The sequence below is a fragment of the Lysinibacillus sp. NPDC096418 genome (genome assembly GCF_044762775.1).
Classification (GTDB): domain Bacteria; phylum Bacillota; class Bacilli; order Bacillales_A; family Planococcaceae; genus Lysinibacillus.
In genome coordinates this window covers 1-55,894 of record NZ_JBIWEY010000026.1, presented here as the reverse complement: position 1 = coordinate 55,894, position 55,894 = coordinate 1, and the positions used below count along the sequence as shown (strand labels likewise).

Below are 55,894 nucleotides of genomic sequence, written 5' to 3'. Positions count from 1 at the left end.
GTTTAAAAATGGCCTTGTGTAAGGAAAGGTGCTCTTCTTGTTGTTGTAAGGTAGTATCTATTCCTTTGATGCTTGAGAATAGATTACTAACCAGTATGTTTCTTTTATGTTGCCAAGAACGTAAGTAATCTTTAGATTTATTGGCGGTCATAACAGTTAAATATGTTTTTAGTGATGCACGTCCTTCAAACTGTCGTGCTTGCAGAAAGTGTTTGATGAAAACTTCTTGGACGATATCTTCAGCTGTATCCCAATTCTTCACGTATAAATAAGCAATGCGAAGTAGGTGTTTGCTATGCTCGTCCATTATTTTGTCGAAGTCATGCAAGTCAGATTCAATCCTTTCCTTCTCTAATAGTTGATGAAATTGTACTGTATAGACGGAAAAATTGTTAAATAGTTTCAAAATTATTCTAGAATTTTTCAATGGATTAAATGCGATTGCTTTAGAGGAAATAAGTAGGTGGATTTTTATTTTTCATGTACAATAATAAGAACAGATATTCGAGGAGACGAACATATGGCGAAGAAAAAAACGAAGTTTGTATGCTCAGGCTGTGGCTATGAGTCAGCTAAATGGATGGGAAGATGTCCAGGCTGTGGTGAGTGGAACAAGATGGTGGAAGAAGTAGAGATGGTAGCGAAAGGACCACGTGGGGCATTCCAGCATTCAGCAACTGTTACACAAAAAGCATTGCCAATTATGCAAATAGAAGCGGCAGAGGAACCACGAGTTGCAACAGAGATGGGCGAATTGAACCGCGTGTTAGGTGGGGGTATTGTGCCGGGCTCTCTTGTGTTAATCGGTGGAGATCCAGGTATCGGGAAATCGACTTTGTTATTACAAGTATCAGCGCTGCTTTCAAATAAAGGACATCGTGTGTTATATATTTCTGGGGAAGAATCAATCCGTCAAACGAAGCTACGTGCTGAACGTTTAGGAGTAATGTCGCAAGAACTTTATATTTATTCAGAAACGAATTTAGAGTTTTTAAATCAAACAATCGAGGATGTAAAACCAAAGTTTGTTATTGTGGACTCCATTCAAACTGTTTTCCATCCGGAGGTGACAAGTGCGCCGGGCAGTGTATCACAAGTGCGCGAATGTACAGCAGAACTTATGCGTATTGCTAAAACAAAAGGGATTGCAATTTTCTTAGTTGGTCACGTGACGAAGGAAGGACAAATTGCTGGCCCGCGAATTTTAGAACATATGGTAGATACAGTTTTATATTTTGAAGGAGAACGCCATCATAATCATCGTATTTTACGTAGTCAGAAAAACCGTTTTGGCTCGACAAATGAAATTGCAATTTTTGAGATGCTACAAGGTGGTCTGAAGGAAGTATTAAATCCATCTGAGCTATTTTTACAGGAGCGTTCACAAGGAGCGGCAGGCTCAACAATTGTCGCATCGATGGAGGGGACACGACCGATTCTAGTAGAAATTCAATCCCTAGTTACGCCGACTAGCTTTAATTATCCAAAGCGAATGGCGACGGGGGTAGATCAAAACCGTGTGCAATTGCTAATGGCTGTGTTAGAAAAAAGGATGGGTCTCATGTTACAAGCACAAGATGCGTATATTAAAGTAGCGGGTGGTGTAAAACTAGACGAGCCAGCAATCGATCTTGCGGTATTAACGAGCATTGTCTCGAGTTTCAAAGATCAGGCAGTACGTGCTACGGACTGTTTTGTAGGGGAAGTAGGGTTAACAGGAGAAGTGCGTAGGGTTTCACGCATTGAACAGCGAGTGATTGAAGCGGCAAAGCTAGGGTTTAAGCGTGTATTTATTCCGTCTTCTAACATTGGCGGCTGGGATTTCCCACAAGGTATTGAGGTTGTTGGTGTCGAGACAATTAAAGATGCGTTAAATATGAGTTTTCGCGATTAATAAAAAGAGGTGTCGCCGTAATGGCAACACCTCTTTTGCATCACTTATGAACGGCTTGTGTAGAATGCCCTTTTTGTATACTTTCTTTTGTAATTAAGCCAAATGGTTTGCCGAGTGGCAGGAATTCAAAGCCGAAGTGTTTATTTAATACATTTGCTCCTGCACCGTAAAATGATAATAAGGCAATAGCTAACTCAGCATAAGCAGCTAGTAAATGCATGCCATGTTCCATAATGCCAAACGAGCTTAATGCTAATCCAATGAATAATAAATTAATTAAAAAGAAAATAGAGAATAATACTTTGTTTGTTTCTAGAGCTCCAACCGTCATAAATACCGTGAAGATTAAGTAGCCTAAATAAACAACGCCTAATTGACGTATGTCCGCACTAGCCTGGAGCGTTTCTCCAAATAAACCTGCCTGTACAAACCAAGTCATTGCAACACCCATCCAAAATAACCCGTATGCCCCGAAAGCAGTTGTGCCAAATGTGTTGTTATGCTTCGCGTCTAAAACAGAAGCATAAAATTGTGCAATACCACCTAAGAAAATTGCCCAGGGAATAACCAATCCTAATCCTTCTGTCCAACCAAGCTTTTGAGTTGAAGCAATAAATGTAACAATTGCTAGTCCGAATAATCCTATAGCTGATGGATCTGCTGTAGTCATTTTCACATGATGCGTTTGAGTCATGATGTTTCTCCTATCTAATGATATAATTTTTCTCGAATAAGTAGAGTTTATACTATCTCCTAGTTAGTAACTATAGTGTGTTATTTTTTGACTAGAATTACGAGATGGATGAGGGGGAAATATGCATATTTAACACATTTCTCGCTACGTTCATTCAAGGGAATTAGTGAGGAAATCGAAGATAATAGAAACAAAATATCTTAAGGGTGCATAATACCTTATAAATTTGTAATGGGCTTGTGAAGCGAATTTCTAGGGAAGCTATTGTATAATAAACTCTATACTTAGGAGGTGAAAGTTTATGAAAAAGTTTATTCAAATTGCCTTTTTATTGATTGGAGGAGCTTTAGGTCTCGTCTTCTTACCGCCATTATACGAATTACTTCATTTATCATCTAATCCATGGCTTGATAATCCTTATGTATCAGTAGCTTTAGGGGCACTTTTATTGTTCACATTATCATTTGCCGTTTCGGATTATTTTGTAAAGCTTATAAGCTGGTTGGAAGAAGTTCTTTTTAAAGTCCCAGTAGGTGATTTACTATTTGGTACACTTGGCTTGATCATTGGATTGATTGTGGCGTATTTCTTTGGATTTGCGATTGAAAGTATTCAGCTATCATTCCTTACGAGCATCACAAAAGTTGTACCAATTATAATGTCGTTTGTTTTAGGTTATTTGGGCTTCCGTGTAGGCTTTAAAAAGCGTGATGAGTTATTACAGCTATTTACACTACGTGGTAGTGCTAAGAAAAAAATTAATGAGTCAATTGAAGTTCAAGGAAGTTATAAGCTGCTAGACACAAGCGTCATAATAGACGGGCGTATAGCGGATATTTCCCAAACAGGATTTATCGAAGGTGCACTAGTCGTACCGCAGTTCGTGCTAACGGAACTACAGCACATTGCTGATTCTTCAGATACGTTAAAACGTACGAGGGGACGACGTGGCTTAGATATTCTAAAAAAGCTACAGGATGAACGGATGACAAAGGTTGAAATTACCGAGGAAGATTTCGAAGATGTGCAAGAAGTTGATTTAAAACTTGTACGCCTAGCGAAAAAAATGGGCAATGATACGCAAATCGTTACGAATGACTTTAACTTAAATAAAGTATGTGAGTTACATCAGGTAAAAGTATTGAACATTAATGATTTAGCAAATGCAGTTAAACCTGTCGTTATTCCTGGTGAAGATATGCAGATTGTTGTTATTAAAGAGGGTAAAGAGCACAACCAAGGTGTTGCTTACTTGGACGATGGCACGATGATTGTTGTAGAAGGTGGTCGGGGTTATATCGGACAGGCAATTACAGTTACTGTAACGAGCGTTCTCCAAACATCTGCAGGTCGAATGATTTTTGCGAAGCCAAAAGGGGATTGATGTTATCTGAGTATACAGTTGCTGCGTAAAAACGAAGGGTTAGCAGCATTCACATCATGTCGAATTTGATATAGGAAGTGAATAGATTGCAATATGAAGTAGTGCTACCTGCTGCTGGAAGCGGGAAACGTATGGGTGCAGGGCAAAATAAATTGTTTTTGAAGTTATTAGAAAAACCGATTTTAATTCACACACTCGAAGTGTTTGAGCAGGATCATAACTGCACAGGTATTTGGCTTGCCGTAAAGCCAGAGGAGCGTGGATTTATCCAGGAATTGCTTGCGAATTATGGTATTTCAAAGGTGAAGGGCTTACCGGATGGGGGTGCTGAGCGTCAGCATTCTGTCCATTCTTGCATGAAGGAGATGGATCAGGTCGCTATTGTGCTTGTGCATGATGCGGCGCGTCCATTTATCACGCATGATATTATTGCAAATCTTGTACAAAGTGCGCATGATAATGGAGCTGCAATTGCAGGTGTTCGTGCAAAGGATACGATGAAAAAGGTACGTGATGGTGTCATTGAGGAAACGGTTGATCGTGAAAACTTGTGGATGATTCAAACGCCACAAGCTTTCCGATTTGATTTAATTGCTCATGCAGAGGATGTCGCAGAAAAGGTAGGCTTCCTTGGCACAGATGAGGCAATGTTAGTTGAGCGTCTTGGTCATACAGTACATATCGTGGAAAGTAGCTATGAAAATGTTAAAATGACTACTAAAGAGGACTTAGTGTTTGGTGAAGCGATTTTACACAAGCGCAAGTTAGGAGGAAATAAATAATGTTTCGAGTAGGACAAGGGTTTGATGTACATGCTTTTGAAGAGGGGCGTCCATTAATTATAGGGGGCATTACAATCCCGCATGAGAAGGGCCTAGTAGGCCACTCTGATGCAGACGTACTATTACACACAGTAACAGATGCGGCACTTGGTGCAATCGGTGAGGGTGATATTGGCCGTCACTTCCCGGATACAGATCCAGCATTCAAAGATGCGGATTCGGCAAAGCTACTTCAGCATATTTGGAAAATCGTTGAGGATCGCGGCTACGTACTTGGTAACGTAGATTGCACAATTATGGCACAACGTCCGAAAATGGCACCTTATATTGAGCAAATGCAAAAACGGATTGCAGAATTACTAAATGCAGAACCCTCACAAGTAAATGTCAAAGCAACAACAACTGAGAAATTAGGCTTTACAGGTCGTGAGGAAGGGATTGCGTCGATGGCGACAATTCTATTGATTAAGAAGTAAAGCGGATTATCGCCGCTTTTAATTCTTATAACGGAGTGGTAAAATGAACAAAGTCGACTGTGAGCAGTCAAGCCTCTGGCAGATGTCACAGATTTCGTAAGGAATTGACTCGATTAGTTTCGAGCCCGAAATCTGGACGCAAATACGCCGAGGCGTATTTGATTATGAACAAAAATTAGGAGGCTTTTACTTATGACGAAAGAAGTTCGCGTTCGTTATGCGCCATCTCCAACAGGTTTCTTACATATTGGTGGGGCACGTACAGCGTTATTCAACTATTTATATGCAAGACATCATAATGGTAAATTTATTGTACGTATTGAAGATACAGATATCGAGCGTAATGTAGAAGGCGGAGAAGCATCTCAGCTAGATAACTTAAGATGGTTAGGTATTGATTATGATGAATCGATTGATATTGGTGGACCATATGCCCCTTATCGACAAATGGAACGTTTAGATATTTATAAAGAGCATGCTGAACAATTATTAGAAAAAGGTTTAGCTTATAAATGTTTCTGTTCATCAGAAAAATTAGAAGCATCTCGTGAAGAACAAAAAGCAGGTGGTGTTGCGGCTCCAACTTATGATGGCACTTGTCGTCATTTATCTGCTGAAGAAGTAGCGGCAAAAGAGGCAGCTGGTGAAGCATTCACAATACGTATGCGTGTACCTGAAAATATCACATATGAATTTGAAGATTTAGTACGTGGACACGTATCATTTGAATCGAAAGATGTGGGTGACTGGGTACTTGTTAAGGCAAATGGTATTCCAACGTACAACTATGCTGTAGTATTAGACGATCATTTCATGGAGATTTCACACGTGTTCCGTGGTGAAGAACATTTATCAAATACACCAAAACAAATGATGATTTTTGATGCGTTTGGCTGGGAACACCCAAGATATGGTCATATGACATTGATCATTAATGAAAATCGAAAAAAATTATCAAAACGTGATGAGTCAATTATCCAATTTGTAACGCAATATAAAGAACTTGGCTACCTACCAGAAGCAATGTTTAACTTCTTTGCTTTACTGGGCTGGTCTCCAGAAGGTGAAGAAGAGATCTTCTCGAAAGAACAGTTCATCGAAATGTTCGATGAAAAACGTCTTTCTAAATCACCATCTATGTTTGATAAACAAAAGCTTACTTGGATGAATAACCAATACATTAAAAAATTATCGCTAGAAGATGTTGTGGCATTAGCATTACCTCATTTACAAAAAGCTGGTTTACTACCTGAAGAATTATCAGTAGAGCAACATGCTTGGGCGACGGATTTAATCGCGCTATACCACGAGCAAATGAGTTTTGGTGCAGAAATTGTGGAACTTTCGAGCCTATTCTTCAACGATCATATTGAATATGATGAAGCAGCGAATGCAGTATTAGCTGAGGAACAAGTACCTGAAGTAATGGCGGCGTTTAAAACGCAACTTGAGGCTTTAGAAGAATTAACACCGGATGCTGTGAAAGCAGCTATTAAAGCTGTTCAAAAAGAAACAGGTCATAAAGGTAAAGGTTTATTCATGCCTATCCGTGTTGTAACTACAGGAGAAACGCACGGCCCTGAATTACCAAATGCTATTTGTCTAATCGGTAAAGAAAAAACAATTGCTCGTGTAGAGAAATACGCAAAATAATAGAAAATTATTGACAATTTGTACTTTCGTTGTAAAATGAATTTACATTGAGAAAGCGTTGAAAAGGAGAAGTACGTGGCACATGCTCTAAAAGAGAGGACCATCGCCGGCTGAAAGTGGTCTGAGCCTAGGTAAAACGGAAATGCACCTTTGAGCATAAAGCTGAAACATTTAGTAGGCTTTGTCGGTTAATCCCCGTTATAGGATGTTTGAGTGGAAGGTATCGTATTATGCCTTCAATCAGAGTGGAACCGCGCAACTATAGCGCCTCTGTTATTTCTTTAAGTAGAAATGGCTGAGGCGCTTTTTATTTTCAAAAAAACAATAAATGTAGCGGATTATACCAACGCATATCATGACAAAAAAAGGGGGATTTACTTGTGTTTAAAAGAATGAAAGAAGATGTCGCGACAATTTTTGAAAATGACCCAGCCGCGCGTAGTGTGCTTGAAGTTGTATTAACGTATTCAGGGTTACATGCTACGTGGGCGCATCGTATTGCACACTGGTTCTTTAAAAAACGTTTTTATTTTATTGCACGTGTGATTTCGCAGGTGAGTCGTTTCTTCACAGGTATTGAAATTCACCCGGGTGCCAAAATTGGTCGCCGCTTCTTTATTGACCATGGTATGGGTGTAGTCATCGGTGAAACATGTGAAATCGGCGATAATGTCACATTATATCAAGGTGTTACGTTAGGTGGTACAGGGAAAGAAAAAGGGAAACGTCACCCAACGTTAGAGGATAATGTACTTGTGGCAACTGGTGCAAAGGTGCTTGGTTCGATTACAATTGGTGAGAATAGTAAAATTGGGGCTGGTTCGGTTGTGCTAAAAGAAGTACCACCTAATTCTACGGTAGTTGGAATTCCTGGGAAAATCGTTATGAAAGATGGTGTTCGTTTAGAGAAAAAATTAGACCATCAAAATATCCCTGACCCTGTTGAAGAGCGTTGTCAAGGTTTCGAGAAACAGATTGCAGCCTTGCAAGAAGAAATCGGACACTTACAGAAGGAGAGAGAAAAGCAGTGAGTATACAAATTTTTAACACATTAACGAGACAAAAAGAAGCGTTTGTGCCCTTAGAAGAAGGTAAGGTAAAAATGTATGTGTGTGGTCCGACTGTATATAACTATATTCATATCGGGAATTCACGACCTGTCATTGTCTACGATACAGTACGTCGTTACCTGCAATACAAAGGTTTTGACGTCAAATTTGTATCAAATTTTACGGATGTGGACGATAAAATCATTAAAGCTGCAAACGAGTTAGGTGAGGAAGTTCATGAGTTGACAGAGCGTTTTATCGCCGCTTATTTTGAAGATGTTACGGCTCTAGGATGCAAAAAAGCAGATGCGCATCCACGCGTTACAGAGCATATGGATGATATTATTGAATTTATTAAAGTTCTAATCGATAAAGGTTATGCATATGAATCTGCAGGCGATGTATATTACCGTACACGTAAATTTGACGGCTACGGAAAATTATCACACCAAGCAGTAGATGATTTGAAGATTGGCGCTCGTATTGAAGCGGGTGAGAAAAAAGACGATGCACTGGATTTTGCCTTATGGAAAGCGGTGAAGCCTGGTGAGATTTACTGGGCGAGCCCTTGGGGTAATGGTCGTCCTGGTTGGCATATTGAGTGCTCGGTCATGGCGCGCGAGCATTTAGGTGATACAATTGATATTCATGCAGGTGGTCAAGATTTAACATTCCCACACCATGAAAATGAAATTGCCCAATCAGAGGCGCATAACGATAAAACGTTCGCACGTTATTGGATGCACAACGGTTATATTAATATCGATAATGAAAAAATGTCAAAATCTCTTGGGAATTTTGTACTTGTGAACGACATTCGCAAACAAATTGACCCACAAGTGTTACGTTTCTTTATGCTATCAGTTCATTATCGTAACCCAATTAACTTTGCGAAGGACTTAGTGGATGCGGCGGCAGCGGGCTTGGAACGCATTCGCACTGCTTATAATAACGTGAAACATCGTCTAACAGCAACAACGAGTCTAGGTGATCATACCGAAGAGTGGTTAGAAAAAATTGCTGTACAAAAAGCGCAATTTGAAGAAGCGATGGATGATGATTTTAATACAGCAAATGCAGTTTCAGTGCTGTTTGAACTTGCACGTATTGCGAACATTTACTTAAACGGAACGAATACAGATGAGAAAGTATTAACGGCATTTGTAGGAACTTTCGAAGTGCTTGGTGATGTCTTAGGTATTGAATTTGCAAAAGAAGATGAATTGTTAGATGAGGAAATAGAAGCGCTTTTACAGGAGCGTGTAGATGCGCGTAAAAACCGTGATTTCGCTCGTTCTGATGAAATCCGTGACCATTTGCAAGCGCAAGGTATCATTTTAGAAGATACACGCCAAGGCACTAGATGGAAACGAGGGTAAGTGATTTGGATAAACTCCGAAATGAAGATGTAAAACAACTAAATGCTTTAGCGCTTGCTTATATGGGTGATGCGGTTTTAGAACAAAAAGTACGTGAGTATTTACTACGTGCTGGGCGTGTAAAACCGAATACGCTGCATAAAGAAGCGACACACTATGTATCAGCGAAAGCACAGTCTATGATTGTGCATCGTATGATGGATGAGAATTTTCTAACAGAGGAAGAGTTGGCTGTGTTCCGTCGTGGACGCAATGCCAAATCTGGCTCTGTTCCTAAAAATACGGATGTTAGAACGTACCGCAATAGCTCGGGCTTCGAGGCGGTACTTGGAAGTCTGTATTTACTAAATGAGCTTGAGCGTGTATATGAAATTATTGCATATGCTATTCAGATAATCGAGGAATCAAAAGGAGTGTCAAAATAATGGTAGAACAGAATGGTGAAATTATTGCCGGTAAAAACCCAGTGTTAGAAGCGCTTCGTTCAGGCCGCGATATGAATAAAGTATGGATTGCAGAAGGTGTAAAAAAATCAGGTGTCAACGAACTACTTGATCTAGCGCGTGAACGCGGTATTATTGTACAATTTGTTCCGAAAAAAAAGGTCGATCAGCTTTCAGATGCCAATCATCAAGGAATTGTTGCCTCTGTTGCAGCATATAGTTATGCAGAGATAGATGATTTATTCGCAGTAGCGCAAAAAAAACAAGAGGATCCGTTCTTTTTAATTTTAGATGAACTTGAAGACCCTCATAACCTAGGTTCTATTATGCGAACTGCAGATGCGATTGGGGCACACGGCATTATTATTCCAAAGCGCCGTTCTGTCAGTTTGACAGCTGTTGTAGCGAAAGCCTCAACAGGTGCAATTGAACATGTACCTGTTGTGCGCGTTAATAATTTGGCGCAAGTTGTCGATGAATTAAAAGAGCGTGGTGTTTGGATTGCGGGTACAGATGCAAAAGGATCAGCCGATTACCGTAAAATGGACGCAACATTACCACTAGCTATTATTATTGGTAGCGAAGGTAAGGGGATGAGCCGTCTGTTAAAAGAAAAGTGTGATTTCCTCTATCACTTACCAATGGTTGGGCATGTGAATTCGTTGAATGCTTCTGTGGCTGCCGCCCTCTTAATGTACGAAGTGTATCGTAAACGTCAAGAAGCGATCAAATAAGTATGAAGAACATTTTGCTTGTTGATGGCTATAATATGATTGGCGCTTGGAATGAGCTACGTCCGCTGCGTGATTCGAACTTTGAGGACGCGCGTAAACGGTTAATTGAGCTTATGGCTGAGTATAAAGCGGCGATGGGATGGCGTGTCATCGTCGTATTTGATGCACATCTCGCGCCGGGAGTAGAGCAATCTTATATAGAAAATGGTGTAGAAATTATTTATACACGAAAAAATGAGACAGCAGATGAGCGGATTGAAAAGATGACGCATGATTTAAAAAGTAGACAGGTACAAATACATGTAGCAACTTCTGATATGGCAGAGCAAAGTGTGATTTTTGGTAATGGTGCTCTGCGCAAATCAGCAAGAGAACTAGAAATTGATATGGGTATTATTCAACATAAAATTTCGCATGATGTAAAACGAAAACAAGATAGTAAGCCCCCGTCCAGGATTGAGTTAAAGCCAGATGTAGCGATTGCCTTTGAAAAGTGGCGTCGTGATTTAAAGTGAATGATTGACGCATATTTTCCAATTCCGTTATACTGTTCCTAATTATCTGTCGTAGCTGAGGTGATACCATGTTTAAAAATAGTAATGTACGAGCGATACAAGATTTTGAACGATTCAATGATGAAGAACTTATTGAAATGGTGCATCAAGGTAATACAGATGCCTTAGATTTTTTAATTACGAAATATCGCTTGTTGGTTAGAGCAAAAGCAAGGTCGTACTTTTTAATTGGTGCTGATAAGGAAGATATAGTGCAAGAGGGCATGATTGGATTGTATAAAGCGATACGTGACTTTAAAGGGGACAAGCTATCGTCTTTTCGTGCGTTTGCAGAGCTGTGTATTACAAGACAAATTATTACGGCGATTAAGACTGCGACAAGGCAAAAGCATATTCCATTGAATTCATATGTTTCTTTAGATAAGCCAATTTTTGATGAAGAATCCGACCGTACACTTATGGATGTATTAACAGGGGCCATTATGGATGATCCCGAAGAGTTAATGATTCATAGAGAAGAATTTGGTTATTTAGAAGAAAAAATGAGTGAAATTTTAAGCGAACTTGAATTGCAGGTGTTGGCGCTCTATCTAGATGGACAATCTTACCATGAGATTTCAGAAGAATTAAATCGTCATGTGAAATCAATTGATAATGCTTTACAGCGAGTAAAGAGGAAATTAGAGCGTCACTTGGTGTTTGAGGAAATGTCTTAAGCAGTGTTGGCGCTTGTTGACATCGAGAATTTTAGGTGTTAGTCTTTAAAGGACAAACTGCCGAAAAGGTGATTAAATGGCAAAGAAAGTCGCGCTAAGTTGTGAGAAATGTGGCTCGAGAAATTACACACTTCCAGCAAAGGAAGGATCAACTGTACGCCTCGAATTAAAGAAATTTTGCTCACACTGCAATGAACATACAGTGCACAAACAAACGTTATAAATGATTTGTAAATAGAACAGAGATGATTTATTCGGAGGTTAGGCTAGAATGGGAAAGATTAAAAACTTTTTCAGCGATGTAATGTCAGAAATGCGCAAAACAAGCTGGCCAAAAAGTAAAGAACTGACGAAATATACAGTGGTTGTTATTTCAACTGTAGTAATCATGGCTTTATTTTTTGTGTTAGTAGATTTAGGTATTTCGAAATTATTCCGTTGGTATTTAGAGCTGTAATTTAATGAAATGAATGTTAATACTTTTGAAAATAGCCCGTCCATTCTAATAACGGGTTTTTTCGTTTGTTTTATAACGGAAATAGCTGTAAAATATTTTCATTATGATGAGCATCCTACCTTTTAGTAACGTGAATGAAACGTGTTTATTGATGACTGTCCGTTTTGTAGTGGAGAGTCGTTGAGTTTCCTTTCTCGACTATTGGTGAAGGCTATGTTTTTTGTGTAGAAATCCGTGAAAAAGTTAAGATATATATAATTTTGCATATCGATGATGATTTTCACTTTTAATTGTAAGGGAGGGACGGACGAGTAGTCCTATTTATTATGGAGAAAAATTGGTATGTTGTTCATACGTATTCAGGGTATGAGAACCGTGTAAAAGCAAACCTAGAGAAACGTGTTGAGACAATGGGGATGCAAGATAAAATCTTCCGTGTTATCGTTCCAGAACACGAAGAAACAGAAATGAAAGATGGAAAAAAACGTACAATGATGCGTAAAGTTTTCCCTGGTTATGTATTAGTAGAACTAATCATGACAGATGACTCTTGGTATGTTGTGCGTAACACACCGGGTGTAACTGGGTTTATCGGTTCGTCAGGTGGCGGTGCAAAACCTACGCCTCTATTACCTGAAGAAGCGGATCGTTTGTTACAGCAAATGGGCATGACTGAAAAAGTTTATGAGATGGATATTACTGTAGGTGAAGTAGTAGAGGTATTAGAAGGACCATTTGCACACTTCCAAGGACGTGTTGACGAGATTGACACAGAAAAAGGAAAATTGAAAGTAACGGTTGATATGTTCGGTCGCGAAACGAAAATGGAACTAGATTTCGAACAAATCAAAAAACTATAAAAAGATTACTACTTGCCTAACGAAATTAAAAGTGGTATCATTTCATAGGTCAGACCGTCATACTTTTATTTGGCGTCTACAATGATAATTTTAATGTTATCGGCAATTAGCTGACAGACAGATATTGAGTGGGAGGGGCAACCCAATTACCACATCACGGACTTAAGGAGGTGTGTCTCGTGGCTAAAAAAGTTATTAAAGTTGTAAAACTTCAAATTCCTGCTGGTAAAGCAAACCCAGCACCACCGGTTGGTCCTGCATTAGGTCAAGCGGGTGTGAACATCATGGGATTCTGTAAAGAATTCAATGCGCGTACTGCTGATCAAGCTGGTCTTATTATTCCGGTTGAAATTTCAGTATTTGAGGACCGTTCATTCACTTTCATTACGAAAACTCCACCTGCAGCAGTATTACTTAAAGTAGCAGCTGGTATCCAATCTGGATCTGGTGAACCAAACCGTAATAAAGTTGCAACGGTTAAACGTGATAAAGTTCGCGAAATCGCTGAACAAAAAATGCCAGACCTTAACGCTGCTTCAGTTGAAGCTGCTATGTTAATGGTTGAAGGTACTGCACGAAGCATGGGTATTGTTATCGAAGACTAATCCCATTTACTTGATGATGTATTTGTTTTTTGGAAGGTTGCGGAGTTTCTTTGTGAACGCGCAACCTTTATTCGTGGGAGGTAAAATCCGCTATAACCACAATCAAGGAGGAATTTTATAATGGCTAAAAAAGGTAAAAAACTGCAAGATGCAGCAAAATTAATCGACCGTAACTTAGTATACGGTGCACAAGAAGCAATCGAACTTGCTCAAAAAACTAGCACAGTAAACTTCGACGCTACTGTAGAAGTTGCTTTCCGTTTAGGAATCGATACTCGTAAGAACGACCAACAAATCCGTGGAGCAGTAGTACTTCCAAACGGTACTGGTAAAACTCAACGCGTATTAGTATTCGCTAAAGGTGAAAAACTTAAAGAAGCTGAAGCAGCTGGTGCTGATTATGTAGGCGATGCAGAGTACATCCAAAAAATCCAACAAGGTTGGTTTGACTTCGATGTAATCGTAGCAACTCCTGACATGATGGGTGAAGTTGGTAAACTTGGTCGCGTATTAGGACCTAAAGGTTTAATGCCAAACCCTAAAACTGGAACAGTTACTTTCGATGTTACTAAAGCTATCGAAGAGATCAAAGCTGGTAAAGTTGAATACCGTGCTGACAAAGCTGGTATCATCCACGCTCCAATTGGTAAAGTTTCATTCTCTACAGAAAAACTTGTAGAAAACTTCTTAACTGTATTTGACGTTGTTCAAAAAGCAAAACCTGCTGCAGCTAAAGGTACTTACATGAAATCTGTGAATGTTACATCTACAATGGGTCCGGCTGTAAAAATCGATGCTTCTAGCGTAGTAGTAAAATAATATCTTCGATATTTATTCAATCTTTGCTTTTGAGCACGGATGAATAATATTTGATATATAACGGTTGACAGCAATCCGTATCTTTGGTAAGATGGATGCTGTTGTGAATCATCCATTTGTACCGTAGACAGTAGGAGTGACTTGTCACTTAATGATCCTACCGAGGACATCGGAATTCGGATTCTTATTTTAAAGATGATGACTTTCAGCCTCTGTGTCTATATGACCCAGAGGCTTTTCTTTTGTCGGTATAAATGACCCATTCTAATAGGAGGTGTCATCATGAACAAAGCAATCGAAAACAAACAATCACAAGTACAAGAAATCACTGAAAAATTCCAAAATGCTGCTTCTGTAGTAGTTGTGGATTATCGTGGTCTTAATGTTGCACAAGTGACTGAACTTCGTAAGCAACTTCGTGAAGCTGGCGTTGAGTTCAAAGTTTACAAAAACACTTTAACTCGTCGTGCTGCTGAAGCTGCAGGCGTTGAAGGAATCAACGAAGTATTAACTGGTCCTAACGCAGTTGCGTTCTCAACAGAAGATGTTGTAGCTCCTGCTAAAATCATCAACGAGTTCGCTAAGAAAAACGAAGCTTTAGAAATTAAAGCTGGTATTATCGAAGGTACAATCGCATCTGTTGAAGATGTTAAAGCACTTGCAGAACTTCCATCACGCGAAGGTCTTCTTTCAATGCTTTTATCTGTACTTCAAGCTCCAGTGCGCAACTTCGCTCTTGCAACAAAAGCTGTTGCAGAACAAAAAGAAGAACAAGGCGCGTAATTACTTACGTAGCATAACTTCTGCGGCTTGACCGCAAAAAAACAAAAACAATTATCCAATTAGGAGGAAATTATAATGAACAAAGAGCAAATCTTAGAAGCTATCAAAGCTATGACAGTTCTAGAATTAAACGATTTAGTAAAAGCTATCGAAGAAGAATTCGGTGTAACAGCTGCTGCTCCAGTAGCAGTAGTTGCTGGCGGTGCTGCTGCAGCTGAAGAAAAAACTGAATTTGATGTAGTATTAGCTTCTGCTGGTGCAGAAAAAATCAAAGTAATCAAAGCAGTGCGTGAAATCACTGGTTTAGGTCTTAAAGAAGCTAAAGAAGTTGTAGACAACGCTCCTAAAGCTCTTAAAGAAGGCGTTTCTAAAGATGAAGCTGAAGGCATCAAAGCTAAACTTGAAGAAGTTGGCGCATCTGTAGAAGTTAAGTAATTTCTAATTACTTTTATACAAAGGGAAGCTCGTCATTTGTGGCGAGCTTTTTCTTCATTTAAGATAGGGAAGTAAACTTATTTCTGTATCGAGACTTAGGCGTTGCCATGCGTGCAGTTGTTTTTCTTCTTCGGGAAGGTTTGGGGAAGAGAGCCTTAACATACGTTTAGCGTGGATGTATGCTTTAGTTCTTTTCTATATGAGGAGGCGTAAAGGGTGTCAGAACATTATTATTCAAGCAAGCCTCAAACTGAGAGTAAGCCACGTCATTGGACATTCAAGTTGCTTGGGCATACGTTTTCATTTGAAACAGATGCAGGTGTATTTAGTAAAAGCGAAGTAGATTTTGGATCCCGTGTGTTAATTGATACGTTTGAAATGCCTGAAGTTGAAGGTGCGATTTTTGATGTGGGTTGTGGCTATGGACCGATTGGTTTGTCAATTGCCAAAGCAAATCCAGAACGTACTGTTTTTATGATGGATATTAATGAACGAGCGGTTGCACTTTCGCAAAAAAATGCGCAAGTGAACGGTGTTCAAAATGTACGAATATTTGTTAGTGATGGACTATCGAGTGTTGATGATGAAGCGAACGCTGCTGCTATTTTAACCAATCCGCCAATTCGGGCGGGGAAGGAAACAATTTTCCGTTTCTATGATGGCGCATATGAGAAGTTAGTGGCATCGGGAGAGTTATGGGTTGTTATTCAGAAAAAGCAAGGTGCTCCATCAACGGTAAGTTACTTAGAAGAAAAATTTTCAGAAGTCGATGTTGTAGAAAAGAAAAAAGGGTACTGGATAGTACGTGCGAAAAAATAAATGAAATATGTATAAAATATTGACTTGACAAATCGGCTATGATAATATGATACAATGCAAAAATATTATTTTGAGGTCGTATGCCCTTTTGTATATGAATGTTTTTAGTTGGGTATACTTGCCAAGATAAGTTTAGTTAACCGAAAATGAGATCTTTTTGAAGACTCGTTTTCTTTTTGTCTTTCGGAATCATACACTATTTGTGTGGTTTTGCAAAGACCTAATATCGCTTTATTGAGGGGTGAATGAGTTGACAGGTCAACTAGTTCAGTACGGACAACACCGCCAGCGTAGAAGCTTTGCGCGTATTAAAGAGGTGCTTGAGCTTCCAAATCTGATTGAGATTCAAACGGCGTCTTACGAGTGGTTCCTTGAAGAAGGTTTACGTGAAATGTTCCGTGACATTTCGCCGATCGAGGACTTTACAGGTAATCTTTCATTAGAATTCATCGATTATACGTTAGGTGATCCTAAGTATGATGTAGATGAGTGTAAAGAGCGAGATGTAACTTACGCAGCTCCATTACGCGTGAAAGTACGTCTTCATAACAAAGAAACTGACGAAGTGAAAGAACAAGATGTATTCATGGGTGACTTCCCATTAATGACTGAAACAGGAACGTTCATCATCAACGGTGCTGAGCGCGTTATCGTTTCACAATTAGTTCGTTCACCAAGTGTGTATTTCCATGATAAAACTGACAAGAACGGTAAAAAAGGCTTCGGTGCGACAGTAATTCCGAACCGTGGTGCTTGGTTAGAATATGAAACTGACGCGAAGGATGTCGTGTATGTACGTATTGACCGTACACGTAAATTACCAGTAACAGTGTTACTACGCGCTTTAGGTTTCGGTTCAGACCAAGAAATTATCGATATTATCGGTGACAATGAATATTTACGTAATACGTTAGAAAAAGATAACTCTGAAAGCACTGAGAAAGCACTTTTAGAAATCTATGAACGTTTACGTCCAGGTGAGCCACCAACAGTTGAAAGTGCGAAGAGTTTATTATATTCTCGTTTCTTTGATGCGAAACGCTATGATTTAGCGAATGTTGGTCGCTACAAAATGAATAAAAAGCTTCATATTAAAAACCGTTTATTCAACCAAACGATTGCAGAAACGCTTGTAGATCCAGAGACAGGCGAAATTTTAGTAGAAAAAGACACAGTTCTTGATCGTCGTACACTAGACAGAATCTTACCTTACCTAGAGGATACTTCTAAAGGTATTGGTTTCCGCACTTTATCACAAGTTGGTGGTGTACTTGAAGATGATGTAACAATCCAATCTATTAAAATCTATGCACCAAAAGATGAAGCACAAAAAGAAATTAATGTAATCAGTAATGCTTACATTGATGAAGAAGTGAAAAACATTACACCTGCTGACGTTTTATCATCAGTAAGTTACTTCTTCAATCTACTTTACCAAGTAGGAGCAACAGATGACATTGACCACTTAGGTAACCGTCGTCTGCGTTCTGTTGGTGAGTTATTACAAAATCAATTCCGTATCGGTTTATCTCGTATGGAACGTGTAGTGCGTGAACGTATGTCTATTAACGACACAGCTTCTATCGTGCCACAACAATTGATTAACATTCGTCCTGTAATTGCTTCAATTAAAGAGTTCTTCGGTAGCTCTCAATTATCTCAATTCATGGACCAAACAAACCCATTAGCTGAATTGACGCATAAACGTCGTCTATCTGCATTAGGACCTGGTGGTTTAACGCGTGAGCGTGCTGGTTTCGAAGTACGTGACGTTCACTATTCTCACTACGGTCGTATGTGTCCGATTGAAACGCCAGAGGGTCCGAACATCGGTTTAATTAACTCATTATCTTCATTTGCAAAAGTAAATAAATTTGGTTTCATCGAGACACCTTATCGTCGTATCGATCATGAAACTGGTAAAGTTACAGACCAAATTGATTATTTAACAGCTGATGAAGAAGATAACTACTACGTAGCACAAGCGAACTCACTATTAAATCCAGATGGTACATTTACGAAGGATGTAATCGTAGGTCGTTTCCGTGGAGATAATACTGTGTTCAACAAATCGCAAATTGACTACATGGATGTATCTCCTAAACAGGTAGTATCTGCTGCGACAGCTTGTATTCCGTTCTTAGAAAACGATGACTCTAACCGTGCACTTATGGGTGCCAACATGCAACGTCAAGCGGTTCCTCTTTTAAATCCAGAAGCACCATTCGTTGGTACTGGTATGGAACACGTAGATGCGCGTGACTCAGGTGCAGCAGTTATAGCGAAATACGATGGTATCGTAGAGCATGTTGAAGCACGCTCTATCCACGTTCGCCGCATTGAAACTGTTGATGGTAAAGAAGTTAAAGGCGATTTAACGAAATATAAGTTACAGAAATTTATTCGTTCAAACCAAGGTACTTCATACAACCAACGCCCGCTTGTGAATGTTGGCGAACGTGTAAAACCTCGTGATATTTTAGCAGACGGTCCTTCTATGGAACGTGGTGAGCTTGCACTTGGTCGTAACGTACTTGTTGCATTCATGACTTGGGATGGCTATAACTATGAAGATGCTGTAATCATGAGCGAACGCCTTGTAAAAGACGATGTATATACATCTGTTCATATCGAAGAATATGAATCTGAGTCTCGTGATACGAAATTAGGACCTGAAGAAATTACGCGTGATATTCCAAACGTTGGGGAAGATGCACTTCGTAACTTAGACGAACGCGGTATTATCCGTATCGGTGCGGAAGTACGTGACGGTGATATTCTTGTTGGTAAAGTTACGCCTAAAGGGGTTACGGAACTAACAGCTGAAGAACGCCTGTTACACGCAATCTTCGGTGAAAAAGCCCGTGAAGTTCGCGATACATCATTACGTGTGCCTCATGGTGCAGGTGGTATAGTGCTTGATGTTAAAGTATTCAACCGTGAAGATGGCGATGAATTACCACCAGGTGTTAACCAATTAGTTCGTGCTTATATTGTCCAAAAACGTAAAATTCGCGTTGGGGACAAAATGGCCGGACGACATGGTAACAAAGGTGTTATCTCTCGTATTTTACCGGAAGAGGATATGCCATACATGCCAGATGGTACTCCTGTTGATATCATGTTAAATCCACTTGGCGTACCTTCTCGTATGAATATCGGACAAGTTTTAGAGCTACACTTAGGTATGGCTTCTCGTTATTTAGGTATTCATATGGCAACACCAGTATTCGATGGTGCCAATGAAGAAGACGTTTGGGAGACAATGGAAGAAGCAGGGATGAACCGTGACGGTAAAACAATCCTGTATGATGGACGTTCAGGTGAGCCATTCGATAACCGTGTATCAGTTGGGATCATGTACATGATCAAACTTGCCCACATGGTTGACGATAAACTTCATGCACGTTCAACTGGTCCTTACTCACTTGTTACACAACAACCACTGGGCGGTAAAGCACAGTTCGGTGGACAACGTTTCGGTGAGATGGAAGTATGGGCACTTGAAGCATATGGTGCTGCATACACTCTTCAAGAAATCTTAACAGTAAAATCCGATGACGTGGTAGGTCGTGTGAAAACATACGAAGCCATCGTTAAAGGTGAAAGTGTACCAGAGCCAGGCGTTCCAGAATCATTCAAAGTATTGATTAAAGAACTTCAATCTCTAGGTATGGATGTAAAAATGTTAACAATCAATGATGAAGAAGTAGAGCTTCGTGATTTAGACGAAGAAGAAGATCTTCAGCCAGCTGATGCTCTTAACATTGCACCAAATGTAGATAAAGAAGAAGAGCCAGTAGAGTCATTTGAATAATTAATTTCAAATCAGTCGGGCAGGATTTAATGCCCTGTCCGACTTTTTCTTTTTTAATGAATAACTATTTTAATCTTTTGTCAAAGAAGTACATTTTTTGCAAACGATTGTCGAGCTGCGTAAAAGAGTCTTTTTAAAGACCTATACTAAAGGGAGGTAGGCTCCTTGATAGACGTTAATGAATTTGAATATATGAAAATTGGTTTAGCTTCTCCAGACAAGATTCGCTCTTGGTCTTATGGTGAAGTCAAAAAACCTGAAACAATCAACTACCGTACACTAAAACCAGAAAAAGATGGTTTATTCTGTGAACGTATTTTCGGTCCAACAAAAGACTGGGAATGTCACTGTGGTAAATACAAACGCGTACGCTATAAAGGTGTAGTTTGTGACCGTTGTGGCGTTGAAGTAACACGCGCGAAAGTTCGTCGTGAACGTATGGGTCACATCGAATTAGCAGCACCAGTTTCTCATATCTGGTACTTCAAAGGTATTCCTAGCCGTATGGGTCTTATCCTAGATATGTCTCCACGTGCTTTAGAAGAAGTTATTTACTTTGCTTCTTATGTTGTTATCGAACCAGGTGCAACGAATTTAGAAAGCAAACAACTTCTTTCAGAAAAAGAATACCGCGCATACCGTGAAAAGTTCGGTACTGGCTTTGAAGCAGCTATGGGTGCAGAAGCGATTAAAAAGCTTCTTAGCAAAATTGATCTTGAAGATGAAACACACTCTTTAAAAGAAGAGTTAAAAACTGCACAAGGTCAACGTCGTACTCGTGCGATTAAACGTCTTGAAGTTGTAGAATCATTCCGTAACTCAGGCAATATGCCAGAGTGGATGATTTTAGATGTATTACCGGTAATTCCACCAGAGCTTCGTCCAATGGTGCAATTAGATGGTGGTCGTTTTGCAACATCTGACTTAAACGATCTATACCGTCGTGTTATTAACCGTAACAACCGTTTAAAACGTTTATTAGACCTTGGGGCTCCAAGCATCATCGTACAAAACGAAAAACGTATGTTACAAGAAGCTGTAGATGCTTTAATCGATAATGGTCGTCGTGGTCGTCCAGTAACTGGTCCTGGTAACCGTCCTTTAAAATCACTTTCACATATGCTGAAAGGTAAACAAGGTCGATTCCGTCAAAACTTGCTTGGTAAACGTGTTGACTACTCTGGTCGTTCGGTTATCGTAGTAGGTCCAAACTTAAAAATGTATCAATGTGGTCTGCCGAAAGAAATGGCTATCGAACTATTTAAACCTTTCGTTATGAAAGAGTTAGTAGAACGTGGTCTTGCACATAACATTAAATCGGCTAAACGTAAAATTGAGCGTTTAAACAACGATGTATGGGACGTTTTAGAAGACGTTATCCGTGAGCATCCGGTATTACTTAACCGTGCACCGACGCTTCACCGTCTTGGTATCCAAGCATTCGAACCAACATTAGTTGAAGGTCGTGCAATTCGTCTCCACCCATTAGTGTGTACAGCTTATAACGCTGACTTCGATGGTGACCAAATGGCGGTTCACGTACCACTATCAGCAGAAGCGCAAGCTGAAGCACGATTACTAATGCTTGCTGCACAAAACATCCTGAACCCGAAAGATGGTAAACCGGTAGTAACACCATCTCAAGATATGGTATTAGGTAACTATTACCTAACACTTGAGCGTGAAGGTGTTCGCGGTGAAGGTACAATCTTCTACGGTCCAAATGAAGTGTTAATCGCTTACCAAACAGGTCATGTTCACCTGCATACACGTATTGCGATTAAAGCAGGTTCGTTACAAAACGAAACATTTACTGAAGAACAAAATAACAAATTCTTATTAACAACTGTTGGTAAAGTAATCTTTAACGAAATCTTGCCAGAATCATTCCCGTACATTAACGAGCCGACTGATTTCAATTTAGAGCAAGAAACACCAGCGAAATACTTTGTTAATTTAACAATTGATGAAGAAACATTAAAAGAACTTGAAGCTGATGCAGCTTACAATGACCTTGATGAGAAAGAAAAAGTAGAGGCACAACGTTCAGCTGTCCTTCGCAAATACTTTGCATCAGCGCCAGTTGTAAACCCATTCCGCAAAAAGTTCTTAGGGAACATCATTGCTGAAGTATTCAAACGTTTCCATATTACTGAAACGTCTAAAATGCTTGACCGCATGAAAAACCTAGGTTTTAAATATTCAACTAAAGCTGGTATCACTGTTGGTGTATCTGACATCGTGGTATTACCGGATAAAGGTGAAATCTTAGAAATAGCACAAGACAAAGTAGATAAAGTTCAAGCGCAATTCCGTCGTGGTTTCATCACAGAAGAAGAGCGTTATGATCGTGTTATCTCAAGTTGGAGTGTTGCAAAAGATGAGATCCAAGCAAAACTGATGAAATCTCTTGAGAAAACCAACCCAATCTTCATGATGAGTGATTCTGGTGCCCGTGGTAACGCGTCCAACTTTACTCAGCTTGCGGGTATGCGTGGTCTGATGGCCAACCCGGCTGGTCGTATCATTGAACTTCCTATCAAATCTTCATTCCGTGAAGGTTTAACAGTATTGGAATACTTCATCTCTACCCATGGTGCTCGTAAAGGTCTTGCCGATACAGCTCTTAAAACTGCCGATTCAGGTTACTTAACACGTCGTCTTGTTGACGTAGCACAAGATGTTATCGTACGTGAAGATGATTGTGGAACAGACCGCGGTTTAACAATTGGTGCGTTATTGGAAGGTTCTGAAGTAATTGAACAGTTAGACGAACGTATCATTGGTCGTCATACGAAGAAGACAATTTACCATCCAGAAACAGGCAAAGTAATTTTGGCGAAAGATGGATTAATCGACCAAGATATCGCTCGTACGATTATAGAGTTAGGCTTTGAAGAAGTAACAATCCGTTCGGCATTTACATGTAATACAAAACATGGCGTATGTAAAAAATGTTACGGCATGAACTTAGCAACAGGTGAAGAGGTTGAAGTTGGAGAAGCAGTAGGTATTATTGCGGCTCAATCAATCGGTGAACCAGGTACACAATTAACAATGCGTACATTCCATACAGGTGGGGTTGCTGGGGATGATATTACACAAGGTCTTCCACGTATCCAAGAGATCTTTGAAGCACGTAATCCTAAAGGTCAATCAGTTATTTCTGATATCGCAGGTACTGTTTCAGACATCACTGAAATCCGTGAAGGACTAAAAGAAATTACAATTGAAGGTGAAGTAGAAACGCGTAAATACCCAGCACCTTACAACGCTCGTCTGAAAGTACAAGAAGGCGACTTTGTAGAGCGTGGTCAAGTATTAACAGAAGGTTCTATTGATCCAAAACAATTATTAAAAGTAAAAGACGTTTCAACAGTTCAAGAGTACCTGTTAAAAGAAGTACAAAAAGTATACCGTATGCAAGGGGTAGAAATTGGAGATAAACATATCGAGGTAATGGTCCGCCAAATGCTCCGTAAAGTACGTGTAATTGAAGCTGGGGATACAGAATTATTACCAGGTTCATTACTAGATATCCACCAATTCTCAGAAGCAAATGCAGATGCCGTATTAAATGGCAAAAACCCTGCAACTTGCCGTCCTGTTATTCTTGGTATTACAAAAGCTTCTCTTGAAACAGAATCATTCTTATCAGCTGCATCATTCCAAGAAACAACTCGTGTGTTAACGGATGCTGCTATTAAAGGTAAACGTGATGAACTTCTTGGTCTGAAGGAAAACGTAATTATCGGTAAACTTGTTCCAGCAGGTACTGGTATGCAACGTTATCGTCAAATCCGTATTGAAAAAGATGAGCTTGATTTAGAAGAAACAGTTTCTGCTGAATAGTCATCAAAATAAGTGCCAAAGGGTCGATTACCGAATCGTCCCTTTGGACTTTTTTAAGATATTGGTTGACAGTCGAATTCTATAATGATAATATATTGAAGGTTGATAGTTAACTGTCTATCCTTTGGAGGATATATATATATGTCCTATGAAGAAGAAAAATAGGCTGGTCAAGCAATCAAAAGGTACAAAGCAAGCAGTAAAAGCAATGCGAGCTGGTTCAGTGAAAGAGCTTTTTATGGCACTTAATGCAGACAATTGGGTAATTGATTTGGCCATTACTTTCGCGAGAGAAATCGATATACCAGTTATTCTTGTTAAGTTATCAAAAAGAGTTTGGCAATGCCTGTGGGATCCACGTTGGCACTGCAGTCGTTGCAATTGCTGTACAGTAGTTTTTGTGTATAAAACACAAAGACTTTGTTTTTACCCAAAAAATGAACCACCTGGATGTGTGGTATTAACAAGGAATAAATGAAGGGAGGAAATACCGATGCCTACAATTAACCAATTAGTACGTAAGCCTCGTCAATCTAAAATCACGAAATCAAAATCACCAGCGTTAAACAAAGGATATAACTCATTTAAAAAATCTTTAACTGATGTTAAATCTCCACAAAAACGTGGTGTTTGTACTCGTGTAGGTACAATGACACCTCGTAAACCAAACTCAGCGTTACGTAAATACGCTCGTGTACGTTTAACTAACCAAATCGAGGTTACAGCTTATATCCCAGGTGAAGGCCACAACTTACAAGAGCACAGCGTTGTTCTTATCCGTGGCGGACGCGTAAAAGACTTAGCGGGTGTTCGTTACCATATCGTACGTGGAGCTCTTGATACAGCTGGTGTAAACGGTCGTTTACAATCACGTTCTAAATACGGAACAAAACGCCCTAAAGAAAAAAAATAATTTAACATTATATAGCATTGCTTAATAATGAGCCTTAGGTAGTTGTTGAGAATTTCAAATCTAGCTAGCAGATTTGAAATTTGTGCGACAAATACAACAAGGTAATTTAAACAAAATAAATCGATAACTATTCGAAAGGAGGAAAACACATGCCTCGTAAAGGTCCTGTTTCCAAACGTGACGTGTTACCAGATCCAATTTATAATTCAAAACTAGTAACTCGTTTAATTAATAAAATGATGGTTGATGGTAAAAGAGGTACTTCTCAAAAGATTTTATACGGTGCGTTCGAAATCGTTAAAGAACGTTCAGGTGAAAATCCAATTGAAGTATTCGAAGCTGCTCTAAACAACGTAATGCCAGTTCTTGAAGTACGCGCGCGCCGTGTTGGTGGTTCTAACTACCAAGTACCGGTTGAAGTACGTCCAGAACGTCGTACAACTTTAGGTCTTCGTTACCTAGTTAACTATTCTCGTCTTCGTGGTGAAAAAACTATGGAAGAGCGTTTAGCTAACGAAATCTTAGATGCTTCAAACAACACTGGTGCATCAGTTAAGAAACGTGAAGATATGCACAAAATGGCAGAAGCGAACAAAGCATTCGCTCACTACCGCTGGTAATTTAACCTATGTGTTAGCTAATTGGCTAACACAAGGTTTTTTATACAGTCTTTACCCCAATATGGAAGGAGAAATTTCCTATGAAACGCGAATTCTCACTTGAGAATACTCGTAATATTGGGATCATGGCTCACATTGATGCTGGTAAAACAACAACAACTGAGCGTATCCTTTATTACACTGGTAAGATTCATAAAATCGGTGAAACACATGATGGCGGTTCTCAAATGGACTGGATGGAGCAAGAGCAAGAGCGTGGTATCACGATCACTTCTGCTGCAACAACAGCTCAATGGAACGGTCACCGTATCAACATTATCGATACTCCTGGACACGTAGACTTCACTGTAGAAGTAGAACGTTCTTTACGTGTTCTTGATGGTGCTGTAACAGTATTAGATGCTCAATCAGGTGTTGAGCCTCAAACTGAAACAGTATGGCGTCAAGCTACTACATACGGGGTTCCTCGTATTGTATTCATCAACAAAATGGACAAAATGGGTGCAGACTTCTTATATTCTGTAGGAACTTTACACGATCGTTTACAAGCGAACGCTCACCCAATCCAATTACCAATCGGTGCTGAAGACGAGTTCTCAGCTATCATTGACTTAATCGAAATGAACGCTACGTTCTACGGTAACGAAGATGGTACTGCAGTAACAGTTGGTGAGATTCCAGAATCTCATAAAGCACAAGCTGAAGAGTACCGTGAGAAATTAATCGACGCTGTTGCAAGTGTTGATGAAGATCTTATGGAGAAATACTTAGAAGGCGAAGAAATTACTAAAGAAGAATTAAAAGCGGCTATCCGTAAAGCTACTATCGCGGTAGAATTCTACCCAGTACTTTGTGGTACAGCATTCAAACACAAAGGTGTTCGTAAAATGCTAGACGCAGCTGTTGATTACTTACCAGCTCCAACTGATGTTCCTGACATTAAAGGTACAGACGTTGATGGCGAAGAAGAAATCATCCGTCACTCTTCTGATGACGAGCCATTCTCAGCTCTTGCATTCAAAGTAATGACTGACCCGTTCGTAGGTAAATTAACATTCTTCCGTGTGTATTCAGGTACATTAGAATCTGGTTCATACGTACAAAACTCTTCTAAAGGTAAACGTGAGCGCGTAGGTCGTATCCTACAAATGCACGCTAACTCTCGTGAAGAGATTTCTAAAGTATTCGCTGGGGATATCGCAGCAGCAGTAGGTCTTAAAGATACTACTACTGGTGACACTTTATGTGACGAGAAAAACCTTGTTATCTTAGAGTCAATGGAATTCCCTGAGCCAGTAATTTCTCTTTCTGTAGAACCAAAATCTAAAGCTGACCAAGATAAAATGGGTCAAGCATTAGCTAAACTACAAGAAGAAGATCCAACTTTCCGTGCGCACACTGACACAGAAACTGGACAAACAATCATCTCTGGTATGGGTGAGTTACACTTAGACATCCTAGTTGACCGTATGAAACGTGAATTTAAAGTAGAAGCTAACGTAGGTGCTCCAATGGTATCTTACCGTGAGACATTCCGTGGCTCTGCAAAAGTTCAAGGTAAATTCACACGTCAATCTGGTGGTCGCGGTCAATACGGTGACGTAACGATCGAGTTCTCTCCAAACGAAGAGGGTAAAGGCTTTGAATTCGAAAACGCTATCGTTGGTGGTGTAGTACCTCGTGAATACATTCCTGCAGTAGAAGCTGGTCTTCGTGACTCTCTTGACCGCGGTGTAGTTGCTGGATACCCATTAATCGACATTAAAGCGAAATTAGTATTCGGTTCTTACCATGACGTTGACTCGAATGAGATGGCGTTTAAAATTGCTGCATCTATGGCTCTTAAAGAAGCTGCGAAGCAATGTAACGCAGTTATCTTAGAACCAATGATGAAAGTTGAAGTTGTAATTCCAGAAGAGTACCTTGGTGATATTATGGGTAACATTACTGCTCGTCGCGGTCGCGTAGAGGGTATGGATGCTCGTGGTAACTCACAAGTAGTACGCGCAATGGTTCCACTATCTGAAATGTTCGGATATGCTACAACTTTACGTTCAGGAACTCAAGGTCGCGGTGTATTCTCAATGACATTTGATCATTATGAAGAAGTACCAAAATCTATTGCTGAAGATATCATCAAAAAAAATAAAGGTGAATAATTGAATTTTCATCTTGCATAAAGTATAACTAATTTTGTAAGCTATGATTGAAGATGGTGGATGGGCCCGTTTGCCATTAGCAATCATGCTATAAAATTTTAAAAAATATAATCATACAATTTTGAGGAGGCTATCTCTAATGGCTAAAGAAAAATTCGACCGTTCAAAAACGCATGCTAACATTGGTACAATCGGACACGTTGACCATGGTAAAACAACTTTAACTGCTGCTATCGCAACAGTTCTTTCTAAAAAAATGGGTGGGGAAGCTAAGTCATACGCTGATATCGACAACGCTCCAGAAGAAAAAGAGCGTGGTATCACAATCAATACTTCTCACGTAGAGTATGAAACTGATACTCGTCACTATGCACACGTTGACTGCCCAGGACACGCTGACTATGTTAAAAACATGATCACTGGTGCTGCACAAATGGACGGCGGTATCTTAGTAGTATCTGCTGCTGATGGCCCAATGCCACAAACTCGTGAACACATCCTTTTATCTCGTCAAGTAGGTGTTCCTTACTTAGTAGTATTCATGAACAAATGTGATATGGTTGACGACGAAGAATTATTAGAATTAGTAGAAATGGAAATCCGTGACCTACTTTCTGAATATGACTTCCCAGGCGACGATCTTCCAGTAATCAAAGGTTCTGCTCTTAAAGCTCTTGAAGGCGAACCAGAATGGGAAGAAAAAATCGTTGAATTAATGGACGCTGTAGATTCTTACATCCCAACTCCAGAACGTCAAACTGACAAACCATTCATGATGCCAGTAGAGGACGTATTCTCTATCACTGGTCGTGGTACAGTTGCAACTGGCCGTGTTGAACGTGGTCAAGTTAAAGTCGGCGATGTAATCGAAATCGTTGGTATTACTGAAGAAGCTAAATCTACAACTGTAACTGGTGTAGAAATGTTCCGTAAATTATTAGACTATGCTGAAGCTGGTGACAACATCGGTGCACTTCTTCGTGGTGTAGCTCGTGAAGAAATCCAACGTGGACAAGTATTAGCTAAACCAGGCTCAATCACTCCACACACAAACTTCAAAGCTGAAGTTTACGTTTTATCAAAAGAAGAGGGTGGCCGTCATACTCCATTCTTCTCTAACTACCGTCCTCAGTTCTACTTCCGTACAACTGACGTAACAGGTATCTGTAATTTACCAGAAGGCGTTGAAATGGTAATGCCTGGTGATAACATCGAAATGACAGTAGAACTTATCGCTCCAATCGCTCTTGAAGAAGGTACTAAATTCTCTATCCGTGAGGGTGGCCGTACTGTAGGCGCTGGCGTAGTTGCTTCTATCCAAAAATAATTTTAGCTAACGCTAATTTTCTTAAACCAACTTGTAGGGACGCTTACAAGTTGGTTTTTTTGCGTATCGTTTATTATGTGCAAGTGCAGCTCCTTACTGATTGAAGGTTTACTTTATGTTGAAATAATTGGAAATGGGGTGATAGATATGGAAATGAAAGTATTATTGATAGAAGATGATCCTTCAATTTTCGATATGATTAAGGAACGTTTTAGTCAATGGTCATTAGAAACTGTAGGGCCGCAAAATTTCCAAAAGGTGATGGATGATTTTATAAAAGCAAAACCACAGTTAGTACTGATTGATATTCAGTTACCAGCGTATGATGGCTTTCACTGGTGTCGTGAAATTCGCCGCGTGTCCAAAGTGCCAATTCTATTTCTATCTTCCCGTGATCACCCAATGGATATGGTTATGGCGATGCAAATGGGTGCAGATGATTTTGTGCAAAAGCCATTTCATATGGAAGTACTATTGGCGAAAATTCAGGCTATTTTACGCCGTACATATGATTATGTAGAAGAGTCATTTGAGGTAACTCGCTTTAATGGTGCGGTCATTGACTATGCTCGGAGCGAAATTACGTTTAATGGACAGCTAGCTTCATTAACTAAAAATGAGTTATTTATTCTCCGTGTATTAGTTGATAAAGTAGATCATATTGTCTCAAGGGACGACCTGATGCGTAAGCTATGGGACGATGAGCGTTTTGTGAATGATAATACGTTATCTGTAAATGTTAATCGCTTGCGCTTGAAACTGGAGGCAATTGGACTTCTTGATGTTATTGTCACGAAAAAGGGACTTGGTTATATAGCAGTGACGCAAGGAGCGTGAATGAACTTGGTTGCATTGTTTTTTAGAGAACGTTTTTCATGGATTGCTTTCTATCTTGTTATGCTACTGGTACTCAATGTTTTGCTTAGATTGGATATGGGGTTAGCCGGTATTTCAATTGCCTATGTAAACATTGTGCTGTGTTTCAGCTTTATCATGTTTTTACTATGGCGTTATATCGTGGAGGTATCACAAGCAAAGAATTTCCTGGGAAATCTAGATTTACAATTAGACGAACTGCATAGTAAAAGATTAGCGCTATCTCCATTTCAGCGAGCCTATTTTACCAAAATAGAAGATGTATTTCGTGAAAAGGATGCTACATTGAATTACATAAAAGTTGAGTTGCAAGAAGAGACAGATGATTTACTAGCGTGGGTTCATGAGGTAAAGGCTCCATTAACCTCAATGAATTTAATGGTATCGCAAGTAGAAGATATGATTATACGAAGAAAACTAGAGCATGAGTGATTAAGGTTACATTTGCTTGTAGATCAGTTTTTGCAGTGAAATCTAGGTGGTTCTTATTTGGCTCCGAGCTAACAGCGCCACTATGGATAGCAATGAGCTGCTATGTTGCACTATATGCTATTTTTGCAGTGCTATCCGTTGGTTACTATAAAAAGGTTGTACGGGAATCGTTGTGATCTATATTAAGCAAGCAAAAATTCAGTATGTCGCTTATAATGTGACATGCTGTTTTTTGCTGAAAAAGATAAGAATCTCTTGACTTTCATTTGTCAGAATATTAAACTTTACTATATTAACAATCTAGTGTGTGAAAGTGAAGTGTAGGTATGAATGCGGTAATTGTGGCAGTAGCAGTTATGTTAATATTAAGCTTACTACGTATAAATGTTGTGCTTTCCCTTGTTTTAGGTGCCTTTGCAGGTGGCTTAACAAGCGGTATGGGGATGACAGCGACAGTCGAGTCGTTTACAGAAGGTTTAGGGGCAGGGGCAACCATAGCGCTTAGTTATGGATTACTAGGTGGTTTTGCAATTGCTATTTCAAAAACAGGTATTCCGGAGCTATTGATTGCGGGGATATTAAAAGTTTTAAATAAAAATGGAGAAAGTAATCGTAAAGGGTTAGTGAAGGTGTTAATCTTTTTATTAATCTTTATGATGTCGATTTTCTCACAGAACTTGATTCCGATTCATATTGCCTTTATTCCATTATTAATTCCGCCGATTTTAAAAATCTTAAATATATTAGAAGTTGACCGTAGATTTATCGCAGTATTAATTGCAGTTGGTTTAATCGGTACGTATAGTTTTGTGCCTGCTGGTTTCGGAGCGATTTTCCAAGATATCGTATCTTCACAAGTAACGAATGCTGGAATGGAAGCATCGTCTAGCGATGTACCGATAGCTATGGCTATTCCTATAGCTGGGATGCTAGTAGGTTTAGGCTTTGCATATTTCTTTTATCGTAAACCACGTAAATATCAAAATGTTGATATAGAAGTGGAGGAATTGCAGGTATCGGTTAGTAAACGTGTAATCATCTCTACAATTGTTGCATTAATCATTTCACTCTATACACAAATAGCAACGGGTTCGATGATTGTCGGAGCATTTTCAGGAATAATGATTATGTACTTTACTGGGGCACTTAAATGGAAAGAAGCTGATGAAATTCTTTCTGAAGGTATGAAGATGATGGCATTCATCGGCTTCGTTATGATTGCGGCAAACGGTTTTGCTTCTGTTATAAATGCAACTGGTCATGTCGATAGCTTAATTACGAGTGCAGTAGATCTCCTTGAAGGCAATACAAGTATAGCTGTATTTATTATGTTAATGATCGGCTTGGTCGTGACAATGGGGATTGGATCTTCCTTTGCGACGGTCCCGATAATCGCAACGTTATTCGTGCCTCTTGCACAAGGTCTAGGAATGAGTCCACTTGCGATTATTTGTTTAATTGGGACAGCGGGCGCGTTAGGGGACGCTGGATCACCAGCCTCAGACTCAACATTAGGACCAACAGCGGGGTTAAATGTTGATGGGCAGCATAATCACATTTGGGATACATGTGTGCCGACATTTACATTCATCAACATTCCACTTGTCATTTTTGGATGGATTGCATGTGTCTTTTTCTTATAAATTTGCGAAAAGCAGTCTCCTGAAGTGGGGCTGCTTTTTAAAATGCTAAGCTCGTATCAGTGTAATAGAAGATACTAATCATATGAGTTGCAAAATAAAGAGAAATTATATATACTAGTAATCGGCTTAAATAAGCGATAAATACTAGTAGTAAAGAATATCTACAACATCAAAAAGAATTTAGCGAAAAGACTTGCTTATTCTTTTTTTATTGTATATAATGTTGAATGTTGGTCTTTGACTGCGATGAAGCGAGAGGTTGCCGACACACCCGGCCGCTTTGCCATGGCGGTGTGTGGGAAAAATTTTCGTGGAGAATGTCTAGAAAATAGGCGAGAAGGAGGGAAAATAATGGCAAAACAAAAGATTCGTATCCGTTTAAAAGCTTATGATCACCGTATTTTAGATCAGTCTGCTGAGAAAATTGTGGAAACTGCAAAACGTTCAGGTGCAAGTGTATCAGGTCCGATTCCACTTCCAACTGAGAAGTCTGTGTATACAATTCTTCGTGCTGTTCACAAGTACAAAGATTCTCGTGAACAATTCGAAATGCGTACGCATAAGCGTCTGATCGATATCGTTAACCCAACACCACAAACTGTTGATGCGTTAATGAAACTTGATTTACCATCTGGCGTTGATATTGAAATCAAACTTTAATGGTAAAAATAATATAACTTTTTTAAAATTTACAGGAGGTGTGACAAATGGCTAAAGGAATCTTAGGTAGAAAAATTGGTATGACTCAAGTTTTCGCTGAAAACGGTGATTTAATCCCGGTAACAGTTATCGAAGCTACTCCAAACGTAGTTCTTCAAAAGAAAACTGTTGATACAGATGGCTACGAAGCGATCCAAGTTGGTTTTGAAGATAAGCGCGTTAAGCTTTCTAACAAACCAGAGCAAGGTCACGTAGCAAAAGCGAATACTGCTCCTAAGCGCTTCGTTCGTGAATTCCGCAACGTTAACGTTGAAGAATACGAAGTTGGTCAAGAAGTCAAAGTAGAAATTTTCGCAGAAGGCGATGTAATTGATGTAACAGGTGTTACTAAGGGTAAAGGTTTCCAAGGTGTTATTAAACGTCATGGTCAATCTCGTGGTCCTATGTCCCACGGTTCTCGTTACCACCGTCGTCCTGGTTCAATGGGTCCAGTTGCTCCGAACCGCGTATTCAAACAAAAGAAATTACCTGGTCAAATGGGTGGCACAGTAGTTACAATCCAAAACTTAGAAATCGTGAAAGTTGACGTTGAACGTAACTTACTACTTGTTAAAGGTAATGTTCCTGGTTCTAAAAAAGCTCTAGTTACAGTTAAATCTGCAATTAAAGCTAACTAATCACTTCGAGAAAGGAGGAAACAGGAATGACAAAAGTATCTGTACTTAGTCAAACAGGTGCTTCAGTTGGTGAAATCGAGTTAAACGAAGCGATCTTCGGAATCGAGCCAAATGAAGCAGTATTATTCGACGCAGTAATCGCACAACGTGCATCTCTACGTCAAGGTAATCACAAGGTTAAAAACCGTTCTGAAGTTGCTGGTGGTGGTCGTAAACCATGGCGTCAAAAAGGAACTGGTCGTGCTCGTCAAGGCTCTATCCGTTCTCCACAATGGCGCGGCGGTGGTATCGTATTCGGTCCTACTCCACGTAGCTACAGCTACAAATTGCCTAAAAAAGTTCGTCGCTTAGCTCTTAAATCAGCTTTATCAGCTAAAGTTGTTGAACAAAACTTCTTAGTTCTTGATGCTCTTACATTAGCAGCACCAAAAACAAAAGAATTCACAAAAATCCTTAAAGATCTTTCTTTAGAGAAAAAATCTTTATTCGTAACTGCTGACCTAGATGAAAACGTAGCATTATCTGCTCGTAACATCCCTGGTGTAACAGTTTTAACTGCTAACGGAATCAACGTTCTTGATCTTTTAGGTCACGAAAAAGTTGTATTCACAAAAGCTGCAGTAGAAAAAGTTGAGGAGGTGCTTGGATAATGGAAGCACGTGATATTTTAAAACGTCCGGTCATTACTGAGCGTTCTTCAGAACTTATGGCAGAGAAAAAGTATACTTTCGAAGTAGACACTCGCGCTAACAAAACTCAAGTAAAAGACGCTGTAGAAGAAATCTTTGGTGTAGAAGTTGAGAAAGTAAACGTTCTTAACTACAAAGGTAAATTCAAACGCGTTGGCCGTTATGGTGGTTACACTAACAAACGCCGTAAAGCGATTGTTAAATTAACTGCAGACAGCAAAGACATCGAATTATTCGAAATGTAATCCTTACTAAAAGGATTTAATAATTTGAACACTCAAGAAGGAGGGAAAACACATGGCGATTAAAAAGTACAAACCTACCTCTAATGGTCGTCGTAATATGACGTCATTAGACTTTGCGGAAATTACAACTAACAAGCCTGAGAAATCATTGCTTGCTCCAATTAAACGCAAAGCTGGTCGTAACAACCAAGGTAAAATCACTGTTCGTCATCATGGTGGTGGTCATAAGAAGCAATACCGTGTTATCGATTTCAAACGAATTAAAGATGGCATTCCGGCAAAAGTTGCTACTATTGAATATGATCCAAACCGTTCTGCGAATATCGCATTAATTAACTACGCTGATGGAGCAAAAGCTTACATCTTAGCACCTAAAGGTCTAGAAGTTGGTCAAACAATCGTTTCTGGTCCAGATGCTGACATTAAAGTTGGTAACGCATTACCATTAGCAAACATTCCAATGGGTACAACAATCCATAACATCGAGTTAAAACCTGGTAAAGGTGGCCAATTAGTACGTTCAGCTGGTACTTCAGCTCAAGTACTTGGTCGTGAAGATAAATACGTTATCGTACGTCTTCAATCAGGTGAAGTACGTTTAGTTCTTGCTACTTGTCGCGCTACAATCGGTCAAGTTGGTAACGAACAACACGAACTTGTAAACATCGGTAAAGCTGGTCGTTCTCGTTGGTTAGGTAAACGCCCAACAGTTCGTGGTTCTGTAATGAACCCTAACGATCACCCACACGGTGGTGGTGAAGGACGTTCTCCAATCGGACGTAAATCACCAATGACTCCTTGGGGTAAACCAGCACTTGGTTACAAAACTCGCAAGAAGAAAAACAAATCGGATAAATTCATCATCCGTAGTCGTAAAAAATAATGTGGTTAAACTACGGTTCTATGTGAGGACCGTGGTGGTATCACGAAGGGAGGCTCCTACATGGGTCGCAGCTTGAAAAAAGGACCTTTTGTCGACGACCACTTAATGAAAAAGGTGGAAGCACAAGAGGCTTCTGAGAAAAAACAAGTTATCAAGACTTGGTCTCGCCGTTCTACAATCTTCCCGAACTTCATCGGTTTAACGATTGCTGTATATGATGGACGTAAACATGTTCCTGTATACGTAACAGAAGATATGGTAGGCCACAAACTTGGTGAATTCGCACCGACTCGTACTTACAAAGGTCACGGTGCAGACGACAAGAAAACAAGACGCTAATTTTGAGAGGAGGTAAATCCTAATGACACAAGCTAAAGCTATCGCTCGCACAGTACGCATTGCTCCTCGTAAAGTTCGTCTAGTTGTAGACTTAATTCGAGGTAAGCAAGTTGGTGAAGCAGTTGCAATTTTACGTCATACTCCAAAAGCGGCGTCTCCAGTCGTTGAGAAAGTATTAAAATCTGCAGTTGCTAATGCTGAGCACAACTATGATCTTGACATCAATTCTTTAGTAGTTTCTGAAGTATTTGTTGATGAAGGTCCAACATTAAAACGTTTCCGTCCACGTGCACAAGGACGCGCAAGCGCTATTAACAAACGTACAAGCCACATTACTCTAGTGGTATCTGAAAAGAAGGAGGGTTAATCCATGGGTCAAAAAGTACATCCAATAGGACTACGCGTTGGTATTATTCGTGACTGGGAGTCAAAATGGTACGCTGAAAAAGACTATGCAACTCTACTTCACGAAGACATCAAAGTGCGTAAATATATTGAAACGGCTTTAAAGGACGCTTCAGTTTCTAAAGTAGAAATCGAACGTGCTGCAAACCGTGTAAACATTACAATTCACACTGCGAAACCAGGTATGGTAATCGGTAAAGGTGGTACTGAAGTTGAAAATCTTCGTAAATACCTTGGTCAATTAACTGGTAAACGTGTACACATCAACATTATCGAAATCAAACGTGCTGATCTTGATGCGAAATTAGTAGCAGAAAACATCGCTCGTCAATTAGAAAACCGTGTATCATTCCGTCGTGCGCAAAAGCAAGCGATCCAACGCACAATCCGTGCTGGTGCAAAAGGAATTAAAACACAAGTATCTGGTCGTTTAGGTGGCGCTGATATCGCGCGTGCTGAACACTATAGCGAAGGAACTGTACCACTTCATACTCTACGTGCTGACATCGACTATGCACACGCAGAAGCTGACACTACTTATGGTAAACTAGGCGTTAAAGTATGGATTTACCGTGGAGAAGTTCTTCCTACGAAGAAATCTGTGGAAGGAGGCAAATAATATGTTATTGCCTAAACGCGTAAAATACCGTCGTGAACACCGCGGAAACATGCGTGGCGAAGCGAAAGGCGGTAAAGAAGTATCTTTCGGCGAATGGGGCTTACAAGCTCAAACAGCTAGCTGGATCACTAACCGTCAAATCGAATCTGCACGTATCGCGATGACTCGTTACATGAAACGTGGCGGTAAAGTTTGGATTAAAATCTTCCCACACAAACCTTACACGAAAAAACCTCTAGAAGTCCGCATGGGTTCTGGTAAAGGTTCTCCTGAAGGTTGGGTAGCAGTAGTAAAACCAGGAAAAGTAATGTTCGAAATTGCTGGTGTATCTGAAGAGATCGCACGCGAAGCACTTCGTTTAGCATCACATAAGCTTCCTGTTAAATGTAAAATCGTAAAACGTCAAGAAACTGGTGGTGAATCTAATGAAAGCTAATGAAATCCGTGACCTTGCCACTTCTGAAATTGAATTAAAAGTGAAATCACTGAAAGAAGAGCTTTTCAACCTTCGCTTCCAATTGGCGACTGGTCAATTAGAAAACACAGCTCGTATCCGCGAAGTGCGTAAAGCAATCGCGCGTATGAAAACTGTTATTCGTGAAAGAGAAATCAGTGCAAATAACTGATAAAGGAGGTTTTCAAGTATGACTGAGCGTAATCAACGCAAAGTTTACACGGGCCGCGTAGTTTCAGATAAAATGGACAAAACTGTTACTGTTTTAGTTGAAACACACAAAAAGCACAAGCTTTACGGTAAACGTGTAAAATACTCTAAAAAGTTTAAAGCTCATGATGAGCAAAACCAAGCGAAAATCGGTGATATCGTACGTATCATGGAAACTCGCCCGCTATCAGCTACTAAACGATTCCGTCTAGTTGAAGTTGTAGAAAAAGCGGTTATTATTTAATAACTAATTCGGAACAACCAATGTCCGAAGGGAGGTAACCTAAGTGATCCAACAAGAAAGTCGTATGAAAGTTGCTGACAACTCAGGTGCACGTGAAGTTCTTACAATTAAAGTGCTTGGTGGTTCTGGCCGTAAAACTGCTAACATCGGCGATATCGTCGTTTGTACAGTTAAGAAAGCAACACCAGGTGGCGTTGTCAAGAAGGGTGACGTTGTTAAAGCTGTTATCGTTCGCACTAAATCAGGCGTTCGCCGTAAAGACGGTACTTACATCAAATTCGATGAGAATGCTTGTGTAATTATTCGTGATGATAAATCACCACGCGGAACTCGTATTTTCGGACCTGTTGCACGTGAATTACGTGACAGCAACTTCATGAAAATCGTTTCTCTAGCTCCAGAAGTTCTTTAATTTCATGACAGTGCCAATCAAGGAGGTGCGACAGCATGCATGTAAAAAAAGGTGACAAAGTTAAGGTTATCACTGGTAAAGATAAAGGCAAAGAAGGAGTAATCCTAGCCGCTTATCCAAAACAAGAACGTGTTCTTGTTGAAGGTGTAAACATCGTGAAAAAACACGTTAAACCTAACCAATTGAATCCACAAGGTGGGATTGTAAGCCAAGAGGCTGCAATTCACGTTTCGAACGTAATGCTAATCGATCCTAAATCTGGCGAGCCGACTCGTGTAGGTTATAAAATCGAAAACGGTAAAAAAGTTCGTATTGCAAAAAAATCAGGTGCAGTAATCGACTAACTAGTAAATAAGAGAAGGGAGGTACACACATGAGCCGCCTAAAAGAAAAATATTTAAATGAAGTTTCACCTGCTCTAATGAGCAAGTTCGAATATAAATCAGTTATGCAATTGCCGAAAGTTGACAAAATCGTAATCAACATGGGTGTTGGCGACGCTGTTCAAAACTCTAAAGCATTAGATACAGCTGTAGAAGAATTAGCAATTATCACTGGTCAAAAACCAGTAGTAACTAAAGCGAAAAAATCGATCGCTGGTTTCCGTTTACGTGAAGGTATGCCTATCGGTGCTAAAGTTACATTACGCGGTGAGCGTATGTATGAATTCTTGGACAAATTAATCTCAATCTCATTACCTCGTGTACGTGACTTCCGTGGTGTTTCTAAAAAAGCATTCGATGGTCGCGGTAACTATACTCTAGGTATTAAAGAACAATTAATTTTCCCAGAAATCGATTACGATAAAGTTTCAAAAGTACGCGGTATGGACATCGTGATCGTAACGACAGCGAACTCTGACGAAGAAGCTCGCGAGTTATTGACACAATTCGGTATGCCGTTCCAAAAGTAATCAAATAAGGAGGGCAAGAACGTGGCAAAAAAATCAATGATCGTTAAACAACAACGTAAGCAAAAGTTTAAAGTGCAAGAGTATACGCGCTGTGAACGCTGTGGCCGTCCACACTCTGTATATCGCAAATTCAAACTTTGCCGTATTTGTTTCCGAGAACTTGCATATAAGGGACAAATTCCTGGCGTGAAAAAAGCCAGCTGGTAATCCCCTAATTTGGGAAGGAGGTAAATGTAATGACAATGACTGATCCGATTGCAGACATGCTAACTCGCATTCGTAATGCGAACATGGTTCGTCACGAGAAGTTAGAAGTACCGGCTTCCAACGTGAAAAAAGAAATCGCTGAAATTTTAAAGCGTGAAGGTTTCGTACGTGACGTAGAATACGTGGAAGACAATAAGCAAGGAATTATCCGTATCTTCTTAAAATACGGTAAAGATAACGAGCGCGTTATCACTGGCTTAAAACGTATTTCTAAACCTGGACTACGTGTCTATGCAAAAACAAATGAAGTACCTAAAGTATTAAACGGTCTTGGTATCGCTTTAGTGTCTACTTCACAAGGTTTATTAACAGATAAAGAAGCTCGCGCTAAACAAGTTGGCGGCGAAGTTTTAGCATACGTTTGGTAATTAGCTATAAATGAATGGAGGTGCAACTAAATGTCTCGTGTAGGTAAAAAAATTATCGAGGTTCCAGCTAACGTAACTGTTACTGTTGCAGAAGGCAACACTGTTACTGTTAAAGGTCCAAAAGGCGAACTTGTTCGTTCTTTCCACCAAGATATGAAAATTGAGCAAGAAGGTAACGTGATTACTGTATCTCGTCCTTCTGAATCAAAAGAACACCGCACAAACCACGGTACAACTCGTGCGCTTTTAGCGAACATGATTACTGGTGTTTCTGCAGGTTTCGAAAAATCATTAGAACTTATCGGTGTCGGTTACCGTGCGCAATTACAAGGTAAAAAACTTGTTCTAAACGTAGGTTACTCTCATCCAGTTGAGTTCACACCTGAAGATGGTATTGAAGTAGAAGTTCCTTCTAACACAAAAATCATCGTTAAAGGTATCAGCAAGGAACGCGTTGGCGCTCTTGCATCTAACATCCGTGACGTACGTCCACCAGAGCCTTATAAAGGTAAAGGGATCCGTTACGAAGGCGAATACGTTCGTCGTAAAGAAGGTAAAACAGGTAAATAATGCTGCATAAGCATTAGAAAGGAGTGACCCTTATGATTACGAAACAGGATAAAAATCAAGTTCGTAAAAAACGTCATGCACGAGTACGTTCTAAAATCACGGGTACTGCTGAGCTTCCACGCTTAAACGTATTCCGTTCTAATAAGAACATCTATGCACAATTAATCGATGACGTAGCAGGCGTAACACTTGTTAGCGCTTCTTCTCAAGATAAATCTTTTGAAGGCGCAGGTAACAACGTGGAAGCTGCAACAAAAGTCGGTGAAGCAATCGCAAAACGCGCTGCTGAAAAGAACATTACTGCTATTGTCTTTGACCGTGGTGGTTACTTATATCATGGACGTGTAAAAGCTTTAGCTGAAGCTGCACGTGAGAATGGTTTAGAATTTTAATAAGAAGGAGGGACACATTTCATGAGTCGAATTGACGCAAACAAACTTGGAGAACTTGAAGAACGCGTAGTTACTATTAACCGTGTTGCAAAAGTTGTTAAAGGTGGACGTCGCTTCCGCTTCACAGCATTAGTTGTTGTTGGCGATAAAAACGGTCATGTAGGATTCGGTACTGGTAAAGCACAAGAGGTTCCAGATGCTATCCGCAAAGCTGTTGAAGATGCGAAGAAAAACTTAGTAGAAGTGCCACGTGTTGGTGGAACAACTCCACACTTAGTGCTTGGTCGCTTCGGTGCAGGAGAAATCCTAATCAAACCTGCTGCTCCTGGTACAGGAGTTATCGCTGGTGGTCCGGTTCGTGCCGTACTAGAACTTGCTGGTATTACTGATATTCTTTCAAAATCACTTGGTTCAAACACACCAATTAATATGGTGCGTGCGACAGTACAAGGTTTAACTGAATTAAAACGCGTAGAGGACGTAGCAAAATTACGTGGTAAATCAGTGGAAGAACTATTAGGATAAGGGGGGAAATATAATATGGCTAACAAATTAGAAATCACCCTTACAAAATCTGTGATTGGTTCAAAACCAGCACAGCGTAAAACAATCGAGGCTTTAGGCTTACGTAAATTAAACCAAACTGTTGAGAAAGCTGATAATGCAGCTACTCGCGGTATGATTAATGTCGTAGCACACTTAGTTACTGTAAAAGAAAACTAATTTTTAATTAACGAACAAGGAGGTGCCATCCAAAATGAAACTTCATGAGTTAAAACCAGCAGAAGGTTCGCGTAAAGTACGTAACCGCGTAGGTCGCGGTATCGGTTCTGGTAACGGTAAAACTGCAGGTAGAGGTCATAAAGGTCAAAACTCTCGTTCTGGCGGCGGTGTACGCCCTGGATTCGAAGGTGGTCAAAACCCTTTATTCCGTCGTTTACCGAAGCGTGGATTTACTAACATTAACCGTAAAGAATACGCGATCGTTAATCTTGACACATTAAACCGTTTCGAAGATGGTGCAGAAGTAACAACTGCATTATTATTAGAAACAGGTCTAGTGAGCAATGAAAAAGCTGGAATTAAAGTTCTTGGAAACGGAACTCTTAACAAAAAGCTTACAGTAAAAGCTCATAAATTCTCAGCTTCGGCTAAAGAAGCGATTGAGAATGCCGGCGGAACTACTGAGGTGATTTAATGTTTCAGACGATCTCTAACTTTATGCGTGTTCGAGATATACGAAATAAAATCATTTTCACTCTTTTAATGTTAATCGTTTTCCGTATTGGCACATTCGTACCAGTACCCAACGTTGACGCTGATGTATTAAAGGCAACTGATGAGTTCAATCTCGTTGGTTTCCTCAATACTTTTGGCGGTGGTGCTTTGTCAAACTTCTCGATCTTTGCGATGGGGATTATGCCTTACATCACGGCCTCAATTATTGTTCAATTATTGCAAATGGACGTAGTACCGAAGTTTGCTGAATGGGCAAAGCAAGGTGAAGTCGGAAGACGTAAACTTGCACAATTTACTCGCTACTTTACGATTATACTAGCTTTCATTCAATCATTTGCCATGTCATTTGGCTTTAACAAAATGTATGGTGGATCATTGATTAAAGAAGAAGGAATCCTAACTTATGTTACGATTTCAATCGTATTGACAGCTGGTACAGCATTTATTGTTTGGCTTGCTGAACAAATTACCGCGCATGGCGTTGGTAATGGTATTTCTATAGTTATCTTCGCAGGTATTGTTGCGGCATTACCGACAGCAGTCAATCAAACATATGCACAACAAATCGAGGATGCCGGTGACGCATTGTTTATTAACATTGTAGTCCTTGTATTGCTTGTTTTGATTTTACTTGCAGTTATTGTTGGCGTTATCTATGTGCAACAAGCACTACGAAAAATTCCAATTCAATATGCAAAACGAGTTACTGGACGTAACCAACAAACTGGTGGACAACAAACGCACTTGCCGTTAAAAGTAAATGCTGCAGGGGTTATTCCTGTAATCTTTGCATCAGCGTTTCTTGTGACACCTCAAGTGTTAGTTCCGTTCTTTGGTGAAAACAATGTAACTACATTCATTAAAAACACGTTCAATTATCAAGAGCCTGTTGGAATGGTAATTTATATTGCTTTGATCATCGCGTTCACATATTTCTATGCATTCGTTCAGGTGAATCCAGAAAATGTGGCAGATAACTTAAAAAAACAAGGTGCTTACATCCCAGGTATTCGCCCGGGTGAAAACACTCAAACGTATCTAACAAGCGTGTTATATCGTCTGACATTTGTCGGTGCGATTTTCTTAACTGTTATTGCTGTAATGCCGACTATCTTCATAAGCTATATGAAGTTACCTGCTTCAGTGCAAATCGGTGGTACTAGTATTATTATCGTAGTCGGCGTCGCGCTAGAAACGATGAAACAGCTAGAATCTCAACTTGTTAAACGTCACTACAAAGGCTTTATGAAATAATGTTGGTTTCAAGGGAACGTTATTCGTTTCCTGAGATCAACAAACCTTTTGTGGGGGGATTATTACCGTATGAATATCGTTTTAATGGGTCTGCCTGGTGCTGGTAAAGGGACACAAGCAGATAAAATTGTTGAGAAGTACGCAATTCCTCATATTTCTACAGGCGATATGTTCCGTGCCGCTATTAAAGATGGTACAGAACTAGGCTTACAAGCGAAATCATTTATGGATCAAGGTGCTCTAGTACCTGATGAAGTAACAATTGGTATCGTTGGTGAGCGACTTGCAAAAGCTGACTGTGAAAAGGGCTTCTTATTAGATGGGTTCCCACGTACAGTTCCACAAGCTGAAGCGTTAGATGGCATTCTTGCTAATCTTGGCAAAGCAATTGAACATACGTTAAATATCCAAGTTGATAAAGAAGAACTAATTGCACGTCTATCAGGTCGTCGCATTTGTAAAACTTGTGGTTCATCTTACCACTTAATTTTCAATCCTCCTGCTGAGGAAGGAAAATGTGATAAAGATGGCGGCGAGCTTTATACACGTGCTGATGATAATCCTGAAACTGTTGCAAATCGTTTGGAAGTAAATATGAATCAAGCACAACCTTTACTTGACTTCTATGAAGCAAAAGGTGTGTTAACAAATATTGATGGACAGCAAGATATTGATAAAGTATTTGCTGATCTTGACGCTCTACTACAGAGCAGCCGCAGCTGATACCCGGCTCCGGGCGCAGAATACTGCTTCCGCGGGAGGCATGCGGAAGCAACAACGAAACATAATTTTTTGAGAGTTGCAAAAGCATATTGTGCCTGGTATATATTTCTTTTAAATTGTACAACATTACATTTAAGAGAGTATAATGGGTTTCGTGGAAGCATCTGTGTAACGGGTATGAATTTCTCATCCAAGACATTCCGGTATTCGTGTAAACATGGGAGATACAGTGCCCTTACTGGTTCTGTCTATTCCGTGGATTGTGTGAAGCGAAACCAGACGAGCGTCTTTTAAACATCTCTCATACAATCCAAACATATGTTGAAACGAGGTTGCGTCTATAGTTGCAGCAGATATCCGTTTGATGTAACGATGAGAACTTTAATTTGCATATAGAGAGGAGAGACAGAGTAGATGGCGAAAGATGATGTAATTGAAGTCGAAGGGACAGTTGTTGAGACTTTGCCAAACGCGATGTTTAAGGTAGAATTAGAAAATGGACATGTGATTTTAGCACACGTATCTGGAAAGATTCGTATGCACTTTATCCGCATTCTACCTGGAGATAAGGTTACTATCGAGTTATCTCCTTACGATTTAACTCGCGGTCGTATCACATACCGTTTTAAATAATCTTTTGCGCTCCGGACTACTAAGGAGGTTAGGTTAGATGAAAGTGAGACCATCTGTGAAACCGATCTGCGAAAAATGTAAAGTAATTCGCCGACGCGGTAAAGTAATGGTAATCTGTGAAAATCCTAAACACAAACAAAAACAAGGTTGATTATAAAGGAGGTGCACAACGTACATGGCACGTATTTCTGGTGTTGACATTCCTCGCGATAAACGCGTTGTAATTTCATTAACTTACATTTACGGTATTGGTAAAACTTCAGCACAAAAAGTATTAGCTGATGCAGGTATCTCTGAAGATATCCGCGTACGCGACTTAACTGAAGATCAATTAAACCAAATCCGTGAACAATTAGACTCTTACAAACTTGAAGGTGACTTACGTCGCGAAACTTCATTAAATATCAAACGCTTGATGGAAATCGGTTGTAACCGTGGTATCCGTCACCGTCGTGGTTTACCTGTTCGTGGTCAAAATACGAAGAACAATGCGCGTACGCGTAAAGGTCCTCGTAAAACAGTTGCGAATAAGAAAAAATAATTAAGTAAAGGAGGTTCCTTCTTAACATGGCTCGTAAACAACAAACTCGTAAACGTCGTGTGAAAAAGAATATCGAATCTGGTATTGCACATATTCGTTCTACATTTAACAATACAATTGTAACGATTACAGATATGCAAGGTAATGCTGTTGCTTGGTCTAGTGCTGGTGCTTTAGGTTTCCGTGGTTCACGTAAATCTACTCCATTTGCTGCTCAAATGGCTGCAGAAACTGCTGCAAAAACATCTGTAGAGCATGGTCTGAAAACGTTAGAAGTAACTGTTAAAGGTCCTGGTGCTGGTCGTGAAGCTGCAATTCGTGCACTTCAAGGTGCTGGTCTAGAAGTAACTGCTATTAAAGACGTTACTCCAGTTCCTCATAATGGTTGCCGCCCACCTAAACGTCGTCGCGTGTAATGGGTGCGTCTCATATTGAATGAGAACATCATTTCTTGTACAGACTGTCTTGTGCAAATAAAAAACGATACGTCATTGACGATCGAATCTATGATGGAAAGAACCTATACATTCGATGTTTTGAAGGAGGGTAAATGAAATGATCGAAATTGAAAAACCAAAGATTGAAACGGTGGAGATCAGCGAAGATTCCAAATATGGAAAGTTTGTTGTAGAACCGCTTGAACGCGGATATGGAAACACTTTGGGTAATTCTTTACGTCGTATCCTTCTGTCTTCATTACCTGGTGCTGCTGTTACTTCAATTCAAATTGACGGTGTACTACACGAATTCTCAACTGTAGAAGGCGTAGTAGAAGATGTCGCTTCAATTATCTTGAACGTTAAAAAGCTTGCCCTTAAGATCTACTCTGACGAAGAAAAAGTTATTGAGATTGATGTTAAAGGTGATGGAACAGTTACGGCTGCTGACATTACACATGACAGTGACGTAGAAATTTTAAATCCAGATCTATATATTGCAACAATCGCTAAAAACGGTCATTTACGTATGCGTATGTACGCTCAACGCGGCCGTGGTTACACTCCTGCTGATCAAAACAAACGTGAGGATCTTCCTATCGGCGTGATCCCGATCGACTCTATTTACACTCCAGTATCACGCGTTAATTTCCAAGTGGAAAACACTCGTGTTGGTCAGTCTTCTGACTATGACAAACTATCGCTTGATGTGTGGACAGATGGAAGCATCGGTCCGAAAGAGGCGATTTCGCTCGGAGCAAAAATTTTAACCGAGCATCTTAACATCTTCGTTGGCATGACAGATGAGGCACAAACTGCTGAAATCATGGTCGAAAAAGAAGAAGATCAAAAAGAAAAAGTTTTAGAGATGACTATCGAAGAACTTGATCTTTCTGTTCGTTCTTATAACTGCTTAAAACGCGCTGGTATTAATACAGTACTAGAACTTGCGAATAAGTCAGAAGACGACATGATGAAAGTTCGTAACCTTGGACGTAAGTCACTTGAAGAGGTAAAAGCGAAGTTAGAAGAGCTTGGTTTAGGGTTACGCAAAGAAGACTAAGCGATTTAAACAAACTAGAAGATCAGATATTTTTTATAAAGGAGGGAAACATCCATGGGTTACAGAAAACTTGGTCGTACAAGTTCTCAACGTAAAGCGATGTTACGTGACTTAGCTACTGATTTAATCATCAACGAGCGTATCGAAACTACTGAGGCTCGCGCTAAAGAAGTACGTAAAGCAGTTGAAAAAATGATTACTTTAGGTAAGCGCGGAGATTTACATGCTCGCCGTCAAGCAGCAGCATTTATCCGCCGTGAACTAGTAACAACTACTGACGCAGAAGGTAACGAAACAACTTCATTTGCACTACAAAAGCTATTTGATGATGTTGCACCACGTTATGCAGAACGTCAAGGTGGTTACACTCGTATTCTTAAAGTAGGTCCTCGTCGTGGTGACGGTGCACCTGTAGTTGTGATTGAATTAGTTTAATCATAATAAGAAACAAGTGGTGAAGAGGGTGTCCGGTTCACCGGTTGAACTGCCACCCTCTTTTTATAATACAATCGATTTATACGACAAATAATTAAGCTGAGCGTTATGATGAGCGAACCTTTTAGGTGGCGTCTCGTTTAGCTCTCCGCACCTCATTCAAAAAGATCACGGGCTTGAGCACCTGTGCTTCTTGTAAATGTAACGACATGCGCATTTCTTCGAATGAGGTGCGCGCTTTTTTATTTTTTATAAAGTATATGTGAGTAAACATTGCGCCAATTGATGGTGCTTTTTTTTATACCAACATATTGATTGTGGTAGAATACATACATAAAACAGTGTAATTTAGTTAGTAGAGCTGAGGATGTAGAGAGGAGTTCGGGTGAATGGCTGAAATTTTATCGTTAAATAATGTAACGTTTTCATATACACCAGATGATGGTTCAAGTCGCAATGCAGTAGAGAATGTTAGCTTTTCTGTTCAAGAAGGCGAATGGATTGCAATTGTTGGTCATAATGGTTCTGGTAAATCTACAATTGCCAAGTTAATGAATGGCTTATTATTCCCTCAACAAGGGGATATACGTATATTGCAAGAAGTACTAAGTGAAGATAATTTATGGGAAAGTCGCTCACAGATGGGGATGGTGTTCCAAAATCCAGATAATCAATTTGTAGGGGCAACGGTACAAGATGATGTTGCCTTTGCTCTAGAAAATAACGGCGTACCATTTGAAGAAATGGTAAAGCGTGTTCATGCAGCACTTGATCAAGTAAAAATGGGTCAATTCTTAGATCATGAACCGCATCATCTATCTGGTGGACAAAAACAGCGAGTGGCTATTGCAGGCGCATTAGCATTGAAGCCTAAGCTTCTTATTTTAGATGAAGCTACTTCGATGTTAGATCCTCAAGGGCGTGAAGAAGTATTGCAAACCGTTCAGCAATTACGTATAGAGACAGGTTTAACTGTACTTTCAATTACGCATGATTTAGAAGAGGCGATGTTGGCTGACCGTATTTTATTCATGAATGATGGTAAAAAATTTGCTGAAGGCGCACCTGCTGAGATTTTTGCACTTGGCGATAAATTAGTAGAGCTTGGCCTTGATCTCCCATTTGCGATGAAACTAACGAAATTTTTACAAATTGAGGGTGTCCAATTAATGGGACAACATATGACAGAAGAAGAGTTGGTGAATGACCTATGGACATCAAACTTCAACAAGTAAGTTATGCGTATGCGCAAGGTACACCTTTCGAAAAACGCGCATTATTTGATGTTGGTTTTGAAATTCCTTCCCATACCTATCAAGCGATTATCGGACACACAGGTTCGGGGAAATCTACGATATTACAGCATTTCAATGCACTATTAAAGCCAACTTCAGGTGAAGTACATATTGGCGAACGCGTTATTGTAGCAGGTAAGAAGGCGAAAGAGTTAAAGTCAGTTCGTCAAAAGGTGGGTATTGTGTTTCAATTCCCAGAGCATCAGTTATTTGAAGAAACTGTATTAAAAGATATTATGTTTGGACCAATGAATTTTGGCGTTTCTGAAAATGATGCGGAGGCTAGGGCACGTGAGCTTGTGCGTTTAGTGGGCTTACCTGAAGATGTTCTTGAGAAATCTCCTTTTGATTTATCTGGTGGACAGATGCGTAGGGTTGCGATTGCTGGTGTACTAGCTATGGAACCTGAAGTTATTGTTTTAGATGAACCGACTGCTGGACTGGATCCGCGTGGACAAAAAGAAATTATGGACATGTTTTATGGGCTCCATAAGGAACGTGGCCTAACGACAATTCTTGTCACACATAGTATGGAAGATGCAGCTCGGTACGCAGATAATATCGTTATTATGCACGAGGGGAGAAATGTTTTAAGTGGTACACCGCGTGAGATTTTTAAAGATGTGGAGACATTGAAACAATTCCGATTAGAGCCACCACGTATTGTCCGTTTCCAACAAAAGATAGAAAAAATAATGAATGCACCATTATCGAAAGTTTGTCTAACAGAAGAAGAATTGGCAACTGAAATTGGACGCGCACTAAGAGAGGAGCGTGGACAGTCATGATGGAAAAAATGATTTTTGGACGTTTTTTACCTGGTGATTCGCCAGTTCATAGACTAGATCCTCGTTCAAAGCTGATTTTTGTTTTCGTATTCATCATCATTGTATTTTTAGCGAATAATACAACTACTTATGCGATGTTGCTAGCATTTACGTTACTCATAATTCTAGTGTCACGTATTCGTCTGTACTTTTTAATAAATGGTTTGAAGCCTGTGCTGTTTTTAATGGCATTTACCTTCTTGCTTCATATTTTTATGACTAGGGAAGGCGATTTATTGTTCCACTGGAAGTTTATCGAGGTTTATGAAGAGGGCGTCAGACAGGGGATATTCATCTCAGTTCGTTTCTTAGTGCTTGTATTCATGACATCGATTCTAACATTAACAACTTCACCAATTTCCATCACGGATGGTATTGAGGTACTGTTAAATCCTTTAAAAAAGATTAAGGTACCAGTGCATGAGCTTGCCTTGATGATGTCTATTTCATTACGTTTTATTCCAACATTAATGGATGAAACAGATAAAATTATGAAAGCACAAATGGCACGTGGTTCAGACTTATCGTCCGGACCGATAAAGGACCGCATTAAGGCTGTTGTCCCACTGTTAGTACCGCTATTTGTTAGTGCATTTAAACGCGCTGAAGATTTAGCAACTGCCATGGAAGTTCGTGGTTATCGTGGCGGAGAAGGACGTACGCGTTATCGTCAGTTAAAATGGGATTTGGGCGATACGTTAGCACTTGTATTACTTGCAGGTATTGCATTGTTGCTATTCTTCTATAGAAGTTAATTGAAGGAGCATATTAAATGCGTAGATTAAAAGCTATTATTAGTTATGATGGGACACAATTTTCCGGTTATCAGGTACAGCCGGGGGAACGTACAGTGCAGGCAGAGCTTGAGCGTGTACTTTCCATTATGCATAAAGGGAATCAGGTGAAAGTGGTTGCAAGTGGCCGTACAGATGCTAAGGTTCATGCTACAGGGCAATCGTTACATTTTGATACACCACTTGTCATTCCTGTAGAGAAGTACATGAAAGCATTGAATGTGCAATTACCGAAGGATATTCGTGTCCATGCTGTGGAGGAAGTCGCGGCTGATTTCCATGCACGGTATAGTGTGGTAGGCAAACGTTATCGCTATATCTGGTCTTGTGAGGCTGTACAAAGTCCTTTTCGACGACATTACACAGTAGAGACAAATGGCATTAAGCCAGACGTTTTAGCGATGCAGGAGGCAGCAAAGGCGATTATCGGTACGCATGACTTTTCGTGCTTCTGTGCGGCGAATACAAGTGTACAGGATAAAGTTCGTACAGTTAATGCGCTCGATTTTGAATGGCACGGCGAAGAGCTGCATATGGTCATTGAGGGCAACGGCTTTTTATATAATATGGTGCGTATTATTGCAGGAACTTTATGGGAAGTAGGAATAAACCGTCGAGATATAAAAAATGTTGAGACAGTGGTGGCATCGATGGACCGTGAAAAAGCAGGGAAAACCGCACCACCACAGGGTTTATACCTTGAAAAGGTGTTTTATTAACTCTTATACAACATCACCAGGTGTTTAATGAAATTGCTTGACTTTAAATCTCATTCATTATATGATAACAGATGGTATTTTCATTACCACCACAAGATAAGCCCCGAAACTTATAGTGTAGACTAATGAAAAATAACGGTAATCGAATCGATTAGGAGGATATATACATGCGTACAACATTCATGGCTAAAGGTCACGAAGTAGACCGTAAATGGTTAGTAGTTGATGCAGAAGGCCAAACTCTTGGACGTTTAGCTTCTGAAGTAGCTGCAATCTTACGTGGTAAACATAAACCAACATTCACACCAAACGTTGACACAGGTGATCACGTAATCATCATCAACGCTGACAAAATTCATTTAACAGGTAACAAATTACAAGGTAAACTTTACCGTCACCACACTCAATTTGCGGGTGGTTTAAAAACTCGTACAGCTGGTGAAATGTTAGATAAATACCCAACAAGAATGCTTGAATTAGCAATCAAAGGGATGCTTCCTAAAAACTCTTTAGGTCGTAAAATGTTCACTAAACTTAACGTTTATACTGGAACAGAACACCCACACGCTGCACAAAAACCAGAAGCATATGAGCTTCGCGGATAATATAAATTAAGAGGAGGATATTACTTTGGCACAAGTTCAATACATCGGCACTGGTCGCCGTAAAAGCTCTGTAGCACGCGTACGTTTAGTACCGGGTACAGGTAAAATTGTTATCAACAAACGTGAAATCGAAGAGTATGTACCATTCGCTGCACTACGTGAAGTAATCAAGCAACCATTAGTAGCTACTGAAACTACAGGAAGCTATGATATCCACGTAAACGTTAACGGTGGTGGATACACTGGTCAAGCTGGTGCTGTACGTCACGGTATCGCTCGTGCTCTACTTCAAGTAGACCCAGATTTCCGTGCTGCACTAAAATCTGCTGGATTACTTACTCGTGATTCACGCATGAAAGAACGTAAAAAACCAGGTCTACGCGGCGCTCGTCGTGCACCTCAGTTCTCAAAACGTTAATCTACGGATTTATTCGTTTCAAACTCCCAAGCTTATGCTTGGGAGTTTTTTTTGCTTTCAGGCATAGTTTCATTGTAGCGCTCGTACACTAGATGTAAAAGGGTGGTGTATGAGGGTGAAGCGCTGGCTTGCACTAGGTTTAATAATGCTTGTAAGTATTCTTGTTGTGGCTTATGAAACATATGCTTCTGACCGAAACTTTTTCTTACCTGACCCACTTGGCGGAGTTAAAATCGTCATTGATGCTGGGCATGGGGGGGAGGATGGAGGTGCTTCGAAAGGGGATGTGATTGAAAAAACGATAACCCTCGCTATTTCTCAACAGGTTGAGAAGGAGCTTAAGAGAAAGGGTGCAACAGTTATCATGACACGCACGAAAGACGGCGATGTAATGGCTGAGCATTCGTCTCCAGAAAGAGAAGGAACGCTAAGAGAGCGAAAAAGACAGGATATCTATTTACGGAAGGATATTGTAGACAAAGAACAACCTAATATTTTTATTACAATACATGCTAATGCAATTCCAGAAACAAAATGGCGTGGTGCGCAAGTTTTCTATCATAAAGACGGACATGCTGATGGGGAAATTTTGGCGAAAAGCATTCAACAAGCAATCCGTACGAACTTGCAAAATACAGAACGAGAGGCACTATCGATTAAGGAAGTATACTTGTTGAAAAAAGTGCAAGTACCTGCCGTTTTAGTGGAGACTGGTTTTATCAGTAATGACGAGGAACGTGCGTTATTAGTCGATAAAGACTACCAGAAAAAAATGGCGGATGCCATCGTGGAGGGCGTTGAAGAATATTTACTGTCAAAAATTGAATAGAGCAACTGCTACTATGTAAATTAAATCAGTATGATATACTAACATGGAGATAAAATAAGGGGAGTGTTCGTCGTGATAACTGAACTACAAGTACGAGAAATATTAGGACAACTACAAGATCCATTTTTACATAAACCATTATCAGAAACAGATGGCTTAATAGATGTTTCAATTAAAGAAGAAAAAAATCATGTTAGTGTTAAAGTTGCAATTGCAAAAACAAACACACCAGAACAAATGCAGCTTCAAATGAAAGTTGTTGAATTATTAAAGGAAGCAGGGGCGAACACTGTTGGTATACGTTTTGAAGAGCTATCAACAGAAAAACTACAAAGCTTCCGTGGTACAGCTACTGAAGCAGAAGCACAGGATATTTTATCACCGCTTAGCACAGTGCAAGTGGTTTCGATTGCTTCCGGAAAAGGTGGCGTAGGAAAATCTACGGTATCTGTTAACTTAGCTGTTGCTTTAGCGCGTCTAGGCAAAAAAGTGGGCTTAATCGATGCGGATATTTATGGTTTCAGTGTACCGGATATGATGGGTGTTACAGATATGCCGGTCGTAAAAGAAAATCGTATTTATCCAGTCGATCGCTTGGGAGTAAAAGTAATATCAATGGGCTTCTTTGTTGAAAATAATGCACCAATTGTTTGGCGTGGTCCCATGTTAGGGAAAGTATTGGACCAATTCTTCCGTGATGTGGAGTGGGGCGAGTTAGATTACTTACTATTAGATTTACCGCCAGGCACAGGGGATGTTGCGCTTGATATTCATCAAATGCTTCCATCGTCAAAAGAAATTGTTGTCACAACGCCACACCCAACAGCTGCTTTTGTAGCTGCTCGTGCAGGTGCAATGGCGCTACAAACTGACCATGAAATTTTGGGTGTCATCGAAAACATGGCTTGGTTCGAGTCTAAAACAGGTGAACGTGAATTTGTATTTGGTCAAGGTGGCGGACCAAAGTTAGCAGATGAGCTACGCACGGAAATGCTAGGGCAAATCCCACTAGGTCAACCAGATTGGTCAGCAGAGGATTTTGCACCTTCAGTGTATGCAGAAGAACATACAACAGGTCAAATTTACTTAGATATTGCATCGAAGGTTATTGCAAAATTAAATAAATAAGACAAAACGGGCTATCTCAAAAGTAATTGAGGCAGCCCGTTTTCTGTGTGAAAGCAATGGATACATCTTTTTATATAGATAAGCGAATAAATTGGTGACAAAATAAAATGGCTTATTACTTGCTCTTTTCGTCTTTTCCTGAACCGCTACCTTGAGCTTCACCGCTTGCTTCTTTTTTTTCACCTTCGCTTCCAGTTTCACCGCTCTTTTTAATGAGCTCTTGCCACTTTGTTTGCATCAGTGGACTTTCAATGGTTTCTTTCACAACTTCCTCCATTTGTTTGCGAAGGTTTGCTGATTTTAAAATTGTTTCTAACTGCTTTTGCATATCTGCTTGTCCAAAGAACGATTCTAAATCCTTTTGGAATGTAGGATCTTTCATTAATTCCTTCATAATATCTTGTTGCTGCTTTTGCATACTTTTCGCTACGGTCTCTTTAAACTTTGGATCCTCAAAGGTTTTTTTCCAAAATTCTTGTGCTTTTTCAGAAAGCAGCGTCTCCTCTGTAGCCTTTTTGACTTCATCATGCTCTAATACCAGTAGCTCACGGAAATCAGGTTCCTCTAAAAGTTTACGTAAAGCTTTTTTACCCTCCTCGGTTTGCAAAGAATCAACCATGATTTTTTTCACTTCATCGTAGGACATGGTAGTGGTTTTATCTTGAGCACAGGCAGAAAGAAAAAGGGTTAGGATCAGTAATAGGGTGAACTTTCGCATTGAACATCCGTCCTTTCTATAGATAAGCTCTTTCAATTATTGTTCACATTTATGATGACTTTATGTATTGATTGGCAAGAGAAATAGCTTTTTTGACAATCCATTGTTAAAATGAGAACAAAGAAATTGGAAAATTGGGGGACTTTAAGTCGTGACGATACGAAATTGGGCAAAGTTTTTCTTCTATGCAATGCTCGTTGGTGGTTTAGTCAACGGGGTTTTTAGTTTATTTATTCGTTGGGATTTCTTTCAACCTTACGTAACGAATGGACAATGGGGTGAATTTTTAGCAGGGTTTTTATGGATGATTTTTTTAGGGTTTACAATGAGCGTTATTGCACAGGCTGGCTTCTTTGCCTATTTAACGTTGCACCAAGTTGGCGTTAATATTTTTAAAACATTGACATTATGGAACTGGGTGCAGGTTGTATTAATAGCCGTTACACTTTTTGATATAGTGTTTTTCAGATTTGCACCAAGTGCAGACACAACACAAGATTGGTTATTTTACATAGGGCTTTTATTAGTATTAGTATTTGGATCAGTAGTAACAGCTATGCAAAAGGTGAAAATGACAGGGAAAAAACATGTATTAATTTCTGCTCTATTTTTCATGATTGTTATTACAACTTTAGAGTGGACAATCGCTTTAATGGGCCGTGATGCAAATATCGATGAATACATAGCGTTATTATTATTCCCATTACTTGCGGTTAATGCGTATCAATTATTAGTTTTACCGAAGTACAACGAAAAATCTGAAATAGATCGTCAAAAACTAGAAGAACGTCGTAAAGCACGCCGCGAACAAGCAAAGAATGCATAATATAAAAAAACTGCGCAAAGCTAAATTTGCGCAGTTTTTTTTAAGGGGATTTTTTCGACTGTATCGTATAGCCAAAAATATTCTCTTCTATAGAGATGAACTTATTTTTCTCTAATAACGTATTCAGTTTTTTAAAGGGAATCTTATTATTTTCATGTAATGAAATAAAAAGAAAATCACCTTTTTGTAAACTAGGGATAACGTTATTACCTTGCCAAATAATTGATGGAGAAAGTACATTCACTTGCTGTTGAAAAAGTGTTTTTTGTAAGCCTTGTGAATATTGATGATTACGTGTTGCAAACCATAGTGGCTTCGAAGTGAAATTTTTTTCATAAATAGCTAAGTCTTTTTTTAGCAAAGCAGAATCAAGAGGTTCTTTTTCAGAATCTGCAGGACCTAATAAACCAGTAGGAAGTTTTCTTTTTTGAATAATTTCCATATGTTTAGGTGAACGTTCTATCCAATCAGCGTCTAATAAAAGAAGCGGATAAGGTTCTTTGATTGTCGTAAGCCATTCTAAAAGCGGTTCATCTGAAAAAGAAATTTCGACAACAAGTGACGTCCCATAATGTCCTTTTGTGACAATAGCAGGCGAATCAGTAATACTAAATACGGATATCATGTTCGAATTTATAGGCTTGAAAAAGATAAACAATAATAGTGTTAAACACAGTAATAGCAAGGTTTTACGAACCATCTTAATACCCTCATTTCTTTTGATTTAAATACAAAAAATAATCTTCTTAAAAAAACTTATGATTTAGTGTTGACTTTAATGATTAAACGATGATATTATGTATAAGTCGCCAAGAGGTGACAAGCTAAACGAAACAAAATGAACCTTGAAAACTGAACAAGCAAAACGTAATCAATAACGTTTTAAGTAACTAACAACTAAGTTAGTGAACAAAACATAAGTAATAA

Annotated in this window: 72 protein-coding genes, 1 pseudogene and 2 other annotated features (1 of these 75 cut by a window edge); of the genes and pseudogenes, 69 read left to right on the top strand and 4 right to left on the bottom strand. The window is 39.7% G+C overall.

The genetic code is table 11. The annotated features are described in order from the left end of the window. Positions 1–406: the 5' portion of a sigma-70 family RNA polymerase sigma factor gene (locus ACIQZG_RS17370; protein ID WP_402756729.1), read on the bottom strand. Its footprint begins 176 nt before the window's first position; 406 of the gene's 582 nt are visible here — the first part of the coding sequence; its start codon is at positions 404–406; the stop codon falls past the left edge of the window. 114 nt (positions 407–520) lie between these two features. Between ACIQZG_RS17370 and radA the strand changes: the two genes are divergently transcribed. Then, positions 521–1,894 carry a DNA repair protein RadA gene (radA, locus tag ACIQZG_RS17365; RefSeq protein WP_402756728.1) on the top strand — a complete coding sequence of 458 codons (1,374 nt, stop codon included), beginning with the start codon at positions 521–523 and terminating at the stop codon, positions 1,892–1,894. Between the two features lie 40 nt (positions 1,895–1,934). Here radA and ACIQZG_RS17360 read toward each other — a convergent pair whose 3' ends face one another. Continuing rightward, positions 1,935–2,588: an acetate uptake transporter gene (locus tag ACIQZG_RS17360; RefSeq protein WP_402756727.1), complete on the bottom strand. Its 654-nt coding sequence runs from the start codon at positions 2,586–2,588 to the stop codon at positions 1,935–1,937. A 301-nt stretch (positions 2,589–2,889) separates the two neighbouring features. On the opposite strand from ACIQZG_RS17360, the gene ACIQZG_RS17355 reads away from it, so the two are divergent. The 67 genes and pseudogenes from ACIQZG_RS17355 (at position 2,890) to ACIQZG_RS17025 (ending at position 53,423) form a co-directional block, all read left to right on the top strand. Continuing rightward, on the top strand, positions 2,890–3,972 hold the full coding sequence (locus tag ACIQZG_RS17355; protein ID WP_402756726.1) for a PIN/TRAM domain-containing protein: 1,083 nt from the start codon (positions 2,890–2,892) through the stop codon (positions 3,970–3,972). Between the two features lie 86 nt (positions 3,973–4,058). Beyond that, the gene (ispD, locus tag ACIQZG_RS17350; protein ID WP_402756741.1) at positions 4,059–4,754 is read left to right on the top strand and encodes a 2-C-methyl-D-erythritol 4-phosphate cytidylyltransferase; all 696 of its coding nucleotides are present in this window, start codon (positions 4,059–4,061) and stop codon (positions 4,752–4,754) included. Further along, a complete protein-coding gene (gene ispF / locus ACIQZG_RS17345; RefSeq protein WP_402756725.1) occupies positions 4,754–5,230 on the top strand; it encodes a 2-C-methyl-D-erythritol 2,4-cyclodiphosphate synthase in 477 nt (158 codons plus the stop codon). Before ispD ends, ispF begins: the two co-directional genes overlap by 1 nt. Positions 5,231–5,422: 192 nt before the next feature. Then, on the top strand, positions 5,423–6,883 hold the full coding sequence (gene gltX, locus ACIQZG_RS17340) for a glutamate--tRNA ligase (protein WP_402756724.1): 1,461 nt from the start codon (positions 5,423–5,425) through the stop codon (positions 6,881–6,883). Between the two features lie 49 nt (positions 6,884–6,932). After that, positions 6,933–7,158 (top strand) — a binding site (T-box leader). A 105-nt stretch (positions 7,159–7,263) separates the two neighbouring features. Next, entirely contained in the window at positions 7,264–7,914 is a 651-nt protein-coding gene (gene epsC, locus ACIQZG_RS17335; protein ID WP_402756723.1) for a serine O-acetyltransferase EpsC, read from the top strand. Next, the gene (gene cysS, locus ACIQZG_RS17330) at positions 7,911–9,311 is read left to right on the top strand and encodes a cysteine--tRNA ligase (protein ID WP_402756722.1); all 1,401 of its coding nucleotides are present in this window, start codon (positions 7,911–7,913) and stop codon (positions 9,309–9,311) included. Before epsC ends, cysS begins: the two co-directional genes overlap by 4 nt. A 5-nt stretch (positions 9,312–9,316) precedes the next feature. Then, on the top strand, positions 9,317–9,736 hold the full coding sequence (locus tag ACIQZG_RS17325; protein ID WP_483869792.1) for a Mini-ribonuclease 3: 420 nt from the start codon (positions 9,317–9,319) through the stop codon (positions 9,734–9,736). Next, the gene (gene rlmB, locus ACIQZG_RS17320; protein ID WP_402756720.1) at positions 9,736–10,488 is read left to right on the top strand and encodes a 23S rRNA (guanosine(2251)-2'-O)-methyltransferase RlmB; all 753 of its coding nucleotides are present in this window, start codon (positions 9,736–9,738) and stop codon (positions 10,486–10,488) included. The genes ACIQZG_RS17325 and rlmB overlap by 1 nt, the downstream gene beginning before the upstream one ends. Positions 10,489–10,490: 2 nt before the next feature. Further along, entirely contained in the window at positions 10,491–11,003 is a 513-nt protein-coding gene (locus ACIQZG_RS17315) for an NYN domain-containing protein (RefSeq protein ID WP_402756719.1), read from the top strand. Positions 11,004–11,071: 68 nt separating this feature from the next. Further along, positions 11,072–11,719 carry an RNA polymerase sporulation sigma factor SigH gene (gene sigH, locus ACIQZG_RS17310; RefSeq protein WP_402756718.1) on the top strand — a complete coding sequence of 216 codons (648 nt, stop codon included), beginning with the start codon at positions 11,072–11,074 and terminating at the stop codon, positions 11,717–11,719. A 76-nt stretch (positions 11,720–11,795) separates the two neighbouring features. Further along, on the top strand, positions 11,796–11,942 hold the full coding sequence (rpmG, locus tag ACIQZG_RS17305; protein ID WP_402756717.1) for a 50S ribosomal protein L33: 147 nt from the start codon (positions 11,796–11,798) through the stop codon (positions 11,940–11,942). A gap of 48 nt (positions 11,943–11,990) precedes the next feature. Then, the gene (gene secE / locus ACIQZG_RS17300; protein WP_402756716.1) at positions 11,991–12,176 is read left to right on the top strand and encodes a preprotein translocase subunit SecE; all 186 of its coding nucleotides are present in this window, start codon (positions 11,991–11,993) and stop codon (positions 12,174–12,176) included. Between the two features lie 326 nt (positions 12,177–12,502). Beyond that, a complete protein-coding gene (nusG, locus tag ACIQZG_RS17295) occupies positions 12,503–13,036 on the top strand; it encodes a transcription termination/antitermination protein NusG (RefSeq protein WP_402756715.1) in 534 nt (177 codons plus the stop codon). A gap of 179 nt (positions 13,037–13,215) precedes the next feature. Beyond that, positions 13,216–13,641 (top strand): 50S ribosomal protein L11, encoded by a 426-nt coding sequence (gene rplK / locus ACIQZG_RS17290; protein ID WP_188227259.1) that lies wholly within the window; start codon positions 13,216–13,218, stop codon positions 13,639–13,641. Between the two features lie 120 nt (positions 13,642–13,761). Next, positions 13,762–14,460: a 50S ribosomal protein L1 gene (rplA, locus tag ACIQZG_RS17285; RefSeq protein ID WP_402756714.1), complete on the top strand. Its 699-nt coding sequence runs from the start codon at positions 13,762–13,764 to the stop codon at positions 14,458–14,460. A gap of 103 nt (positions 14,461–14,563) precedes the next feature. Beyond that, positions 14,564–14,710 (top strand) — a sequence feature (ribosomal protein L10 leader region). Positions 14,711–14,742: 32 nt separating this feature from the next. Further along, positions 14,743–15,243: a 50S ribosomal protein L10 gene (rplJ, locus tag ACIQZG_RS17280; protein WP_402756713.1), complete on the top strand. Its 501-nt coding sequence runs from the start codon at positions 14,743–14,745 to the stop codon at positions 15,241–15,243. A 75-nt stretch (positions 15,244–15,318) separates the two neighbouring features. Continuing rightward, positions 15,319–15,678, top strand: a complete 360-nt coding sequence (gene rplL / locus ACIQZG_RS17275) for a 50S ribosomal protein L7/L12 (protein WP_402756712.1) — start codon at positions 15,319–15,321, stop codon at positions 15,676–15,678. A 216-nt stretch (positions 15,679–15,894) separates the two neighbouring features. Continuing rightward, complete coding sequence (locus tag ACIQZG_RS17270; protein WP_402756711.1) at positions 15,895–16,497, top strand: class I SAM-dependent methyltransferase; 603 nt, start codon at positions 15,895–15,897, stop codon at positions 16,495–16,497. Between the two features lie 241 nt (positions 16,498–16,738). Further along, the gene (rpoB, locus tag ACIQZG_RS17265; protein WP_402756710.1) at positions 16,739–20,314 is read left to right on the top strand and encodes a DNA-directed RNA polymerase subunit beta; all 3,576 of its coding nucleotides are present in this window, start codon (positions 16,739–16,741) and stop codon (positions 20,312–20,314) included. Between the two features lie 165 nt (positions 20,315–20,479). Continuing rightward, complete coding sequence (gene rpoC / locus ACIQZG_RS17260) at positions 20,480–24,166, top strand: DNA-directed RNA polymerase subunit beta' (protein WP_402756709.1); 3,687 nt, start codon at positions 20,480–20,482, stop codon at positions 24,164–24,166. Between the two features lie 148 nt (positions 24,167–24,314). Continuing rightward, entirely contained in the window at positions 24,315–24,644 is a 330-nt protein-coding gene (locus ACIQZG_RS17255; protein WP_402756708.1) for a ribosomal L7Ae/L30e/S12e/Gadd45 family protein, read from the top strand. A 15-nt stretch (positions 24,645–24,659) separates the two neighbouring features. Next, a complete protein-coding gene (gene rpsL, locus ACIQZG_RS17250) occupies positions 24,660–25,079 on the top strand; it encodes a 30S ribosomal protein S12 (protein WP_010860613.1) in 420 nt (139 codons plus the stop codon). A 149-nt stretch (positions 25,080–25,228) separates the two neighbouring features. Beyond that, positions 25,229–25,699 (top strand): 30S ribosomal protein S7, encoded by a 471-nt coding sequence (gene rpsG / locus ACIQZG_RS17245; protein WP_402756707.1) that lies wholly within the window; start codon positions 25,229–25,231, stop codon positions 25,697–25,699. Positions 25,700–25,779: 80 nt separating this feature from the next. Next, positions 25,780–27,858: an elongation factor G gene (gene fusA / locus ACIQZG_RS17240; RefSeq protein ID WP_402756706.1), complete on the top strand. Its 2,079-nt coding sequence runs from the start codon at positions 25,780–25,782 to the stop codon at positions 27,856–27,858. A gap of 139 nt (positions 27,859–27,997) precedes the next feature. After that, entirely contained in the window at positions 27,998–29,185 is a 1,188-nt protein-coding gene (gene tuf / locus ACIQZG_RS17235) for an elongation factor Tu (protein WP_402756705.1), read from the top strand. A gap of 147 nt (positions 29,186–29,332) precedes the next feature. Continuing rightward, positions 29,333–30,022, top strand: coding sequence for a response regulator (locus tag ACIQZG_RS17230; protein WP_483869791.1), 690 nt, complete (start codon positions 29,333–29,335; stop codon positions 30,020–30,022). 6 nt (positions 30,023–30,028) lie between these two features. Next, entirely contained in the window at positions 30,029–30,493 is a 465-nt protein-coding gene (locus ACIQZG_RS17225) for a hypothetical protein (protein WP_402756704.1), read from the top strand. Continuing rightward, positions 30,490–30,669, top strand: a complete 180-nt coding sequence (locus ACIQZG_RS17220; protein ID WP_402756742.1) for a hypothetical protein — start codon at positions 30,490–30,492, stop codon at positions 30,667–30,669. Before ACIQZG_RS17225 ends, ACIQZG_RS17220 begins: the two co-directional genes overlap by 4 nt. Before the next feature lie 150 nt (positions 30,670–30,819). After that, positions 30,820–32,136, top strand: coding sequence for a Na+/H+ antiporter family protein (locus ACIQZG_RS17215; protein ID WP_402756703.1), 1,317 nt, complete (start codon positions 30,820–30,822; stop codon positions 32,134–32,136). Positions 32,137–32,487: 351 nt separating this feature from the next. Beyond that, a complete protein-coding gene (gene rpsJ / locus ACIQZG_RS17210; protein WP_004233624.1) occupies positions 32,488–32,796 on the top strand; it encodes a 30S ribosomal protein S10 in 309 nt (102 codons plus the stop codon). Positions 32,797–32,843: 47 nt separating this feature from the next. Next, entirely contained in the window at positions 32,844–33,473 is a 630-nt protein-coding gene (rplC, locus tag ACIQZG_RS17205; RefSeq protein ID WP_402756702.1) for a 50S ribosomal protein L3, read from the top strand. A 26-nt stretch (positions 33,474–33,499) separates the two neighbouring features. Beyond that, positions 33,500–34,123, top strand: coding sequence for a 50S ribosomal protein L4 (gene rplD / locus ACIQZG_RS17200; RefSeq protein ID WP_402756701.1), 624 nt, complete (start codon positions 33,500–33,502; stop codon positions 34,121–34,123). Further along, positions 34,123–34,407, top strand: a complete 285-nt coding sequence (gene rplW, locus ACIQZG_RS17195; protein WP_054767903.1) for a 50S ribosomal protein L23 — start codon at positions 34,123–34,125, stop codon at positions 34,405–34,407. The genes rplD and rplW overlap by 1 nt, the downstream gene beginning before the upstream one ends. Before the next feature lie 52 nt (positions 34,408–34,459). Further along, complete coding sequence (gene rplB, locus ACIQZG_RS17190; protein ID WP_402756700.1) at positions 34,460–35,290, top strand: 50S ribosomal protein L2; 831 nt, start codon at positions 34,460–34,462, stop codon at positions 35,288–35,290. A gap of 60 nt (positions 35,291–35,350) precedes the next feature. Continuing rightward, the gene (gene rpsS, locus ACIQZG_RS17185) at positions 35,351–35,629 is read left to right on the top strand and encodes a 30S ribosomal protein S19 (RefSeq protein WP_004233637.1); all 279 of its coding nucleotides are present in this window, start codon (positions 35,351–35,353) and stop codon (positions 35,627–35,629) included. 22 nt (positions 35,630–35,651) lie between these two features. Continuing rightward, positions 35,652–35,996, top strand: coding sequence for a 50S ribosomal protein L22 (rplV, locus tag ACIQZG_RS17180; RefSeq protein ID WP_004233639.1), 345 nt, complete (start codon positions 35,652–35,654; stop codon positions 35,994–35,996). A gap of 3 nt (positions 35,997–35,999) precedes the next feature. Further along, positions 36,000–36,653, top strand: coding sequence for a 30S ribosomal protein S3 (gene rpsC, locus ACIQZG_RS17175; RefSeq protein WP_402756699.1), 654 nt, complete (start codon positions 36,000–36,002; stop codon positions 36,651–36,653). Between the two features lies 1 nt (position 36,654). Further along, positions 36,655–37,089, top strand: coding sequence for a 50S ribosomal protein L16 (gene rplP, locus ACIQZG_RS17170; protein WP_010860599.1), 435 nt, complete (start codon positions 36,655–36,657; stop codon positions 37,087–37,089). Continuing rightward, positions 37,079–37,279: a 50S ribosomal protein L29 gene (rpmC, locus tag ACIQZG_RS17165; RefSeq protein WP_004233646.1), complete on the top strand. Its 201-nt coding sequence runs from the start codon at positions 37,079–37,081 to the stop codon at positions 37,277–37,279. Before rplP ends, rpmC begins: the two co-directional genes overlap by 11 nt. An 18-nt stretch (positions 37,280–37,297) precedes the next feature. Further along, entirely contained in the window at positions 37,298–37,561 is a 264-nt protein-coding gene (rpsQ, locus tag ACIQZG_RS17160) for a 30S ribosomal protein S17 (RefSeq protein WP_008181723.1), read from the top strand. 43 nt (positions 37,562–37,604) lie between these two features. Next, positions 37,605–37,973, top strand: coding sequence for a 50S ribosomal protein L14 (gene rplN, locus ACIQZG_RS17155; RefSeq protein ID WP_004233650.1), 369 nt, complete (start codon positions 37,605–37,607; stop codon positions 37,971–37,973). A 35-nt stretch (positions 37,974–38,008) separates the two neighbouring features. Further along, positions 38,009–38,317, top strand: coding sequence for a 50S ribosomal protein L24 (gene rplX, locus ACIQZG_RS17150; RefSeq protein WP_402756698.1), 309 nt, complete (start codon positions 38,009–38,011; stop codon positions 38,315–38,317). Between the two features lie 29 nt (positions 38,318–38,346). Beyond that, the gene (rplE, locus tag ACIQZG_RS17145) at positions 38,347–38,886 is read left to right on the top strand and encodes a 50S ribosomal protein L5 (RefSeq protein WP_402756697.1); all 540 of its coding nucleotides are present in this window, start codon (positions 38,347–38,349) and stop codon (positions 38,884–38,886) included. Positions 38,887–38,907: 21 nt separating this feature from the next. Next, complete coding sequence (locus ACIQZG_RS17140) at positions 38,908–39,093, top strand: type Z 30S ribosomal protein S14 (protein WP_004233656.1); 186 nt, start codon at positions 38,908–38,910, stop codon at positions 39,091–39,093. Between the two features lie 29 nt (positions 39,094–39,122). Further along, positions 39,123–39,521, top strand: coding sequence for a 30S ribosomal protein S8 (gene rpsH, locus ACIQZG_RS17135; protein ID WP_008181717.1), 399 nt, complete (start codon positions 39,123–39,125; stop codon positions 39,519–39,521). Positions 39,522–39,551: 30 nt separating this feature from the next. Next, positions 39,552–40,091 (top strand): 50S ribosomal protein L6, encoded by a 540-nt coding sequence (rplF, locus tag ACIQZG_RS17130; RefSeq protein WP_402756696.1) that lies wholly within the window; start codon positions 39,552–39,554, stop codon positions 40,089–40,091. Positions 40,092–40,123: 32 nt separating this feature from the next. Continuing rightward, positions 40,124–40,483 carry a 50S ribosomal protein L18 gene (rplR, locus tag ACIQZG_RS17125; protein WP_402756695.1) on the top strand — a complete coding sequence of 120 codons (360 nt, stop codon included), beginning with the start codon at positions 40,124–40,126 and terminating at the stop codon, positions 40,481–40,483. 21 nt (positions 40,484–40,504) lie between these two features. Continuing rightward, complete coding sequence (rpsE, locus tag ACIQZG_RS17120; protein WP_402756694.1) at positions 40,505–41,008, top strand: 30S ribosomal protein S5; 504 nt, start codon at positions 40,505–40,507, stop codon at positions 41,006–41,008. 15 nt (positions 41,009–41,023) lie between these two features. Next, positions 41,024–41,206 (top strand): 50S ribosomal protein L30, encoded by a 183-nt coding sequence (gene rpmD, locus ACIQZG_RS17115; protein WP_402756693.1) that lies wholly within the window; start codon positions 41,024–41,026, stop codon positions 41,204–41,206. A gap of 34 nt (positions 41,207–41,240) precedes the next feature. Beyond that, positions 41,241–41,681, top strand: coding sequence for a 50S ribosomal protein L15 (gene rplO, locus ACIQZG_RS17110; protein WP_010860592.1), 441 nt, complete (start codon positions 41,241–41,243; stop codon positions 41,679–41,681). Continuing rightward, positions 41,681–42,976, top strand: coding sequence for a preprotein translocase subunit SecY (secY, locus tag ACIQZG_RS17105; RefSeq protein ID WP_402756692.1), 1,296 nt, complete (start codon positions 41,681–41,683; stop codon positions 42,974–42,976). Before rplO ends, secY begins: the two co-directional genes overlap by 1 nt. A 69-nt stretch (positions 42,977–43,045) precedes the next feature. Beyond that, on the top strand, positions 43,046–43,699 hold the full coding sequence (locus ACIQZG_RS17100) for an adenylate kinase (protein WP_402756691.1): 654 nt from the start codon (positions 43,046–43,048) through the stop codon (positions 43,697–43,699). A gap of 248 nt (positions 43,700–43,947) precedes the next feature. After that, positions 43,948–44,025: pseudogene (locus tag ACIQZG_RS17095) on the top strand (type I methionyl aminopeptidase); the annotation flags it as partial. An 88-nt stretch (positions 44,026–44,113) separates the two neighbouring features. Continuing rightward, complete coding sequence (gene infA, locus ACIQZG_RS17090) at positions 44,114–44,332, top strand: translation initiation factor IF-1 (RefSeq protein ID WP_004233690.1); 219 nt, start codon at positions 44,114–44,116, stop codon at positions 44,330–44,332. Positions 44,333–44,369: 37 nt separating this feature from the next. Further along, complete coding sequence (rpmJ, locus tag ACIQZG_RS17085) at positions 44,370–44,483, top strand: 50S ribosomal protein L36 (RefSeq protein ID WP_000868344.1); 114 nt, start codon at positions 44,370–44,372, stop codon at positions 44,481–44,483. Between the two features lie 24 nt (positions 44,484–44,507). Then, a complete protein-coding gene (gene rpsM / locus ACIQZG_RS17080; protein ID WP_402756690.1) occupies positions 44,508–44,873 on the top strand; it encodes a 30S ribosomal protein S13 in 366 nt (121 codons plus the stop codon). 26 nt (positions 44,874–44,899) lie between these two features. Next, positions 44,900–45,289: a 30S ribosomal protein S11 gene (rpsK, locus tag ACIQZG_RS17075; RefSeq protein WP_402756689.1), complete on the top strand. Its 390-nt coding sequence runs from the start codon at positions 44,900–44,902 to the stop codon at positions 45,287–45,289. Positions 45,290–45,428: 139 nt separating this feature from the next. Next, positions 45,429–46,373, top strand: a complete 945-nt coding sequence (locus ACIQZG_RS17070; RefSeq protein WP_004233733.1) for a DNA-directed RNA polymerase subunit alpha — start codon at positions 45,429–45,431, stop codon at positions 46,371–46,373. Between the two features lie 54 nt (positions 46,374–46,427). Beyond that, positions 46,428–46,808, top strand: a complete 381-nt coding sequence (gene rplQ / locus ACIQZG_RS17065) for a 50S ribosomal protein L17 (RefSeq protein ID WP_012296051.1) — start codon at positions 46,428–46,430, stop codon at positions 46,806–46,808. Between the two features lie 389 nt (positions 46,809–47,197). Then, positions 47,198–48,043 (top strand): energy-coupling factor ABC transporter ATP-binding protein, encoded by an 846-nt coding sequence (locus ACIQZG_RS17060; RefSeq protein ID WP_402756688.1) that lies wholly within the window; start codon positions 47,198–47,200, stop codon positions 48,041–48,043. Further along, positions 48,019–48,891, top strand: coding sequence for an energy-coupling factor ABC transporter ATP-binding protein (locus tag ACIQZG_RS17055; protein ID WP_402756687.1), 873 nt, complete (start codon positions 48,019–48,021; stop codon positions 48,889–48,891). The genes ACIQZG_RS17060 and ACIQZG_RS17055 overlap by 25 nt, the downstream gene beginning before the upstream one ends. Then, complete coding sequence (locus ACIQZG_RS17050; RefSeq protein ID WP_402756686.1) at positions 48,888–49,685, top strand: energy-coupling factor transporter transmembrane component T family protein; 798 nt, start codon at positions 48,888–48,890, stop codon at positions 49,683–49,685. The genes ACIQZG_RS17055 and ACIQZG_RS17050 overlap by 4 nt, the downstream gene beginning before the upstream one ends. A gap of 17 nt (positions 49,686–49,702) precedes the next feature. Then, complete coding sequence (gene truA / locus ACIQZG_RS17045) at positions 49,703–50,443, top strand: tRNA pseudouridine(38-40) synthase TruA (protein WP_402756685.1); 741 nt, start codon at positions 49,703–49,705, stop codon at positions 50,441–50,443. 167 nt (positions 50,444–50,610) lie between these two features. Further along, positions 50,611–51,048 carry a 50S ribosomal protein L13 gene (gene rplM, locus ACIQZG_RS17040; protein WP_402756684.1) on the top strand — a complete coding sequence of 146 codons (438 nt, stop codon included), beginning with the start codon at positions 50,611–50,613 and terminating at the stop codon, positions 51,046–51,048. Between the two features lie 25 nt (positions 51,049–51,073). Continuing rightward, positions 51,074–51,466: a 30S ribosomal protein S9 gene (gene rpsI / locus ACIQZG_RS17035; protein WP_004233744.1), complete on the top strand. Its 393-nt coding sequence runs from the start codon at positions 51,074–51,076 to the stop codon at positions 51,464–51,466. A gap of 115 nt (positions 51,467–51,581) precedes the next feature. Then, a complete protein-coding gene (locus ACIQZG_RS17030; RefSeq protein WP_402756683.1) occupies positions 51,582–52,295 on the top strand; it encodes an N-acetylmuramoyl-L-alanine amidase in 714 nt (237 codons plus the stop codon). A gap of 72 nt (positions 52,296–52,367) precedes the next feature. After that, complete coding sequence (locus ACIQZG_RS17025; RefSeq protein ID WP_402756682.1) at positions 52,368–53,423, top strand: P-loop NTPase; 1,056 nt, start codon at positions 52,368–52,370, stop codon at positions 53,421–53,423. Positions 53,424–53,538: 115 nt separating this feature from the next. Here ACIQZG_RS17025 and gerD read toward each other — a convergent pair whose 3' ends face one another. Continuing rightward, entirely contained in the window at positions 53,539–54,141 is a 603-nt protein-coding gene (gerD, locus tag ACIQZG_RS17020) for a spore germination lipoprotein GerD (RefSeq protein ID WP_402756681.1), read from the bottom strand. A 151-nt stretch (positions 54,142–54,292) separates the two neighbouring features. Here gerD and ACIQZG_RS17015 point away from each other — a divergent pair, with 151 nt between their 5' ends. Next, complete coding sequence (locus ACIQZG_RS17015) at positions 54,293–54,967, top strand: KinB-signaling pathway activation protein (RefSeq protein ID WP_402756679.1); 675 nt, start codon at positions 54,293–54,295, stop codon at positions 54,965–54,967. A 40-nt stretch (positions 54,968–55,007) separates the two neighbouring features. On the opposite strand, the gene ACIQZG_RS17010 is transcribed toward ACIQZG_RS17015, so the two are convergent. After that, positions 55,008–55,667, bottom strand: a complete 660-nt coding sequence (locus ACIQZG_RS17010) for a hypothetical protein (protein WP_402756678.1) — start codon at positions 55,665–55,667, stop codon at positions 55,008–55,010. Positions 55,668–55,894 lie beyond the last annotated feature (227 nt).

Coding starts and splice junctions, on each gene's coding strand:
- radA (WP_402756728.1), top strand. CDS start 521: ATGGCGAAGAAAAAAACGAAGTTTGTATGCTCAGGCTGTGGCTATGAG.
- ACIQZG_RS17360 (WP_402756727.1), bottom strand. CDS start 2,588: ATGACTCAAACGCATCATGTGAAAATGACTACAGCAGATCCATCAGCT.
- ACIQZG_RS17355 (WP_402756726.1), top strand. CDS start 2,890: ATGAAAAAGTTTATTCAAATTGCCTTTTTATTGATTGGAGGAGCTTTA.
- ispF (WP_402756725.1), top strand. CDS start 4,754: ATGTTTCGAGTAGGACAAGGGTTTGATGTACATGCTTTTGAAGAGGGG.
- gltX (WP_402756724.1), top strand. CDS start 5,423: ATGACGAAAGAAGTTCGCGTTCGTTATGCGCCATCTCCAACAGGTTTC.
- rlmB (WP_402756720.1), top strand. CDS start 9,736: ATGGTAGAACAGAATGGTGAAATTATTGCCGGTAAAAACCCAGTGTTA.
- ACIQZG_RS17315 (WP_402756719.1), top strand. CDS start 10,491: ATGAAGAACATTTTGCTTGTTGATGGCTATAATATGATTGGCGCTTGG.
- sigH (WP_402756718.1), top strand. CDS start 11,072: ATGTTTAAAAATAGTAATGTACGAGCGATACAAGATTTTGAACGATTC.
- rpmG (WP_402756717.1), top strand. CDS start 11,796: ATGGCAAAGAAAGTCGCGCTAAGTTGTGAGAAATGTGGCTCGAGAAAT.
- secE (WP_402756716.1), top strand. CDS start 11,991: ATGGGAAAGATTAAAAACTTTTTCAGCGATGTAATGTCAGAAATGCGC.
- nusG (WP_402756715.1), top strand. CDS start 12,503: ATGGAGAAAAATTGGTATGTTGTTCATACGTATTCAGGGTATGAGAAC.
- rplA (WP_402756714.1), top strand. CDS start 13,762: ATGGCTAAAAAAGGTAAAAAACTGCAAGATGCAGCAAAATTAATCGAC.
- rplJ (WP_402756713.1), top strand. CDS start 14,743: ATGAACAAAGCAATCGAAAACAAACAATCACAAGTACAAGAAATCACT.
- rplL (WP_402756712.1), top strand. CDS start 15,319: ATGAACAAAGAGCAAATCTTAGAAGCTATCAAAGCTATGACAGTTCTA.
- ACIQZG_RS17255 (WP_402756708.1), top strand. CDS start 24,315: ATGAAGAAGAAAAATAGGCTGGTCAAGCAATCAAAAGGTACAAAGCAA.
- rpsL (WP_010860613.1), top strand. CDS start 24,660: ATGCCTACAATTAACCAATTAGTACGTAAGCCTCGTCAATCTAAAATC.
- rpsG (WP_402756707.1), top strand. CDS start 25,229: ATGCCTCGTAAAGGTCCTGTTTCCAAACGTGACGTGTTACCAGATCCA.
- fusA (WP_402756706.1), top strand. CDS start 25,780: ATGAAACGCGAATTCTCACTTGAGAATACTCGTAATATTGGGATCATG.
- tuf (WP_402756705.1), top strand. CDS start 27,998: ATGGCTAAAGAAAAATTCGACCGTTCAAAAACGCATGCTAACATTGGT.
- ACIQZG_RS17230 (WP_483869791.1), top strand. CDS start 29,333: ATGGAAATGAAAGTATTATTGATAGAAGATGATCCTTCAATTTTCGAT.
- ACIQZG_RS17215 (WP_402756703.1), top strand. CDS start 30,820: ATGAATGCGGTAATTGTGGCAGTAGCAGTTATGTTAATATTAAGCTTA.
- rpsJ (WP_004233624.1), top strand. CDS start 32,488: ATGGCAAAACAAAAGATTCGTATCCGTTTAAAAGCTTATGATCACCGT.
- rplC (WP_402756702.1), top strand. CDS start 32,844: ATGGCTAAAGGAATCTTAGGTAGAAAAATTGGTATGACTCAAGTTTTC.
- rplD (WP_402756701.1), top strand. CDS start 33,500: ATGACAAAAGTATCTGTACTTAGTCAAACAGGTGCTTCAGTTGGTGAA.
- rplW (WP_054767903.1), top strand. CDS start 34,123: ATGGAAGCACGTGATATTTTAAAACGTCCGGTCATTACTGAGCGTTCT.
- rplB (WP_402756700.1), top strand. CDS start 34,460: ATGGCGATTAAAAAGTACAAACCTACCTCTAATGGTCGTCGTAATATG.
- rpsS (WP_004233637.1), top strand. CDS start 35,351: ATGGGTCGCAGCTTGAAAAAAGGACCTTTTGTCGACGACCACTTAATG.
- rplV (WP_004233639.1), top strand. CDS start 35,652: ATGACACAAGCTAAAGCTATCGCTCGCACAGTACGCATTGCTCCTCGT.
- rpsC (WP_402756699.1), top strand. CDS start 36,000: ATGGGTCAAAAAGTACATCCAATAGGACTACGCGTTGGTATTATTCGT.
- rplP (WP_010860599.1), top strand. CDS start 36,655: ATGTTATTGCCTAAACGCGTAAAATACCGTCGTGAACACCGCGGAAAC.
- rpmC (WP_004233646.1), top strand. CDS start 37,079: ATGAAAGCTAATGAAATCCGTGACCTTGCCACTTCTGAAATTGAATTA.
- rpsQ (WP_008181723.1), top strand. CDS start 37,298: ATGACTGAGCGTAATCAACGCAAAGTTTACACGGGCCGCGTAGTTTCA.
- rplX (WP_402756698.1), top strand. CDS start 38,009: ATGCATGTAAAAAAAGGTGACAAAGTTAAGGTTATCACTGGTAAAGAT.
- rplE (WP_402756697.1), top strand. CDS start 38,347: ATGAGCCGCCTAAAAGAAAAATATTTAAATGAAGTTTCACCTGCTCTA.
- rpsH (WP_008181717.1), top strand. CDS start 39,123: ATGACAATGACTGATCCGATTGCAGACATGCTAACTCGCATTCGTAAT.
- rplF (WP_402756696.1), top strand. CDS start 39,552: ATGTCTCGTGTAGGTAAAAAAATTATCGAGGTTCCAGCTAACGTAACT.
- rplR (WP_402756695.1), top strand. CDS start 40,124: ATGATTACGAAACAGGATAAAAATCAAGTTCGTAAAAAACGTCATGCA.
- rpsE (WP_402756694.1), top strand. CDS start 40,505: ATGAGTCGAATTGACGCAAACAAACTTGGAGAACTTGAAGAACGCGTA.
- rpmD (WP_402756693.1), top strand. CDS start 41,024: ATGGCTAACAAATTAGAAATCACCCTTACAAAATCTGTGATTGGTTCA.
- rplO (WP_010860592.1), top strand. CDS start 41,241: ATGAAACTTCATGAGTTAAAACCAGCAGAAGGTTCGCGTAAAGTACGT.
- secY (WP_402756692.1), top strand. CDS start 41,681: ATGTTTCAGACGATCTCTAACTTTATGCGTGTTCGAGATATACGAAAT.
- ACIQZG_RS17100 (WP_402756691.1), top strand. CDS start 43,046: ATGAATATCGTTTTAATGGGTCTGCCTGGTGCTGGTAAAGGGACACAA.
- infA (WP_004233690.1), top strand. CDS start 44,114: ATGGCGAAAGATGATGTAATTGAAGTCGAAGGGACAGTTGTTGAGACT.
- rpmJ (WP_000868344.1), top strand. CDS start 44,370: ATGAAAGTGAGACCATCTGTGAAACCGATCTGCGAAAAATGTAAAGTA.
- rpsM (WP_402756690.1), top strand. CDS start 44,508: ATGGCACGTATTTCTGGTGTTGACATTCCTCGCGATAAACGCGTTGTA.
- rpsK (WP_402756689.1), top strand. CDS start 44,900: ATGGCTCGTAAACAACAAACTCGTAAACGTCGTGTGAAAAAGAATATC.
- ACIQZG_RS17070 (WP_004233733.1), top strand. CDS start 45,429: ATGATCGAAATTGAAAAACCAAAGATTGAAACGGTGGAGATCAGCGAA.
- rplQ (WP_012296051.1), top strand. CDS start 46,428: ATGGGTTACAGAAAACTTGGTCGTACAAGTTCTCAACGTAAAGCGATG.
- ACIQZG_RS17060 (WP_402756688.1), top strand. CDS start 47,198: ATGGCTGAAATTTTATCGTTAAATAATGTAACGTTTTCATATACACCA.
- ACIQZG_RS17055 (WP_402756687.1), top strand. CDS start 48,019: ATGGACATCAAACTTCAACAAGTAAGTTATGCGTATGCGCAAGGTACA.
- ACIQZG_RS17050 (WP_402756686.1), top strand. CDS start 48,888: ATGATGGAAAAAATGATTTTTGGACGTTTTTTACCTGGTGATTCGCCA.
- truA (WP_402756685.1), top strand. CDS start 49,703: ATGCGTAGATTAAAAGCTATTATTAGTTATGATGGGACACAATTTTCC.
- rplM (WP_402756684.1), top strand. CDS start 50,611: ATGCGTACAACATTCATGGCTAAAGGTCACGAAGTAGACCGTAAATGG.
- gerD (WP_402756681.1), bottom strand. CDS start 54,141: ATGCGAAAGTTCACCCTATTACTGATCCTAACCCTTTTTCTTTCTGCC.
- ACIQZG_RS17010 (WP_402756678.1), bottom strand. CDS start 55,667: ATGGTTCGTAAAACCTTGCTATTACTGTGTTTAACACTATTATTGTTT.